This is a genomic window from Microcoleus sp. Aus8_D2, from assembly GCF_036702665.1.
Lineage (GTDB): Bacteria > Cyanobacteriota > Cyanobacteriia > Cyanobacteriales > Microcoleaceae > Microcoleus.
The window spans coordinates 115,214-169,101 of sequence record NZ_JAUBUN010000010.1 but is presented as its reverse complement, the minus strand read 5'-3'; the positions used below and the strand labels follow the sequence as shown (position 1 = coordinate 169,101).

At 46.7% G+C, this 53,888-nt stretch carries 70 protein-coding genes (1 of these 70 cut by a window edge); 21 read left to right on the top strand and 49 right to left on the bottom strand.

The features are described 5' to 3' along the window. From QUB64_RS11055 to QUB64_RS11040, 4 genes are all read left to right on the top strand, one after another. Positions 1-353: the 3' portion of a hypothetical protein gene (locus tag QUB64_RS11055; RefSeq protein WP_333265320.1), read on the top strand. It extends 319 nt beyond the left edge of the window; only the last 353 of its 672 coding nucleotides appear in the window; the start codon falls outside the window, past its left edge; it ends in the stop codon at positions 351-353. 366 nt (positions 354-719) lie between these two features. Continuing rightward, positions 720-1,571 carry an ABC transporter ATP-binding protein gene (locus QUB64_RS11050; RefSeq protein WP_333265322.1) on the top strand — a complete coding sequence of 284 codons (852 nt, stop codon included), beginning with the start codon at positions 720-722 and terminating at the stop codon, positions 1,569-1,571. Positions 1,572-2,060: 489 nt separating this feature from the next. Continuing rightward, positions 2,061-2,576, top strand: coding sequence for an SMC-Scp complex subunit ScpB (gene scpB / locus QUB64_RS11045; protein WP_333265323.1), 516 nt, complete (start codon positions 2,061-2,063; stop codon positions 2,574-2,576). 42 nt (positions 2,577-2,618) lie between these two features. Further along, on the top strand, positions 2,619-2,966 hold the full coding sequence (locus QUB64_RS11040; RefSeq protein ID WP_333265325.1) for a DUF760 domain-containing protein: 348 nt from the start codon (positions 2,619-2,621) through the stop codon (positions 2,964-2,966). Positions 2,967-3,505: 539 nt separating this feature from the next. On the opposite strand, the gene QUB64_RS11035 is transcribed toward QUB64_RS11040, so the two are convergent. After that, positions 3,506-4,723, bottom strand: coding sequence for an HhoA/HhoB/HtrA family serine endopeptidase (locus QUB64_RS11035; RefSeq protein WP_333265328.1), 1,218 nt, complete (start codon positions 4,721-4,723; stop codon positions 3,506-3,508). A gap of 386 nt (positions 4,724-5,109) precedes the next feature. On the opposite strand from QUB64_RS11035, the gene QUB64_RS11030 reads away from it, so the two are divergent. After that, positions 5,110-5,448: a hypothetical protein gene (locus QUB64_RS11030; RefSeq protein WP_333265330.1), complete on the top strand. Its 339-nt coding sequence runs from the start codon at positions 5,110-5,112 to the stop codon at positions 5,446-5,448. A 677-nt stretch (positions 5,449-6,125) separates the two neighbouring features. Here the strand turns inward: QUB64_RS11030 and QUB64_RS11025 are convergent. The 3 genes from QUB64_RS11025 to QUB64_RS11015 all read right to left on the bottom strand — a co-directional run bounded on the left by QUB64_RS11025 (position 6,126) and on the right by QUB64_RS11015 (position 8,678). After that, positions 6,126-7,826, bottom strand: a complete 1,701-nt coding sequence (locus QUB64_RS11025; RefSeq protein ID WP_333265332.1) for an ABC-F family ATP-binding cassette domain-containing protein — start codon at positions 7,824-7,826, stop codon at positions 6,126-6,128. A 275-nt stretch (positions 7,827-8,101) separates the two neighbouring features. After that, positions 8,102-8,398 (bottom strand): hypothetical protein, encoded by a 297-nt coding sequence (locus tag QUB64_RS11020; RefSeq protein ID WP_333265334.1) that lies wholly within the window; start codon positions 8,396-8,398, stop codon positions 8,102-8,104. Beyond that, positions 8,391-8,678, bottom strand: a complete 288-nt coding sequence (locus QUB64_RS11015; RefSeq protein ID WP_333265336.1) for a BrnT family toxin — start codon at positions 8,676-8,678, stop codon at positions 8,391-8,393. The genes QUB64_RS11020 and QUB64_RS11015 overlap by 8 nt, the downstream gene beginning before the upstream one ends. Before the next feature lie 106 nt (positions 8,679-8,784). Here QUB64_RS11015 and QUB64_RS11010 point away from each other — a divergent pair, with 106 nt between their 5' ends. From QUB64_RS11010 to QUB64_RS10995, 4 genes are all read left to right on the top strand, one after another. Continuing rightward, positions 8,785-9,159: a XisI protein gene (locus tag QUB64_RS11010; protein ID WP_333265338.1), complete on the top strand. Its 375-nt coding sequence runs from the start codon at positions 8,785-8,787 to the stop codon at positions 9,157-9,159. Positions 9,160-9,180: 21 nt separating this feature from the next. After that, positions 9,181-9,405, top strand: coding sequence for a type II toxin-antitoxin system HicA family toxin (locus QUB64_RS11005; protein ID WP_333265340.1), 225 nt, complete (start codon positions 9,181-9,183; stop codon positions 9,403-9,405). After that, a complete protein-coding gene (locus QUB64_RS11000; protein WP_333265342.1) occupies positions 9,402-9,620 on the top strand; it encodes a type II toxin-antitoxin system HicB family antitoxin in 219 nt (72 codons plus the stop codon). The genes QUB64_RS11005 and QUB64_RS11000 overlap by 4 nt, the downstream gene beginning before the upstream one ends. Before the next feature lie 125 nt (positions 9,621-9,745). Then, positions 9,746-9,952, top strand: a complete 207-nt coding sequence (locus QUB64_RS10995; protein WP_333265344.1) for a DUF2281 domain-containing protein — start codon at positions 9,746-9,748, stop codon at positions 9,950-9,952. Positions 9,953-9,964: 12 nt separating this feature from the next. On the opposite strand, the gene QUB64_RS10990 is transcribed toward QUB64_RS10995, so the two are convergent. The 3 genes from QUB64_RS10990 to QUB64_RS10980 are packed head-to-tail and all read right to left on the bottom strand — an operon-like array spanning position 9,965 to position 12,954. After that, positions 9,965-10,390, bottom strand: a complete 426-nt coding sequence (locus tag QUB64_RS10990) for a hypothetical protein (protein WP_333265346.1) — start codon at positions 10,388-10,390, stop codon at positions 9,965-9,967. Between the two features lie 17 nt (positions 10,391-10,407). Continuing rightward, positions 10,408-12,090 (bottom strand): MORN repeat-containing protein, encoded by a 1,683-nt coding sequence (locus tag QUB64_RS10985; protein ID WP_333265348.1) that lies wholly within the window; start codon positions 12,088-12,090, stop codon positions 10,408-10,410. 39 nt (positions 12,091-12,129) lie between these two features. Further along, positions 12,130-12,954: an amino acid ABC transporter substrate-binding protein gene (locus tag QUB64_RS10980; RefSeq protein ID WP_333265350.1), complete on the bottom strand. Its 825-nt coding sequence runs from the start codon at positions 12,952-12,954 to the stop codon at positions 12,130-12,132. A 202-nt stretch (positions 12,955-13,156) separates the two neighbouring features. On the opposite strand from QUB64_RS10980, the gene QUB64_RS10975 reads away from it, so the two are divergent. Beyond that, on the top strand, positions 13,157-13,993 hold the full coding sequence (locus QUB64_RS10975; protein ID WP_333265352.1) for an Rpn family recombination-promoting nuclease/putative transposase: 837 nt from the start codon (positions 13,157-13,159) through the stop codon (positions 13,991-13,993). A gap of 65 nt (positions 13,994-14,058) precedes the next feature. Next, positions 14,059-14,868, top strand: a complete 810-nt coding sequence (locus QUB64_RS10970) for a pentapeptide repeat-containing protein (protein ID WP_333265354.1) — start codon at positions 14,059-14,061, stop codon at positions 14,866-14,868. Between the two features lie 43 nt (positions 14,869-14,911). Here the strand turns inward: QUB64_RS10970 and QUB64_RS10965 are convergent, their stop codons facing one another. From QUB64_RS10965 to QUB64_RS10955, 3 genes are read right to left on the bottom strand one after another with little or no spacing between them, the layout of a single operon-like run. Next, a complete protein-coding gene (locus tag QUB64_RS10965) occupies positions 14,912-15,475 on the bottom strand; it encodes a Uma2 family endonuclease (RefSeq protein WP_333265356.1) in 564 nt (187 codons plus the stop codon). A 56-nt stretch (positions 15,476-15,531) separates the two neighbouring features. Next, on the bottom strand, positions 15,532-15,897 hold the full coding sequence (locus tag QUB64_RS10960; RefSeq protein ID WP_333265358.1) for a helix-turn-helix domain-containing protein: 366 nt from the start codon (positions 15,895-15,897) through the stop codon (positions 15,532-15,534). A 53-nt stretch (positions 15,898-15,950) separates the two neighbouring features. Continuing rightward, complete coding sequence (locus QUB64_RS10955) at positions 15,951-16,298, bottom strand: helix-turn-helix domain-containing protein (protein ID WP_333265360.1); 348 nt, start codon at positions 16,296-16,298, stop codon at positions 15,951-15,953. Between the two features lie 181 nt (positions 16,299-16,479). Between QUB64_RS10955 and QUB64_RS10950 the strand changes: the two genes are divergently transcribed. Then, on the top strand, positions 16,480-16,917 hold the full coding sequence (locus QUB64_RS10950; protein ID WP_333265362.1) for a hypothetical protein: 438 nt from the start codon (positions 16,480-16,482) through the stop codon (positions 16,915-16,917). Positions 16,918-16,932: 15 nt separating this feature from the next. Here QUB64_RS10950 and prfA read toward each other — a convergent pair whose 3' ends face one another. The 31 genes from prfA to rplC form a co-directional block, all read right to left on the bottom strand. Beyond that, positions 16,933-18,027, bottom strand: coding sequence for a peptide chain release factor 1 (gene prfA / locus QUB64_RS10945; protein ID WP_333265364.1), 1,095 nt, complete (start codon positions 18,025-18,027; stop codon positions 16,933-16,935). 318 nt (positions 18,028-18,345) lie between these two features. After that, entirely contained in the window at positions 18,346-18,654 is a 309-nt protein-coding gene (rpmE, locus tag QUB64_RS10940; RefSeq protein WP_293133820.1) for a 50S ribosomal protein L31, read from the bottom strand. A 290-nt stretch (positions 18,655-18,944) separates the two neighbouring features. Further along, a complete protein-coding gene (gene rpsI / locus QUB64_RS10935) occupies positions 18,945-19,358 on the bottom strand; it encodes a 30S ribosomal protein S9 (RefSeq protein ID WP_333265368.1) in 414 nt (137 codons plus the stop codon). Then, on the bottom strand, positions 19,358-19,813 hold the full coding sequence (gene rplM / locus QUB64_RS10930; RefSeq protein WP_333265370.1) for a 50S ribosomal protein L13: 456 nt from the start codon (positions 19,811-19,813) through the stop codon (positions 19,358-19,360). The genes rpsI and rplM overlap by 1 nt, the downstream gene beginning before the upstream one ends. Before the next feature lie 152 nt (positions 19,814-19,965). Beyond that, the gene (truA, locus tag QUB64_RS10925; RefSeq protein ID WP_333265372.1) at positions 19,966-20,808 is read right to left on the bottom strand and encodes a tRNA pseudouridine(38-40) synthase TruA; all 843 of its coding nucleotides are present in this window, start codon (positions 20,806-20,808) and stop codon (positions 19,966-19,968) included. A 29-nt stretch (positions 20,809-20,837) separates the two neighbouring features. After that, complete coding sequence (gene rplQ, locus QUB64_RS10920; protein ID WP_333265927.1) at positions 20,838-21,188, bottom strand: 50S ribosomal protein L17; 351 nt, start codon at positions 21,186-21,188, stop codon at positions 20,838-20,840. Positions 21,189-21,324: 136 nt separating this feature from the next. Then, positions 21,325-22,269: a DNA-directed RNA polymerase subunit alpha gene (locus tag QUB64_RS10915; RefSeq protein ID WP_332944788.1), complete on the bottom strand. Its 945-nt coding sequence runs from the start codon at positions 22,267-22,269 to the stop codon at positions 21,325-21,327. Between the two features lie 178 nt (positions 22,270-22,447). Further along, on the bottom strand, positions 22,448-22,849 hold the full coding sequence (gene rpsK, locus QUB64_RS10910) for a 30S ribosomal protein S11 (protein ID WP_265233150.1): 402 nt from the start codon (positions 22,847-22,849) through the stop codon (positions 22,448-22,450). Between the two features lie 87 nt (positions 22,850-22,936). After that, positions 22,937-23,320, bottom strand: a complete 384-nt coding sequence (gene rpsM, locus QUB64_RS10905; RefSeq protein WP_333180233.1) for a 30S ribosomal protein S13 — start codon at positions 23,318-23,320, stop codon at positions 22,937-22,939. A gap of 83 nt (positions 23,321-23,403) precedes the next feature. Then, positions 23,404-23,517: a 50S ribosomal protein L36 gene (rpmJ, locus tag QUB64_RS10900; protein ID WP_015178722.1), complete on the bottom strand. Its 114-nt coding sequence runs from the start codon at positions 23,515-23,517 to the stop codon at positions 23,404-23,406. A gap of 369 nt (positions 23,518-23,886) precedes the next feature. Continuing rightward, on the bottom strand, positions 23,887-24,111 hold the full coding sequence (infA, locus tag QUB64_RS10895) for a translation initiation factor IF-1 (protein ID WP_006276978.1): 225 nt from the start codon (positions 24,109-24,111) through the stop codon (positions 23,887-23,889). Positions 24,112-24,404: 293 nt separating this feature from the next. Next, on the bottom strand, positions 24,405-24,986 hold the full coding sequence (locus tag QUB64_RS10890; RefSeq protein ID WP_333265374.1) for an adenylate kinase: 582 nt from the start codon (positions 24,984-24,986) through the stop codon (positions 24,405-24,407). Between the two features lie 5 nt (positions 24,987-24,991). Then, positions 24,992-26,296: a preprotein translocase subunit SecY gene (gene secY, locus QUB64_RS10885; RefSeq protein ID WP_333265376.1), complete on the bottom strand. Its 1,305-nt coding sequence runs from the start codon at positions 26,294-26,296 to the stop codon at positions 24,992-24,994. Positions 26,297-26,399: 103 nt separating this feature from the next. Next, entirely contained in the window at positions 26,400-26,846 is a 447-nt protein-coding gene (gene rplO / locus QUB64_RS10880; RefSeq protein WP_333265378.1) for a 50S ribosomal protein L15, read from the bottom strand. A 145-nt stretch (positions 26,847-26,991) separates the two neighbouring features. Further along, a complete protein-coding gene (rpsE, locus tag QUB64_RS10875) occupies positions 26,992-27,534 on the bottom strand; it encodes a 30S ribosomal protein S5 (protein WP_333265380.1) in 543 nt (180 codons plus the stop codon). Positions 27,535-27,734: 200 nt separating this feature from the next. Then, positions 27,735-28,097: a 50S ribosomal protein L18 gene (rplR, locus tag QUB64_RS10870; protein ID WP_333265382.1), complete on the bottom strand. Its 363-nt coding sequence runs from the start codon at positions 28,095-28,097 to the stop codon at positions 27,735-27,737. A gap of 2 nt (positions 28,098-28,099) precedes the next feature. Then, on the bottom strand, positions 28,100-28,648 hold the full coding sequence (rplF, locus tag QUB64_RS10865) for a 50S ribosomal protein L6 (RefSeq protein WP_333265384.1): 549 nt from the start codon (positions 28,646-28,648) through the stop codon (positions 28,100-28,102). A 122-nt stretch (positions 28,649-28,770) separates the two neighbouring features. Next, positions 28,771-29,175: a 30S ribosomal protein S8 gene (gene rpsH, locus QUB64_RS10860; RefSeq protein ID WP_333265387.1), complete on the bottom strand. Its 405-nt coding sequence runs from the start codon at positions 29,173-29,175 to the stop codon at positions 28,771-28,773. A 23-nt stretch (positions 29,176-29,198) separates the two neighbouring features. Then, positions 29,199-29,744, bottom strand: coding sequence for a 50S ribosomal protein L5 (gene rplE, locus QUB64_RS10855; RefSeq protein ID WP_293133873.1), 546 nt, complete (start codon positions 29,742-29,744; stop codon positions 29,199-29,201). Positions 29,745-29,997: 253 nt separating this feature from the next. After that, on the bottom strand, positions 29,998-30,360 hold the full coding sequence (gene rplX, locus QUB64_RS10850; protein ID WP_293133876.1) for a 50S ribosomal protein L24: 363 nt from the start codon (positions 30,358-30,360) through the stop codon (positions 29,998-30,000). 1 nt (position 30,361) lies between these two features. Further along, a complete protein-coding gene (gene rplN / locus QUB64_RS10845; RefSeq protein WP_193973611.1) occupies positions 30,362-30,730 on the bottom strand; it encodes a 50S ribosomal protein L14 in 369 nt (122 codons plus the stop codon). Positions 30,731-30,841: 111 nt separating this feature from the next. Next, entirely contained in the window at positions 30,842-31,090 is a 249-nt protein-coding gene (rpsQ, locus tag QUB64_RS10840) for a 30S ribosomal protein S17 (protein ID WP_293336075.1), read from the bottom strand. Positions 31,091-31,161: 71 nt separating this feature from the next. Further along, the gene (rpmC, locus tag QUB64_RS10835; protein WP_333265390.1) at positions 31,162-31,404 is read right to left on the bottom strand and encodes a 50S ribosomal protein L29; all 243 of its coding nucleotides are present in this window, start codon (positions 31,402-31,404) and stop codon (positions 31,162-31,164) included. 158 nt (positions 31,405-31,562) lie between these two features. Next, the gene (gene rplP, locus QUB64_RS10830) at positions 31,563-31,982 is read right to left on the bottom strand and encodes a 50S ribosomal protein L16 (protein ID WP_333265392.1); all 420 of its coding nucleotides are present in this window, start codon (positions 31,980-31,982) and stop codon (positions 31,563-31,565) included. A gap of 110 nt (positions 31,983-32,092) precedes the next feature. Next, positions 32,093-32,821: a 30S ribosomal protein S3 gene (rpsC, locus tag QUB64_RS10825; protein WP_293133893.1), complete on the bottom strand. Its 729-nt coding sequence runs from the start codon at positions 32,819-32,821 to the stop codon at positions 32,093-32,095. A 121-nt stretch (positions 32,822-32,942) separates the two neighbouring features. Continuing rightward, positions 32,943-33,302, bottom strand: a complete 360-nt coding sequence (rplV, locus tag QUB64_RS10820) for a 50S ribosomal protein L22 (protein ID WP_333265394.1) — start codon at positions 33,300-33,302, stop codon at positions 32,943-32,945. Between the two features lie 97 nt (positions 33,303-33,399). Then, the gene (gene rpsS, locus QUB64_RS10815) at positions 33,400-33,681 is read right to left on the bottom strand and encodes a 30S ribosomal protein S19 (RefSeq protein ID WP_265233170.1); all 282 of its coding nucleotides are present in this window, start codon (positions 33,679-33,681) and stop codon (positions 33,400-33,402) included. 135 nt (positions 33,682-33,816) lie between these two features. Then, positions 33,817-34,680, bottom strand: coding sequence for a 50S ribosomal protein L2 (gene rplB, locus QUB64_RS10810; protein ID WP_333265397.1), 864 nt, complete (start codon positions 34,678-34,680; stop codon positions 33,817-33,819). 163 nt (positions 34,681-34,843) lie between these two features. Next, on the bottom strand, positions 34,844-35,152 hold the full coding sequence (locus QUB64_RS10805) for a 50S ribosomal protein L23 (protein WP_333265400.1): 309 nt from the start codon (positions 35,150-35,152) through the stop codon (positions 34,844-34,846). Beyond that, complete coding sequence (gene rplD / locus QUB64_RS10800; RefSeq protein WP_333265402.1) at positions 35,145-35,777, bottom strand: 50S ribosomal protein L4; 633 nt, start codon at positions 35,775-35,777, stop codon at positions 35,145-35,147. The genes QUB64_RS10805 and rplD overlap by 8 nt, the downstream gene beginning before the upstream one ends. 211 nt (positions 35,778-35,988) lie before the next feature. After that, a complete protein-coding gene (gene rplC, locus QUB64_RS10795) occupies positions 35,989-36,624 on the bottom strand; it encodes a 50S ribosomal protein L3 (protein WP_333265404.1) in 636 nt (211 codons plus the stop codon). Between the two features lie 430 nt (positions 36,625-37,054). Between rplC and QUB64_RS10790 the strand changes: the two genes are divergently transcribed. The 3 genes from QUB64_RS10790 to QUB64_RS10780 all read left to right on the top strand — a co-directional run bounded on the left by QUB64_RS10790 (position 37,055) and on the right by QUB64_RS10780 (position 38,838). After that, a complete protein-coding gene (locus tag QUB64_RS10790) occupies positions 37,055-37,531 on the top strand; it encodes an NAD(P)H-quinone oxidoreductase subunit N (protein ID WP_333265929.1) in 477 nt (158 codons plus the stop codon). A 123-nt stretch (positions 37,532-37,654) separates the two neighbouring features. Next, a complete protein-coding gene (locus tag QUB64_RS10785; RefSeq protein WP_333265407.1) occupies positions 37,655-38,260 on the top strand; it encodes a vWA domain-containing protein in 606 nt (201 codons plus the stop codon). Between the two features lie 74 nt (positions 38,261-38,334). Then, positions 38,335-38,838, top strand: coding sequence for a salt stress protein, Slr1339 family (locus QUB64_RS10780; protein ID WP_333265409.1), 504 nt, complete (start codon positions 38,335-38,337; stop codon positions 38,836-38,838). Positions 38,839-39,026: 188 nt separating this feature from the next. Here QUB64_RS10780 and QUB64_RS10775 read toward each other — a convergent pair whose 3' ends face one another. From QUB64_RS10775 to QUB64_RS10760, 4 genes are all read right to left on the bottom strand, one after another. Further along, the gene (locus QUB64_RS10775) at positions 39,027-39,596 is read right to left on the bottom strand and encodes a deoxycytidylate deaminase (protein WP_333265411.1); all 570 of its coding nucleotides are present in this window, start codon (positions 39,594-39,596) and stop codon (positions 39,027-39,029) included. A 38-nt stretch (positions 39,597-39,634) separates the two neighbouring features. Next, positions 39,635-40,069 carry a dUTP diphosphatase gene (gene dut, locus QUB64_RS10770; protein WP_333265931.1) on the bottom strand — a complete coding sequence of 145 codons (435 nt, stop codon included), beginning with the start codon at positions 40,067-40,069 and terminating at the stop codon, positions 39,635-39,637. A 122-nt stretch (positions 40,070-40,191) separates the two neighbouring features. Further along, entirely contained in the window at positions 40,192-42,321 is a 2,130-nt protein-coding gene (locus QUB64_RS10765) for an FAD-dependent thymidylate synthase (protein WP_333343177.1), read from the bottom strand. Positions 42,322-42,362: 41 nt separating this feature from the next. Then, positions 42,363-42,950: a Uma2 family endonuclease gene (locus QUB64_RS10760; protein WP_333265415.1), complete on the bottom strand. Its 588-nt coding sequence runs from the start codon at positions 42,948-42,950 to the stop codon at positions 42,363-42,365. Positions 42,951-43,132: 182 nt separating this feature from the next. Between QUB64_RS10760 and QUB64_RS10755 the strand changes: the two genes are divergently transcribed. The 3 genes from QUB64_RS10755 (at position 43,133) to QUB64_RS10745 (ending at position 45,757) form a co-directional block, all read left to right on the top strand. Next, positions 43,133-43,702 carry an HD domain-containing protein gene (locus QUB64_RS10755; protein WP_333265417.1) on the top strand — a complete coding sequence of 190 codons (570 nt, stop codon included), beginning with the start codon at positions 43,133-43,135 and terminating at the stop codon, positions 43,700-43,702. Positions 43,703-43,817: 115 nt separating this feature from the next. After that, entirely contained in the window at positions 43,818-44,951 is a 1,134-nt protein-coding gene (locus QUB64_RS10750; protein WP_333265933.1) for an ABC transporter ATP-binding protein, read from the top strand. Positions 44,952-45,346: 395 nt separating this feature from the next. Then, positions 45,347-45,757 (top strand): hypothetical protein, encoded by a 411-nt coding sequence (locus tag QUB64_RS10745; protein WP_333265419.1) that lies wholly within the window; start codon positions 45,347-45,349, stop codon positions 45,755-45,757. 63 nt (positions 45,758-45,820) lie between these two features. Here QUB64_RS10745 and QUB64_RS10740 read toward each other — a convergent pair whose 3' ends face one another. From QUB64_RS10740 to rbfA, 3 genes are all read right to left on the bottom strand, one after another. Next, complete coding sequence (locus tag QUB64_RS10740; protein ID WP_333265420.1) at positions 45,821-46,051, bottom strand: DUF4327 family protein; 231 nt, start codon at positions 46,049-46,051, stop codon at positions 45,821-45,823. A gap of 367 nt (positions 46,052-46,418) precedes the next feature. Then, a complete protein-coding gene (locus QUB64_RS10735) occupies positions 46,419-48,065 on the bottom strand; it encodes a glycoside hydrolase family 3 protein (RefSeq protein ID WP_333265422.1) in 1,647 nt (548 codons plus the stop codon). 322 nt (positions 48,066-48,387) lie between these two features. Continuing rightward, the gene (gene rbfA, locus QUB64_RS10730; protein WP_333265424.1) at positions 48,388-48,798 is read right to left on the bottom strand and encodes a 30S ribosome-binding factor RbfA; all 411 of its coding nucleotides are present in this window, start codon (positions 48,796-48,798) and stop codon (positions 48,388-48,390) included. Positions 48,799-48,945: 147 nt separating this feature from the next. On the opposite strand from rbfA, the gene sipA reads away from it, so the two are divergent. Both sipA and QUB64_RS10720 read left to right on the top strand, forming a co-directional pair. Continuing rightward, positions 48,946-49,167, top strand: a complete 222-nt coding sequence (gene sipA / locus QUB64_RS10725; protein WP_333265426.1) for a regulatory protein SipA — start codon at positions 48,946-48,948, stop codon at positions 49,165-49,167. After that, a complete protein-coding gene (locus tag QUB64_RS10720) occupies positions 49,164-49,397 on the top strand; it encodes a hypothetical protein (RefSeq protein ID WP_333265428.1) in 234 nt (77 codons plus the stop codon). The genes sipA and QUB64_RS10720 overlap by 4 nt, the downstream gene beginning before the upstream one ends. Here QUB64_RS10720 and QUB64_RS10715 read toward each other — a convergent pair. Then, the gene (locus QUB64_RS10715) at positions 49,304-52,669 is read right to left on the bottom strand and encodes an EAL domain-containing protein (RefSeq protein WP_333265430.1); all 3,366 of its coding nucleotides are present in this window, start codon (positions 52,667-52,669) and stop codon (positions 49,304-49,306) included. The genes QUB64_RS10720 and QUB64_RS10715 overlap by 94 nt on opposite strands. Positions 52,670-53,197: 528 nt before the next feature. On the opposite strand from QUB64_RS10715, the gene QUB64_RS10710 reads away from it, so the two are divergent. Next, positions 53,198-53,638 carry a pentapeptide repeat-containing protein gene (locus QUB64_RS10710; protein ID WP_333265432.1) on the top strand — a complete coding sequence of 147 codons (441 nt, stop codon included), beginning with the start codon at positions 53,198-53,200 and terminating at the stop codon, positions 53,636-53,638. Positions 53,639-53,888 lie beyond the last annotated feature (250 nt).

Genomic DNA, 53,888 nt, shown 5'->3' with positions numbered 1-53,888 from the left:
CCAACCAGAGCGATCGAGCCAAATTTGATGCAGCAATCAGTGAAGGTAGTTTTGCACAAGTGTTCTACCAATATTGTAAAAACAGTAACAAGGAAGCTCAGTTTACTAATCTTACCGCTTTAACCTTAGAAGATAAGATTGGCGAGCTCTCGGGTGGGTGGAGGACTCAAGAAAGAATGCCCGGTGAAACCGCTAATTTTGAATTCGCGGTGTTTCGGCGGGGACAAATAGGAAGTTTTATGATAATTATGTATTTTGACGGGAGCAAACCGCCTGTAACGATTAGCTCAGTCGCGCGCCAACTAGACAGACGCATCATGGAATTGAAACCCGACTTAACTCAACCGCAATAAGTGGATGTTGCCAGCAGTCAAAAAAATTAGCCTTCTAACTGCGGATGACAGTCTGATTAGTTATACTAACAAAACTCGTGCACAAGTAGCAGAGAAACCGGGTTGTTATTTTATTTATACCAATGTCTGTCAGCAGAGATTTTCGTTAATCAAACTCGGTTGCTGCGTTCAGGAATGATATCATGTCTGTTGAATTGCCCGCCATCAAATTTTGTCGCTTGGTTGGGGCGGGTTTATAGATATTGTGGATGTAAATTAGAGATTGTTGGCTCACGGGCCCCAACAAGTATTGTGGTTAATTTACCAGACACGATATGAGTGAGAATAAACAGCCCGACCGCAATAATAATTGATACCGAAATACCTATGACTGCCGCTGTTTCCCTGCAAAATGCCTGCAAAATATACAACAAAATTCCTGTTGTCAATGACCTTTCATTCACGATTGAAGCCGGAGAAATGTTCGGACTGCTGGGCCCCAACGGTGCCGGCAAATCGACGACAATTCGGATGCTGACTACGCTGACTAAACCCAGCAGCGGTCAAATTCAGGTAGCTGGATATGACGTGATGCGTCAAAGCTTGCAAGTTAAACAGTCCATCGGCGTTGTGCTGCAACAAACTAGCGTTGATAATGAGCTTTCTGTCTGGGAAAATATGGAGTTTCACGGGCGGATGCACCACATCCCCAACCCGAAACGGCAACAGTTGATTAAACAGTGGTTGGGATATGTAGAATTAGCAGAAAGAAGGGATGATTTAGTCAAAACTTTGTCGGGTGGAATGAAGCGGAGGTTGCAAATTGCCCGATCGCTTTTGCACGAACCACAAATCTTATTTTTGGATGAACCGACTGTAGGGTTAGATCCGCAAACGCGGCGCAGGTTGTGGGAAATTATTCTAGATTTGAACAAGCAGGGAATGACGATGCTGTTGACTACGCATTATATGGATGAAGTTGAGTATTTGTGCGATCGCATCGGGATTATGGACGGCGGTAAGTTGATTCAACTGGGAACGTTGGCGCAACTGCGGCAGGAACACGGTCAAGGGTTGGTGATGAAGCAAATAGGCGATCGCTGGGAATACAAGTTTTTTCCGACTCTGGAAGAAGCTAATTTTTATTTGGATGCTAAAGATGATAAGACTGGGATGATGGTTCGTCCTTCTAATTTAGAGGATATTTTTGTAGAATTAACAGGCCGACAGTTAGATTGATCCCTGGCTAATTGCTAAATAGAATCGGCGATTGAAATCGCTACTACACAAACTTTCGTCCGCCTCTGCGGACTCAGAAATAGAGGAGGTATTTAAGCAGGATTTTGTATATAGCGGTTCTCAAAAAAGTGAGGATAGCCCATAGCCCTGTTTGGCCTATGCCCATAGCCCGGTTTGGCCTATGCCCTATGCCCTATAGAACCCATTTGACATCTTTAAGTTTTTGGGTTGGGTGACGAGAAATATAGAGAGAAACCAGTTTCTGAGATTTACGCAAGGGGCGAGAAACCGGGTTTCTACGAGTTTTTGGGTTGGGTGACGAGAAATATACAGAGAAACCCGGTTTCTGAGATTTACGCAAAATAGATCTCAAATGGGTTCTATAGTACCTCATCTTTCTGAGAAAGGCTATAAATTCTTCTGACTTCTTTCCTCGATAACTAAATCCTGATTGCTTCAACGTCCCAATTTCCAATTACCAATTTCCAAATGACTCGCTTAGCCACAACAATAGAAGCTATACTTTACCTAAAAGGTCAGCCGGTGTCGATCGCAGAAATTGCTGAGATTGCCAAGTGCGATCGCTCTGACGCCGAAGATGCGATAATCGAACTCATGTCTGACTCCTCCCGCCGCGACAGTGCGTTAGAAGTTGTTGAAACCCCGACGGGATATAGCTTGCAACTCAGAGAAGAGTTTGCCAGTTTAATGCAAACTTTAATACCTCCCGAATTAGGTGTTGGGGCTTTGCGGACGCTGGCGGCGATCGCCCTCAAAGGCGGCATCGCGCAACCTGATTTAGTGAATTTGCGGGGTTCGGGAGCTTACCAGCAAGTGCAGGAACTGGTAGAAATGGGTTTCGTGCGGAAACGGAAGCCGGCCCAGGGGCGATCGTATTGGCTACAAGTTACAGATAAATTTCATCGGTACTTTCAGGTAGATCAACTCCCAAAACAATTGCAAATTGACTTTCAGGCAAATTTGTACCCAAGCAATGACGAGTAGTTTGAAGTAGAATGTAGCAAGCCAGAAATTAAGAATCGCCAAATGGTTTTTCACCCTGACTTTGACCGGGACAATGCCCAACAAACCGCAGTCAATCCACTTCTGAAGTACCTCCAACACCAATCCCCGGAGGTTCTAGCCCGCATCGCCAAGTCCGCCAGCCCAGAAATCAGAGAAATTATCTCTCATAACGTTCAAGGACTTGTCGGCGTGTTGCCTTCGGACAATTTTAACGTCGAAATTACCACTGACCGCGAAAACTTGGCAGGTTTGCTAGCTTCAGCGATGATGACAGGCTATTTTCTCAGACAAATGGAGCAGAGGATGCAGCTAGAAGAAAATTTAGCAAGCACCAGCTCGATTAAACCAAACTCTACCAAAGACAAGTAAAAATATCAACGGGTTGGGGAAGCCAGAAAGATGAAAGTTGTTCAAAAAAATAAATAGTCTTGGAGGCACAGGGAATAAGAAACCGGGTTTTTAACCGGATATTCCTCGCGCTACACGGAGGATTTTGGTGAAAAAACCCGGTTTTTACGTCCAGAACTAAGTAGTTGTACCGAATTGATTACATAAAATCTCACCTAAAAGCCTTGTCAGCGTCAAAAGCCTTTGTGTAATTAATCTTGTTTGATTACTGATCCTCAAAGGCATTCGCATTTAGGACTCAGAATACATAATTATTTTGGTTCCTCAATGCTGACTTTTAAATCCTCTCTAGGAAAAATGTGCGCCATGGCGCACATTTTTCCTAGAAATAAAATAAACTCTGTCCCAGAGCAGGAATCTCGCCAGATAAGTAGTTGTACAGAATTAATTACATAAAATCTCACCTGAAAGCTTTGTAAGCGTCAAAATCCTTTGTGTAATTAGTTTTGTCCGATTACCGATCGAGCATCAGATGCATCTTTCATCCTCCACCGCAGCAACTAACCACCGGTGGGGCTACCTGAGATGGGAAAAGCAGCCGGACGTACTTTAAGTTTCTGAACTTGACCCAAACGGTTAATTTCCACTTCGATTTCTTTGCCGACATTCGTGTTTTCCACCCGTTCTTGCACGTCCCCGGGAGTGTTGACCGCAATTCCGTCAACTTTTTGGATGACATCTCCGGCGCGCAAGTCGGCTTGTTGAGCTGGGGAATTTTCCACGACTCGGGTCACGGCGACGCCTTGATCGATCGTAATTTTATTATCGAGCTGTTTGTTGACTTCTGCCTTGGTGGCGGGAGTCAAGCCGATCATTTGAATGCCCAGATAGGGATGTTCGGCTTTTCCTTTGGCGAATAACTGATCGGACACTCGTTTGGCGGTTTCGATCGGAATTGCAAATCCCAAGCCTTGAGCGTCGGCCCGAATGGCGGTATTGATGCCAATTACTTCGCCTTGGTCGTTCAGTAGCGGGCCGCCGGAATTGCCGGGGTTGATGGCGGCGTCGGTTTGGATGAACCGGACTCGCTTGTCGGGGATGCCGACTTGGGAACTGGTTCTACCGGTAGCGCTAATAATGCCGACAGTCACGGTATTGTCGAGACCTAAAGGATTGCCGATCGCGATCGCCCACTGTCCCGGTACAATATTGTCCGATCGACCCAAAGCCACCTGCGGCAGTTCCTTGGCATTAATTTTCACCACAGCCACATCCGTCAGCGGATCGACTCCCTGGACTTTACCCTCAAACTCGCGGCCGTCTTTGAGCGTCACCTTAACTGTATCTGTCCCGGAGACGACGTGAGCATTAGTCACGATGCGGCCGTCAGAAGTGAGAATAAACCCCGAACCGGTACCGCGCTGGACTCGTTCTTCCGGCTGCGGCAAATTGTCCCCAAAAAACCGGCGAAACAAAGGATTTTTGAAAGCTTCGGGCACTTGATTCGTCACTTTACTCGATGCGTCAATCCGCACTACGGCCGGGCCGACTTTTTCGGCTGCTTCAGCAATAAAATTGGGATTGCTGCGATCGACTGGGCGATTTTCCTGAACAGGAGGAGACACATAGGAGGGGATTTGCTGGCGCACCACGGGCAAAACCGATCCAGTTTCCAGATTGTTTGAGCCTTGTAGATAGCGATTCCCCAACCATCCGATGCCTCCCCCAATTGACAGCAAAGTCACATAAAGGGTCAACTGCTTAAAAGATAAACTCATATTTAACAACTCCCGCTGAATACCTCATCCCCGCAGACACGTTGCGCTTTGAGCATTTTTGTCTTGGCGACGGGAAGGAAGCGGGGCGGGGCGTACCGCTTCCTCAAGAACATAGCTGTTAGCAGACAGGCGCTAACGGGCTTCACAGGTAAAGATTGCCTGATTTGCCAAGAGCGAGGAAAACTAATAATTCTCATCGTAACTTGGCTGAGCCTGGGATTTACAGTCTCGGACGCGGCTAGAGCTTTCAAATATGCGCTTTCACTCGGAGCGAAATTTGTCAATTGTCCGAATTGAATACTTTTTTTTGTACTTAATCAGTTTTAAACGCTTATTTCTGGTCATGTCTGCACTCCTAAAGGTCGATCGCCCCTGTTGGAAAAACGGTGGCAAATCTTCCTCCCGGTACACCTTTAGAAAACTCTGACTCCGCCCGCGCTAGAAGTGCCTGCGGGCTGGAATTGGCAAAAATTGGCCCAAGTTTACCAAGTGCGCCAGGATTTCCGCTACCCGCCCCAGCCGATTGCTGCTCAATATGCTGCACAACCATCAGCCAGCGGGAAAGGAATCCGTGGGCCGGATCTGGCTTCGATCCGAGTCCACCTTTCTTCTTTCTCGATCGCATCAGCACTCAGGCAGAAACCGGGTGCGATCGACGCAAATACACAGGTTATAGCCGGAAAACACAGTTAAAAAACCGGGTTTCTCTGGTCAAGACTGCGTAAGTCCTGAAATTTTAGTAACAGCCCGTGGCGAGATTTGAACTAAACCCCTCACTTAATTAACGAGTTTACGTCGTTTCAACCCATATATAACTCATCTCAAAAAGACCAATGACGGTTCTTTTCCTATCTGCAATTTCAGCAGAAGGAATGCCGCCAACAGTTTTTTAGACTGGGTTGATTTTTCCCAACTCATCGCGCTTACTTTCGCCTCACTAGGACTGTTTGTGCTGCTAACTTTTGTGTGGCCGCACAATCCCCTTAAATTCCTACCTTCCCCTATTCGCATCACCATTCAAATAGGAGCCAAATAATCAGCCTGCAACTACGACTGTTCGGCGGTCCGAAAACTGCTGCTGGAAACGAAGGCCGCTATCAATGAAGGCCCACACGCGATCGATAAATCCAAAGTGCTATAGCAGTCCATTCATCAGCGCTGGGCCGAACGGCACTAACCCTACATATGTACAAATCATTTAGGATTGCTATATGTCCTTGATTCAGTCTATGTTTTGATATCATGTCCGGTCGATTATCATCACAAAAGCGATCGAACGAATCTGATTGCGGTTAATCGATCGGACACGATATGACTGGGTTGTCACCCAGTCAGTGCAAGAAGTTGAGCTATGGGGACACGGCACTGCCGTGTCCCTACTGGTTGAGCGTTATAATCTTACTTACTTCTGTTTTGCCGCCGCTTTCTTCTTCGCATCTTTCTCAGCTTTCTTAGCCGCTTTCTCAGCTTCAAGTTTTGCGAACTTTGCTAGTTCTTTCTCTTCGGCTATTTTATCCAGATAGTAATGGTAATCTCCCAGATAAGTCCGAAACTCGCCGTCCCGAACTTCCACTATTTTGTTAGCGACTTGAGAGATAAAATAGCGATCGTGCGAAACGATAATTACCGTGCCGTCGTAATTCTGAATCGCCTCTTCCATCATCTCTTTCGCGGGAATGTCGAGGTGATTTGTCGGTTCGTCCAAAATTAGCAAGTTCACAGGTTCCAGCAGCATTTTTGCCAAAGCTAGACGGGCTTTTTCTCCACCGCTTAAAGCGCCAACGTGTTTGAATACTGTTTCACCGTTAAATAAGAACCGCCCCAACAAAGTGCGAACTTCTTCATTTTTCCAGTCTGGTACTTCGTCGTGAATGGTTTGCATCACGCTTTTATTCAAGTCTAAGGCTTCTGCTTGATTCTGCTCAAAGTAACCGGGGATGACGTTGTGTCCTCCCATTTTTACAGTACCTTCGGTGGGCGTTTCTAAACCCATAATCAGGCGCAGCAGGGTGGATTTCCCGGCGCCGTTGGGGCCGAGAAAGGCTATGCGATCGCCTCTTTCAATTAATAAATCTGCTCCCAAAAATAGAATTTTCTCGCCGTAGGTGTGCACTAAGTTTTCAATTATGGCTACTTCGCGGCCGCTGCGAGGTGCGGGGGGAAAGCGGAAATGCAAGGTTTTTAAGCCGCCGGTGGGGGCTTCGATGCGCTCGATTTTGTCTAACTGTTTCTCGCGACTTTTGGCTTGGGTGCTGCGTGTGGCGCTGGCGCGGAATTTTTCAACGAATGCTTGCTGTTTTTCGAGTTCTTTTTGCTGGCTTTCGTAGGCGCTGAGTTGGGCTTCTCTGGCTTCTGCTTTTTGCTGTAAATAGGAGGAGTAGTTGCCGAGGTAGGTGCTGGAAACGCCGCGTTCGGTTTCGACGATTTGGGTGCAGAGTCGATCGAGAAATTCGCGGTCATGGGATACGATTACCATCGGGGTAGTCAGCCCTTTGAGGTAAACTTCCAGCCATTCGATGGTTTCTAAGTCGAGGTGGTTGGTAGGTTCGTCTAACAGCAGGATGTCGGGTTTTTGGAGGAGGATTTTACCCAAACTCATCCGCATTTGCCAACCTCCGCTGAAGGCGCTAACCAATCGATCGCCATCTTCGGGTTCAAATCCGATTTCTGGTAAAATTTTCTCGATTTGGGCTTCTAATCCGTAGCCGTTTAAGCCTTCAAATTGCCGTTGCAATCGATCCATTTTGTGGATCAGTTGGTCGAGATTTTCTGGGTTGGAAGCTTCCAAGTCTCGATGGACTTGCATCAAAGATTCGTGGACTTCGTTAGCTTCGCTGAAGGCGCGCCAAAATTCCTCTTTAACGGTGCGGGTGGGATCGATTTCAAATTCTTGGGAGAGGTAGGCGATGTGGAGGCTGGCGGGACGAATGACTTCGCCGGAGGTGGGTTCCATTTCGCCGGCGATGATTTTGAGTTGGGTGGATTTACCGGCACCGTTGACGCCTACTAAGCCGATGCGATCGCCCGGTTTGACTTCCCAGGTGACATCTTTGAGTACGACGCCTGTGGGGTAAATTTTACTGATGTGTTCGAGTCGCAGCATTGTTGTGGGGACTGGGGAAGGGGAGGTTTAGCGGCGGATGGGATGCCGGCGCTGAGGTCGTGTTAATCTTAACAAATTTTAATTATATTTTAGTCATTGGCAAGATTTGGGTTTGCAGGGGCGATCGATTTTAGATTTTATAGCCCAGGGCACATGGGTAGCGAGAAACCGGGTTTTTTAAGAAAATACTTGACACCAAGCCCCAGATTCTCGAAAAACCCGGTTTCTAGGAGTGTGTAAGCGCGATCGCATTTGGGAAAGTTGAGGAAACAGGGCTATCGTGCTGTTTCAGATTGAATTTCTCGAATAATGGTTGAAATTTCTTCTTCTGAATCTAGATGTCGCGCCAAAACTTCGGCTGTGGCTTCTAGGAGGCGATCGCTAAACAATTTGGTTAAATCTTGCCGCAAACCTTGCCCAATGTAAAACTTGAGCAAAGCTGACAAAGGCATATCTCGATGCAGTGCTACTTTGTTTAGGGATTCTAAGGTATCTGTTGGGATTTCGATTGATACAGTTGTTGTTGGGCGCGATCGGATTTTTAATGTAAGTTCTTCTTCAGCGTTATTCATATAATTTCCTTTCTGTACGGGTAACTGGACGTGCAGAAATTATGCGGATTCGCACGCTGCGTTCTACATAAACCACTAGCAAGAGGCGTTGAGCAATAGAGTACCCTATAATAAAATCACGTTCCTCAGTCTCTGAACTAGCATCACCTTCCTTGTAGAAGGGGTCTAAGAAAACTTCGGTCGCTTCTTCAAAGGTAACGCCATGTTTTTCGAGGTTGCTTTCTGCTTTGTTGTTGTTCCATTCAAACTCAATGTCTTGCAGCCGATACAAAGTATCCATCTATGAATCTTAACATATTCAAATTTAGGTGGGTATGCCAAACTCCTTTAGAGGGATTTCCCGATTGAGACCGATCGTAGCATTTCTCATCTTAGGAAATAGTATAATGGATAGCTTAAATAATTATCGCAAATTTGTTAAGCAGCTTGTTACTGAATACGCTGAGATTCCCGTTTTTGACAGCGGGACGCAAAACGTGACAATTTTTGATGCGGAAAATGACCGCTATATGTTCATCAATATAGGTTGGTCTAATGAGCGGCGGATTCACCATTGTGTGATTCATATTGATATTATTGACGGTCAGGTGTGGATTCAAGCAAATAATACCGATCGCCCGATTGCTGAGGAGTTAGTTGCAGCGGGAATTCCTCCCGAATCAATCGTTTTGGGGCTTCAACCGCCTGATGTTAGACCCTATACTGCTTATGGGGTGCCTTCTAGGGAAATGCCGATCGCAGCCGAAGAATGTTATAAATGAGGAGAGCAGCAGACAAAATCCATGCCAAGGAAAATTCGAGAGTTAAAAGTTCAGATTGCGCGTCAAGGGTTTGTTTATCTACCGAAGCGTGGCAAAGGTAGCCACGAACGTTGGCGACATCCTTTGCTCAAGAAAACACTGACAATTTCTGGCAAAGATGGAGATGATGTGCCACTCTACCTAGAAAAGCAGTTAGCAGAGTTATTAACTAAACTCAATGAGTTAAGGGAGGATGAGGATTTATGAATCGATACAGCATGGTCGTTCAATGGTCTGATGAAGATCGGCTTTTCTTAGTGACGATTCCAGAGTTTGCCGATCGCGTTGTCATGCCTTGCACTCACGGAAAAACTCGCGAGGAAGCTATTCATAGCGGCGAAGAAGTGATAGAAATGTATTTGGAAGCTTGGGAAGCTGAAGGTGAATCTATCCCGGAACCTCGCACGCTTCAAATTGCTTGATTGATATGGCAAAAATCTATTTTTGTGGTGAGAAAGGGCGATCGCCTAACGTGCGGTTTCTGTGTTGCGGGATTGACTACAAACCCGCTAGTCTTATTGAAGAGAGATGAATGGGAGTAAAAATAATGACAATTGAACAAGCTGTATTAGAAAATTTACGGGAATTGCAGCCTGAGCAACAGCAAGAAGTTCTAAACTTCGTGCAGTTTCTCAAGCAAAAGTCTACTCCGAAACAACCTCAGCGTAGTTTGTACGGGTTGTGGAGCGATCTGCATATTGAAATTACAGCCGTGGATATTGCCGAAGTCCGTGTCGTTAAATTAGATTGCTAATTAACAATAATGTCATTTTTGGAGTAGCTGGCCATAAACATCATCCTCGGTATTATCCCAAATTGCATCTACCGATACTCGGCTTGTCAGAAGCCAAAATTCAGATTCATCATCAGGTAGGAATGTTACCAGAATCCTTGCACCTTCGGGAATTTCTGCTGGTTCCAATAATTCAATTTTGCCTTGGCGAACGATCGCCCAAAGTGTCTTTAGCATAGGGTGAGTCCAGAATCGTTCGGGTCGTATCTCAGTATATCGGATTTGTTGAGGACTTGCGGAATCATGACTGATAGTTCGATCGGGCGATCGCACTGAGGGCGGGCGAGTTTTGGGTTTGTTGGGAATTGACGAAAGGGCGATCGGGCTGAGGGCGGCATTTTTGCAAGGAATTAGACAAGGTGGGGGAGAAGTGAGGGGAGAAGTGCGATCGTAATTCAATCATATACTTTTTATTATCAAGGACTTAGTGAAAAACTTGGTAAAGGACTTGGTGATGTAACTAATTGACCATTATCCCAAAGTTGGATTTTACGAGCGCCATCCCTATTTATCCTTACTGCGAAACCGTTGGGTTTACCATCACGCCAATACCCTTCTAAACGATCGCCATTAGCCCAAGTATAAACCCCTTTATCGTTATATTTGTCATCGCGCCATTCTCCGTCATAGCGATCGCCATTAGACCAAATAATAGTGCCTAAACCGTTATATTTGCCATTTTTCCACTCCCCCTCATAACTTTGTGTCTGATTGTTTTTAGGGTAAGTCATGTACCCTCTACCATTAATTTCGTCGTCGCGAAACTCACCTACATAACGCCTGCCATCTGCATAAGTAAAAGTCCCTTTACCATTGCGATTTTTTCCTAAAATCCTCCAATCTCCTTCATAGCGATCGCCATTTTTGTAAATATACACACCCTTGACGTAACTATCATCTTTCCACTCACCTTCTAGGCGAGCCCCATTCGGATAAATATACACGCCTTTACCATTTCTTTTATCATTACTCCATTCCCCTTCATACCGCTCGCCATTTGCATAAGTAAACACACCTTTACCTTTGTATTGCCCGTTCTTGAACTCCCCTTCATACCTATCACCCTTAGCACTAATAAATACTCCTTTACCATGTGGCTTACTATTTAAAGTCTCACCCTTATATCTACCACCACCCTCGTATGTGACCTCACTTGTCAGAGGGCAGAAACCTGCTTGCCAACCAATACATTGTTTGATTTCATTTTGAAACCCTAACAATAACATTAAAGACAAGCATAAAGAGAAGAGTACGACCTCTATACTACCCCTGGAAATATTATAATTTCGACGAGGAGAAATTATTAACTTTAGTTCCTCATCAAGCTCAATTTTTTCTGTATTTATACCTACTAATATGTGAAGATATCCTAAGCAAAAGTACCAAATACTAGCAGCTACGTTAATAGGGAAAGCTACTAGCCACTGCCAAATTCCTTCAAATCTAAAACCTAGTATAGATGCTCTGAGAGTATAAAACCAGTAGTCAAAAAAGTTATTGATAGTAACAGCATCTTGAGTCGTCCATTTGACAAATTCAGTAATATAAATTTTGTTATTGATATATTTAACTGCTCTATCTGTGAATATATCGATGTAGGGGATATCACTTACTCTATAGATAACAAGTGAGACGAAGTTTTGATAGTCAAGTATGGTATTAAAAAAGCAGAAAAATAAGGTTGTAGGAACTATTATAATAACGGCAGGAAGGTAGCCAAATCTATCTACCCAAGACTGTATTCCATAGCCTATACTAATAAAAGCAGCCCATATAGTATTCCAAAAAATTGTCCCTGGGATGCCTTTTATTTTCCTAATTTCTGGCTCGTCAGCGTTTGCCAAAATTTGCCATAGACCTACAATAAGTATTACAGCGATTACGAGGAAAACACGTAAAATAATATCTAACCCTTCTATACCAGTAATTTGAATTTCCAGCAAATTTCCGCTTGTGAGCATAGAGAATACTTCCTCTGTCCACAGCGTGAAAGGTCTAAGGATGAAAAATACTAAAAGTCGTGCTAAAAATAATAGAACGACGGCTCCTATGATACAAAAAATTGTCAATAAAATATCATTCCAAAACTTTCTAGTCATTGCTATAGTCCATCCTATTGCTTTTTTAAAATATGCTGATTATCTATTGCAATAATCAATAGTTGCTTTTAGATAAGGCACTAATCCTCCAAACCAAGTAGCCCAAGCCTGTTTTCCTTCATTGCTATTAATGAAAGAATTAACAGAATTTTGCCACTGAGAATCGTTAGCGGGAAGTATCATCCCATATACGTCACAAGAAAGAGGTTGACTGGGCAATAAAGCAAAATTATCTACAGGCAATCCTTGTCTGACGGCTTCTCCTACCAAAAGAACCGTATCGCCCGCAAATGCAGTAATTTTACCGTTCGATACTGCTGTGATGCCTAAATATCTTTCGGTAAACTGTACTATTTCAGCACGAGGATATACTCTGGCAACTGCTGCTAAATTAGCAGAACCTTGAAGGACGCCAATACTTGTATTTGACAAGTTGACGTTTCTATTTTGATTTTTGACAAGCAACTGTGTGCCTGTAATAAAAAATGGTTGAGAATACTTAATATTCTCGACTTGTTCTTTAGCATTGCTTATTGTGTTAGGCCCACACTCTATATGCACAGTTCCGTTTCTGACGATCGCCTCGCGATTTTGAATAGTAGAACGCACGGCTGCTACAGTAACAGTTCTGTTCAGTTTTCGGCTGAGGCTGTTTGCTAGTGCATCTGCAAAAGTAGTACAATAGCCTTTCCAGCCTTGTCCATCTTCATAGCCAAAAAGCACAGCGTCTTTTCTAATCCCAACTTTTAAAACTCCTGTTTGCTGAATTTCTTGCAAGACTGTCTGCGCCCAGCTTGCAGTAGAAAAAAGCACAGCATATATAATGCTAGATGTGATAAGTATCAGCTTTAATTGCTTATTCATTATGTTATATTGCTACTTGTGAATCAGTGCTCGCTAGCTATTGGTAAAATAGTTTACCAACACGATCTCAGCTTTGTCAGTGATAAAAAGTGATAAAAAGTAATATAAAGTGGTTACTTTCCCCAAATCGCCCTAAAATCTCCTCTCAGGTAGATGCCCCTAGAGTTAAACTCTTCTCATCACCCCTGACAACCCAACTTCCTTGGCCTACGACAACACCTGCAAATATCTAGCCGAAAAATTCCCCGCCGCCTTCGTCCGCTGGCTACTCCCAATTGACGAACCCACCAACATTCAGGTTCTCAAAACCGAACTAATTCAAGAACCCATCCGCGCAGATTCTCTCGTATTCCTGCAAACCGATCGCCAAATCCTCCATCTGGAATTTGAAACCCGACCCTACTCCGATCCGCCGATCGCCTTCAGGATGCTAGACTACTACGTCAGGCTCAAACGCCAATACTCCTGTGACATCAATCAAGTAGTAATTTTTTTGCAACAAACAGCCTCAGAACAAGTTTTTGTATCCGAGTACACAGACGCGAACACCCGGCACGGATATCGAGTCCTTCGCCTGTGGGAACAAGACCCCGCTTTACTGCTGTCAGTCCCCGGCCTACTCCCGCTAGCGACACTATCTCAAACGAACTCCCCGCGAACTTTGTTAGAGCAAATAGCTACTCAGATTGCTATAATCGAAGAACCTAATCAGCAAGCGGATTTACTCGCTTGCACCCAAGTGCTCGCAGGTTTGAGATTTGAAAAAGACTTAATTAGACAACTATTTAGGAAAGAAACTATGCGCGGTTCTGTGATTTACCAAGAAATTCGCGAAGATGGTCTCATTGAAGGAAGGAAAAATGAGGCGCTGTCGTTAGTCACTCGCCAGTTGACTCGACGCATCGGTGCGATCGCTCCTCAAATAAGCGAGCAAATTCAGACTTTATCCGTAGAGGAATTAGAGAATTTAGGAGAGGCGCTGCTGGACTTTTCAGAAGCCTCAGATTTAACCAATTGGTTGAACGAACGCCAGCCTTAATTGGTAAAATATAGTCCGATATGTTCAAAAATTTACCAGATACTTACTTTAAAGAAACTTAAGCCATGACTGTTGATGAAGCTCTCGCCATTGTCGAAACAGTCCTAGATGACGACGAACAGTTAAACGACGTGCAAGAGCTAATCTTCAGACAGTGCTGGGAAGGCAGATGTTTTTATGAAGAAATTGCTAAACTCTCTCAATATAATGATGAATATATCAAGTCTGCTGGTGCTAAACTCTGGAAATTACTATCAGAAGCTTTTGACGAAAAAGTAAAAAAAAACAATCTTAAATCAGTCCTAAAACGATATTTTAGACGACAGCAAATAACCTTGAATCGAACTCAAGTGATTGGAGTTAACCTCAGCGGTGCTAACTTAAGCGGAGCCAGAGTATTATTCGTAAACCTAAGTAAATCTGATTCGTCAGCAGATTTGCAGGGTGCAGTTATATCTGATAATAAGACAGCATCAGATGAAATTATCAAGGCTGAAGACGGTCATAACCAGGGGATTTTGTCTGAATCAGAAGAACGTATTTATCACTGGAATGATTTGTGTTTTCGCTGCGAAGAAGAAGTTAAAATCGCCGAAGCACTCGATCGCACTTCCGTCCTTTTCTTCCCCAACTCCAAAGCCCGACTGACAACACCCTCCGGCCGACAAAACCAAGAACCCGATTTCCTCATCTTCCACCAAGGCAAATGGGGTATTCTGGAAATATCCCATCCCGATACAGAAAAAGATCAAACGCGCGATCGCCAGTTTGCATCCCACGGCATCCGCATCATCCACTATTGCGACGCTAACAGATGTATCGAAGAACCCGATCGCATTGTACAAGAATTTTTAGATTTATTGAGTCAGGCGTAGGGCGAGTGGTTTTCTCCGCAGGGCGATCGATCAAACTCCCAACCTATTGCATTTTCAGCCAACCGTAAACCTGCTCGACTTTTAATCGCAGTGGAATACCTTCTAATACAGGCAATACTTCATTTCCCAAATACAAACGGGGTTGCTGTTCGGGCGCCAAGACTAAAATACTAGCATCATCGGGGTCGAGAAACCAGCCCAACCGACTGCCAAAATTCAGACAATACAGAATATTTCCAATAACTTTATTGGGCTTTTGTTCGGGTGAAAGAACTTCAACGATCCAATCGGGTGGCAAATTAAACCGATCGGGAACTTCACCCGTCTCAGTAAAAGGAATTTGCCCCCAGAGGAAAACGGCAATATCGGCAACGATCGCCCGATCGCCAAAACTACAGCGCAATTCGGGAAAAGCATACGCAATGCGATCGCTTTCACAGACGCGATTCACCGCATCGCAGAGTTTTCCTTGCAGGCGGCTGTGTCTTCCTTTGGGCATCGGTTTCTGAATGATTTCTCCTTCGATATATTCGCTCGCAGGTTTGGTTTCTGGCTGTTGGAGAAACTCTTCTAGGGTTAGTTTTGTTTGGTGAGGGGCGATCGTCATATCGGCAAGTTAAGGTTACTCAACCGTCTCTACCAGTCTACTTGGCAACTGATACATCAACTATATTTCCCAGAGGACTCAGCAGCCGCCGCGAGTCTGTCCATCACCGCTCTACCAATCACGGCTAACTCACTAATCGGCATACACTGAATTTTCTTCAGCAGGTCATTGGTATTGACAGGTTCAGGCATTGGCTTGCCTTCGAGATGAGCCATCAATTCTTCCATTGTAAAGCCCGCTCTTGCTGCAATCTGAGTCAAATTTTTCGTATCTGGGAGTACCTGTCCCTTCTCCCAATACTGAACAGCAGACCCAGAGACTCCCAATAGCCTACCAAAAGCGCTAAAACTCATGGAGCCACGGGCTAGCTTCACAACCTCAACAAGTTTTTTCCGAGCTTCTGCGTCCACAGTATGAGTCACCACTTAATCAACACATAACTCAGTTTACTGCTCAATTGATTTGGACTCTAGCCTTAATCCCCAGAAACCTCAGCCGCCGCCGCGAATCTATCCGCCACAGCTCTGCCAATTAGCGCCACTTGACCCAGAGGCAAAAACTGAATTTTTTTGACAATATCGTTGATTTCTGGAGCTTCTGAAACTGGCTTGCCATCCAAAAATCTCAGAAATTCTTCTAGCGTATAACCTGCTCTGGCAGCGAGCTTAGCCAAGTTTTCAGTATCGGGAACGGTATCGCCTCTTTCCCAAAGCTGAACAGCAGTAGCGGAAACGCCCAAAAGCTTACCAAACGCTCGCTGGCTCATTGTCCCGCGCGCTGTTTTGATAATTTCACTCAATTTTTGTCTATTTTGGATGTTCACGACTTAAAAGCTACTCGGCTTTACCTACAAGTAAACTGGTCAGTTTATAAATCATTATCATTTAATGCTTTAACGCTTAACTTGTAAGTATTGACATACAAGTAAGTTCAGTCTAAAATAAAAACTATAGATATAGTTTTACTGCATCGGAGCGCCCCTCACGATCCAGGAGTCCCCAAAAATGACCAAAAGACGCAGCCAAAACACCCACAACTCACGTCGCAACCGTCAAAGCCTCACCGCCTCCGGTTGGCTAAAACCCCAGTGCTGGCAAATTTCCAAAACGGAAGCCGCCGAAGCCCTGAAAATCCCCGTCAACCGCATAGTCAAAGTGTACCCCAAACAACATCAAGTAATAGTCGTTTATCTGAACAATAAAGGACAAAAATGCAGTTCCTTTTTTAGCTACAGGCTATTTGCCAGATGGGAAAAAGAGACGATCGCAGCGATCGCCAGTTGTAGAAACCAGCAAACCCTCGCGCCCCTAGAAGTAATTGTACAATACGATATCGAACATTTCAAATATCCCGTCCAGAGCGCAGACGCAATTTGGGAAGCCCTACTCAACAATATCTCCCGCGTCACCAGGGAGCTGAGGCTGAGCAAACAATGCGCCTAGCCCCCGATCGATCCATCAATTAGTAGAAGCAGCCAACTCAGCCAAACGTTCCTGCTGATCCTGAGAAATGCAAGTCTGAATAATCCCCTCAATATCCCCTTCCAAAACAGTATTGAGCGAAAAATTCTCCCCCAAACGGTGGTCGGTAGCCCGATTATCCTTATAGTTGTAGGTGCGAATCTTCTCCGATCGCGAACCAGTACCAACCTGAGCCAAACGCCGCGACTTCACCTCATCCTGCTGCTCGCGCAACTTCATCTCGTAGAGCTTAGCCCGCAAAATCTGCATCGCCCGCTCCTTATTCTGCAACTGACTGCGCTCCTCAGTACAGAAAATCCGAATCCCCGTCGGCTTGTGAAACAAATCCGCAGCAGTTTCCACCTTGTTCACATTTTGACCGCCAGCACCGCCCGATCGAGCCGTACTCATCTCAATATCCTTTGGATCGATGTGAATCTCCACCTCATCCACCTCCGGCATCACCGCCACCGTAGCCGTCGAGGTGTGCACCCGGCCGCCAGCCTCAGTCACAGGTACGCGCTGCACCCGGTGTACTCCCGCCTCAAACTTCAGCTTGCTGTACACGCTGTCGCCTGTAACTTCCAGAATCACCTCTTTAAAGCCGCCCATTTCCGCCAGTGACTCGCTGACCAATTTTACCTGCCAGCCTTGAGTTTGAGCGTAGCGGGTATACAAGCGCAGCAAATCTCCCGCCCAAATACTAGCTTCATCTCCGCCAGTACCCGCGCGAATTTCCAGCATAATATTCTTGTCATCGTTCGGGTCGCGGGGAAGCAGCAACACCTTCAAACGACTTTCCAAATTCTCCAGCTTCGACTCAAGTTCCTCAACTTCCAGCCCAGCCATTTCTTGCATATCTCGATCGCCCGCAGCCTCCTTAAGCACCTGCCGCGCGCCCGCTAAATCTTCCTGAGTAGTTTTCCACAGATCGAAAGTATCGACCACTTCCTCCAAGGACGATCGAGCTTTTGCCACCCGTTGGAACTCATAATTATCCCTAGCCACATCCGGGTCAGCCATGCGGCGAGTCAACTCGTGAAAAGTTTGCTCTACCGACTTCAATTTATCCAGTAAATAAGATTCAGCCATGTCAAATGTCCTCCGTCAATCGATTTTAGATTTTAGATTTTAGATTTTAGATTTTAGATTTGAAGAGCAGTTCGGATATAATGTCGATCTTTCTTCAACTGCCAGCCGTAACAACTCTTCAATCTAAGCTCTCCAATCCGAGGGCGGATAGATTTTAGATTTTAGACTTTAGATTTGAATAGCAGTTGAGATAGAATCGCTATCGAACTCAACTGCCAGCCGTAGCAATCTCAAATCTCAAATCCAAAATCCGAGAGCAGTCAGTTACCAGTAGAGAAAAAACTACTCCCAACCAACTGCGGACAAATGACAATCCGGCTACTTCTTCTTTTTGGCTTTAGCAGCAGCTTTAGCAGCATCTGCTTTGGGGTCTTCCATTTTTAGTGGCCCAGACATAGCATCTGCCTTGGGCATTTCTACGTCCGTCATGCCGTATTTGCGCATAAAGCGTTCCACACGACCTTCAGTATCAATAATCTTCTGAGTGCCAGTATAAAAAGGATGATTTCCAGACCAGACATCAACTTGAAGCTTTGGTCTAGTGGAACCAACAGTCATCACATGTTCGCCGTTGCAATAAACCTGAGCTTCGGGATACCACTCAGGATGAATACCATCTTTCGCCATTTTTTTACTCTCTAATTTTTGACTTTACAACCATTTTAGCTGCCGCAGGACTTCTAGACCAACAACAGCACCAATTTTGTCTTATACCTGTTGGAACCGGGAATCAGGAATCCGAAATAAACTTGAAAAAAAGGCAGATAAAATCTGAACGATTCTTGCCTTTTCCTTCTTCCTTCTTCCCTCAACCCGTTACATCCGTTACATCCGTTAAAAAATCCGTTGCCGAACTTTCATTACATCCGTTACATCCGTTACATCCGTTACAAAATCCGTTGCCGAACTGCCCTCGATTACCGCTTCGAGTATTGAGGAGCCTTGCGAGCTTTCCGCAAACCGTACTTTTTCCGTTCTTTAGCCCGCGGGTCGCGAGTCAAATAGCCCTCAATCTTCAGAGGTTTCCGGTTGTCCGGGTCTAACTGACAAAGTGCTCTAGCGACACCCAAGCGAATCGAGTCAGCTTGACCTGTCAAGCCACCGCCTTCGACTTTTACCAAAATGTCATACTCATTTTCCAGACCCAAAGTTTCCAGAGGGGCCTTGGCGAGTGCCAAATAAGTAGGGTTGAATTGCAGGTACAAATCGCCCTCTTTACCGTTGACAGTCAGTATGCCAGTGCCGGGAACCAAACGTACCCGCGCTACGGAACACTTGCGGCGACCGGTACCCCAGTACACAGCGCGGCCGGATGTATCTGTTGCTTGCATTACTCATTTCCTCCCGGAATCGTGTGAACAATTAACTCTTCTGGTTTTTGAGCTTGGTGCGGGTGGTTGGGGCCAGCGTACACCTTCAGCTTAGTAAATAGTTGTCTGCCTAGAGCAGTGTGAGGTAGCATTCCTCGGATAGCTTCTTCGACAATTCTTTCGGGCACACGTGCTTGCAATTTGGCAAAAGTTTCTGTTTTCATGCCGCCCGGTCTGCCAGAGTGGCGGCGGTAGATTTTCTGGGTGCGTTTTTTACCAGTAACAGCGATTTTGTCAGCATTGATGACAATTACGAAGTCGCCGGTATCCATGGAAGGAGTGTAAGTGGGTTTGTGTTTGCCCCGGAGGTACATGGCAACTTCTGTTGCCAGACGGCCCAGCCGCTGGTCGGCGGCATCGACCACGTACCACTTGTGCTCTAGGGAGTCTTGAGTAGGGACGTAAGTTTTGTTCATCGGTAATTGTTAGTTGTTAGTTGTTAGTCATTAGTCATCAGTCATTAGTCATTAGTCATTAGTTGTTAGTTGTTAACTTTGATTGGTCAGCCATGAGTTTTTTTTATTAGTAGTTATCTACTTACTAATGACTGATGACTGCTGACTAATGACTACTGACTAATGACTAATTTTGGCTGAGTGTCGTACCAAACATCGGCGGGAAAGGGAAAGTCCTGATAGCCAACCCGCAACAGGCATAAACCTTGAGCGGGAGCGGCGTATTTTACCATTTCTCGGCGTTCGTTGACCCAGATATCTGTGAAATTGTCGATCGCCCTTTCCCCCCGACCCACCTGCACCAGCAACCCCACCAGCAGGCGCATCATCCCGTACAGAAACCCGCTCGCCTGAACCTCAATATAGATAAGAGGCCCAGAACGGTAACACTCTGCCGCTTGTACGTCCACCCAGGAATGGGGGCGCGCAGACCCCGCGCGGTGGAAAGCAGCCAAGTGATGCCGCCCGATTAGCGGTGTCAAAGCTGCCTGAATCTTTGATTCATCCACAGGCGCGTGATAGCAGTGCCAAGCATAAGGACGCACAAACAAATTAGGAATCGGGTCTGTATAGAGGGTGTAGCGATAGCGCCGCCAACTGGCTGAGAACCGAGCGTGCCAGGTAGGTTCCACCTTTGCCGAAGCTCGAATTAAAATATCTTTTGCCAGTCGAGAGTTGAGAACGCTTGCCCAGCGGTGAGCCGGAATTGGGCCATCAGCATCAAAATGGGCTACTTGAGCAGCGGCGTGAACTCCCGCATCAGTTCTCCCGGCCGCGTACAGCGTTACCGGGCGTTGGAGCACATTCGATATTGTTGTTTCAATTTCTTCTTGTACTGTACGCTGGTTCGGCTGTCGCTGCCAACCGTGAAAGTGAGTGCCGAGGTATTGGATTACCAGAGCAACGCGCTCTATCGATCGGGGATTTTCGATTGGGGATTTTGGATTGTCAGTCATAAATCAAAAATCTCCAACCCAAAATTGCATTAAACCAGTTCAACGATCGCCATTTCGGAATTGTCTCCTTGGCGGGGGACAGTTCGCACTACGCGGGTGTAGCCCCCCTTGCGCGAGCCGTACCGTTCTTGGGCCGCCTCAAACAAGGCGTGTACTAACTGTTTGTCGTAGATAAAGCCCATCGCTTGCCGGCGAGCGGCCAATGAGCCATCTTTTGCCAGGGTAATCATTCTGTCAGCTTCTGGGCGCAGCGCTTTGGCGCGGGCCATAGTGGTAGTGATTTTACCGTGGCGGATTAATTCGGTGGTCAGCGAGCGCAGCATGGCGCGGCGCTGGTCAGCCGGTTTGTTTAGTTGGGGGACGCGACAGCGGTGACGCATAGGAGTTGGTAATTGGTAATTGGTAATTGGGCGCGGGGATAGACAGTCTGCGATCGAGCTCGGGCGGTGAATTTTTCTTGTTTCTGAAGAACTCACGTACTGAGAATGCAGAACTTTTTTACCCGTTACCCGTTGATTAACTTTTAGCTGATTTTTCCTGTGGCAAGGTAATGCCCAAGCGTTTTTGTAAAGCTTCAATCACTTCTTCTGCGGACTTCTGCCCGAAGTTCTTAATCTCGAGCAAGTCTTCTTGGGTATAATCCAATAAGTCTGCAACTGAGTTGATCTGAGCCCGCTTGAGACAGTTGTAAGCCCGGACTGACAACTGCAATTCTTCGATCGGAATTTGGCTCGTAGGATCGGCCTCACCTGGATACTCGGGTTTGAGAGAATCTTGGGTGATGTCTTTGAGAGGTGCAAATAAATCTACCAGGATGTGTGCAGATTGACTCAGAGCTTCTTGAGGAGTCACGCTGCCATCTGTCCAGATTTCCATAACCAGCCGGTCTTTCTCAGCACTGCCACCGAGCCGAGCATCTTCCACGCTGTAGTTGACCCTGCGAATCGGCATAAAGATGGCGTCAATTTGGAGAAAATCCAAAGCCGACCCATCATCGCGACTGCGGTCTACTGCTCGATATCCGATGCCTTTTTCTATTCTGAATTCCATTTCCAGAACAGAACCCGGTGAGAGAGTCGCAATGTATTGCGATTTATCGATCAATTCCACCTCAGAGGGCAAATCGAATCGATCGGCAGTAACTGTGACTGGCCCCTCAATCCGCAACCTACCGATTTGCGGCTGCTGGGAATGAGTTTTGAGAACAACCTCTTTCATGTTCAGGAGAATTTCCAGAACGTCCTCACGTACCCCTTCGATCGTGGCAAACTCGTGATTGACGCCCGCGATGCGGACTGAAGTTACTGCTGTTCCTTCCAAATTGGACAGCAGAACTCGCCGAAGCGCATTCCCAACAGTTGTTCCTTGACCGCGATCGAGCGGTTCCAGGACAAATTTTCCGTACTGACTGCGGTCTTTGTCAGTATTAGACTCTATACATTCAATTTGAAACTGCGCCACGGAGTGACCTCCCTTTTCCACTTTTGATTTTTGATTTTGGATTTTAGATTGCAGAGCATACCCCTGAACGGATTTCGGATTTTGGATGGACGGGGCAACAGTTAGAACCATGATTTTTTTTTTGACTTTAAGCAGTTAGCCAATATCCAAAATCTAAAATCTAAAATCTCAAATCGTTTTAGACTCTACGCCGCTTGGGAGGGCGACAGCCGTTGTGAGGAATTGGGGTAACATCTCTAATCAGGGTAATTTCCAGTCCAGCCCCTTGCAGCGCCCGAATTGCAGTTTCTCGACCTGCTCCGGGTCCGCTCACCATTACTTCTATTTGGCGCATTCCCTGGTCATTGGCTCTGCGGGCTGCACTTTCTGCTGCTGTTTGAGCTGCAAAGGGAGTACCCTTTTTAGCTCCTTTAAAACCGCTGGAACCTGCTGATGCCCAGGATATTACTTCGCCGTTGAGGTCGGTAATAGTCACGATCGTATTGTTAAAGGTAGACTGGATGTAGCCTACCCCATTCGGTACGTTACGTTTCTGCTTTTTTGCACCAGATTTCTTGCCTGTTTGTTGTCGTGGCGGCATATTAGTCTCTTTATCGTTTTCATTGAATTACTCTCCCCAAAGGCGGGGAAACAGTCGGCAGGAACATAAATTTCCTGCAAACTGCTGTTATTTCTTGGACGGTGCTTTTTTCTTGCCCGCCACTGTACGGCGGACGCCGCGACGGGTTCTGGCGTTGGTACGGGTTCGCTGTCCCCGCACAGGCAGACCCAAACGGTGACGGCGACCGCGGTAAGTCCCGATATCCATCAGGCGCTTGATGTTCATTGACTCCCAGCGCCGGAGGTCTCCTTCGATTTGGTAGGTGCTTTCTACGTGAGCCCGCAGAGCAGTCACGTCGGCTTCTGTTAAATCCTTGACGCGAGTGTCAGGATTTACGCCTGTTGCAGCGATAATTTGTTGGGCCCGCGACAGGCCTATTCCGTAAATGTATGTCAGACCTATTTCGACGCGCTTATCGCGTGGAAGGTCTACCCCGGCAATCCGTGCCACACTTTTTGTCTCCCTAGTTTTCCTGTTTGGCTACAATGTTGAATTAGGCAGCACCTGCGTGCATTGCCCAATCTTCCTGTTTTCTAACCTTGGCGCTGTTTGTGTTTCGGGTTAGTGCATATCACCATCACTCGACCGCGACGGCGGATGACGCGACATTTTTCACAAATTTTTTTGACAGATGCTCGAACTTTCATCTTTCTTCCTGCCTGGAGAACCCCGCTCAACCGAAAAGCAGGCACGTTGGGACTGCCCTAGCGAGCGGTGGGAGGAGAGGCTGGGCAAGGTGTAGACCTCTCCTCGATTAAATTGTATAAAGTGCGGGTTGTTTCATGAAGGAGCCCGCTTGTACCCACTCCCATTGCTGGGGTAAAGTTCGCCTGCACAAAAATGTTGGCGAGCGATACTTAAACGGCGTAGCAATGACTTAACCCGGTACGCCGCTGGGTTGTTGACGCCCTTCTCGGCAACACTACAAACGTAGCATTATAGCATAAATTTGACGCTTTTTACCAAATTCTCTCTAATTAAACTTAGAATTAGTTTTTAGAAAGTTTTATCTAAGCCTATTTTTTGCGAAGGCGATAAGTAATCCGGCCTTTGGTCAAGTCGTAGGGAGTTAATTCGACTTTGACGCGATCGCCAGGCAGAATTTTGATGTAGTTGCGGCGGATCTTACCGGAAATGTGAGCTAACACGTTAAACCCATTATCTAGGTCAACGCGAAACATCGCATTCGGCAGTGATTCCGTCACTGTCCCTTCCATTTCAATTAAATCTTGCTTAGACAATTTGGTATTTACCTCAACTCTACATTTGATTAACTAGGAGTGTCCCGCTGTTTGCTTCAAAACCTATTTACAAAGTAGGGAGCAAACGGGAACGGGGGGAAGAATTCGGGCGACTCGATCGACTTTTTGACTTAATTAACCGCTCGCTTCAACTTTACTGGAGTAAAGTTATGGCAATTAGTATCGAGTTCAATCCGGTTTCTCGCAACCCTCACAAAACCTGATAGCACAAAAAGCTCCTAGTTAACATATCTTAGCAAAAGCTGGTGAGTAACAAGCTGTATTGCGAGGGTTCAAGAGTCGCCAGAGAGCGCTTGTTGCAGTTCTGCGGTGACTACTTCCATATCGCGATCGCCATCAACCGCAACCAACTGTTCGCGGGCGCTGTAAAATTCAATCAAAGGCTCAGTTTGCTCGCGATAAACTTGCAACCGGCGGCGGATCGTCTCCTCATTGTCATCTTGGCGGCCCCGCGACAGCAGCCGAGTCACCAAAACATTGTCAGGTACGTCCAAATTGACAGCTCTGAGATCGCAATCCTTTCCAGACTTACTTCCCTCAGTACCAACATCACACAGCAGTTTGTCAAAAAACGCTGCCTGTGCCACAGTACGGGGAAATCCGTCCAAAATCCAGCCTGCACGAGCATCTGGTTCATTCATGCGTTCTTGTACGATATCCATCAATAACTCGTCGGGAACCAACTCACCAGCATCCATGTAGGATTTAGCTTTTACACCCAAGGGAGTTTTCGCCACCACGCAGGCGCGGAGGATGTCACCGGTAGAAATGTGGGGTATTTTCCAGAGAGCGGCTAAGAGCTGAGCCTGAGTTCCCTTTCCCGCCCCTGGAGGCCCCATAAAAATCAATTGCATTGCGATTACTTCACCATTCCTTCATATCGCTGGGAGATGACGTAAGTTTGAATTTGCTTGGCAGTTTCGATCGCCACACCCACTAGAATTAGCAGGGAAGTTGCACCAAACCCTCTAAAAGTTTGGACGCCGATCGCACTTTCTACAGCCGTTGGTACAATGGCCACCAGACCTAGAAAAATCGCTCCCAAGAAAGTCAAACGGTTCAAAACCTTCTCCACATAATCGCTGGTTTTCTGACCGGGACGAATCCCAGGAATACTGGCGCCCATTTTCTTCAAGTTTTGAGACATATCTACGGGGTTGACAATCAACGAAGCGTAGAAATAGCTGAAGAACAGAATCAAAGTCAGATAAAACAGCGCGTAAGCCCAAGGCGCAGGGCCGTTCGGACTCAACACATTAGCAACTTGAACCAAAAACGGCTGATTGAGAGACTGAGCGAGGAAAGAAGGCACAATCAACACCGAAGATGCAAAAATAATCGGCATCACTCCGCCTTGATTCAACCGCAGGGGTAGATAACTGCGGCTTTCCCGATAAACTTTGCGGCCGACTTGACGGCGGGCCGAAATAATCGGAATCCGGCGAGTACCTTCCTGAACAAAAACAATCCCGACAATCGTCACCAAAAAGACCAGCAGCAGAACTACTACGCGGCCGACAACTTGCGTGTCGCCACTTTGAGCCAATTCAAAAGTTTGTCCCAAAGATCGCGGCAAAACCGACACAATGTTGATAAAAATCAACAGCGATGCTCCGTTCCCGATGCCTCGTTCCGTCACCAATTCCGAGATCCACATGACAAACATCGATCCGGCCGTCAGAGCCAAAGCAGTCTGCGGGATGAAAAAAGGCGATGGAGATTGAGCAAAAGGGCTGACCCAAATTGCAATGCCAATGCTTTGCAGAATAGCCCAGCCCAAAGAAACGTAGCGAGTAATTTGAGAAATCTTGCGCCGCCCTGCTTCCCCTTCATTTTTCTGCAAGTCTTCTAAACTTGGCAGAGCCGCAGTTAGAAGTTGCACGATAATTGAAGCATTAATGTAGGGCAAAATCCCCAGCGCGAAAATCCCCAAAGCTGACAGGCCGCCTCCTGAAAACAAGTCCAAAAAGCCAATTAAAGGGCTATTTTGGACGTTTTGGGCAAAGGCGGCTCGATCGATACCGGGGACTGGCAAGTGGACACCCAGGCGCACTAAAATCAATAAGCCAATGGTGACGAGGATGCGGCCCCGCAAACCAGCAGCTTGAGCCATCTGCATGAACGTCTCTTGTGCAGTTGGCGCTTTCTCTTTACTAACGTCCATAGTTACGATTTGGGATTTTAGATTTGGGATTTTCGACTAAATCATTTTCTGATAGCAAGAAGAGAGGATTTGAGATTTGGACATCCTCTCAAACCTCAAATCTTTAGGCAACTAATTCGCAACTTCCGCCAGCGGCTTCAATTTTGGTGCGAGCACCTGCGGTAAAAGCCGCAGCGCGCACTTGCAGAGCCACATTCAGTTCGCCATCTCCTAAGATTTTCAGCGGCCCGTCGTCTGTCGTGACAATTTTTGCTTCGATCAAAGAGGTGAGAGTAACTGCTGTGTTTGCTGGCAGGGATGCTAATCTACTTACATTAATGGTAGTGTACTCTTTCCGGTTCACTAGAGGGAAGCTTTTCAGCTTTGGCAGGCGGCGGTAAAGGGGATTTTGACCACCTTCAAAACCGGGTCTAGTGCCGCTACCGGCTCTAGATTTTTGACCGCGCATCCCTTTGCCGGAGCTCGCGCCTTGACCGGCAGAAATACCTCTGCCCAAGCGTCGGGGGCGCTTTTGGGAGCCTGCTTTGGGTCGGGCGTCTTGCAATCTCATAGTTTTAGTAATTGGTAATTGGTAATTGGTATGCAAGAGAGGGGGCGCGCAGTAGTTTTGAGTGCGTGAGTTTTGAGTTGCGGATTTTGTAATACTCAACTTGACACTTAACACTCAAAACTGACAGTTTCCCATTCTCTATGCCCTAACCGTAGAGGTTTTCTACTGGAATTCCGCGTTCTTGAGCCACTTCGGACAAGGTGCGGAGGGTGGAGAGGGCGTTGACTGCTGCTCTGGCGTTGTTTAAGGGATTTCCAGAACCTAGCTGTTTGGCTAAGATGTTGCGGACTCCTGCTAGTTCGAGAACAGTTCGCACTGCTCCCCCTGCGATTACGCCTGTTCCGGGTGCTGCCGGACGCATCATTACTTTGGCTCCGCCGCCTGCACCGTTAATGGGGTGAGGGATGGAGTTTGATTTGGTGAGGGGAACTTCAATTAGGTGCTTTTTGCCGTCAGCGACGCCTTTTTTAACGGCACCGATTACGTCGCTAGCTTTGCCGACTCCCACTCCAACTTGACCGCGCTCGTTGCCGATAATGACTATGGCGCGGAAGCTGAGTTTTTTACCGCCTTTAACTACTTTGGTAACGCGACGAATCTGAACAACCCGTTCTTGCCATTCCGATTCTTTTTCGCGCCCTTTGTTGCTGCTTTTTTTCTTGTTGCGCTGTTCTTTTTGTTCTGCCATAGTTTTGTCTTGTGGGAATTGAAGATTGCTAACTGGTTGTTGGTAAGTAAAAATTAATAATTAGGAATTAAGAATTTTATTCTCGATTGTTTATTATTTGTAAATTACACAAATAATAAATTTATTGGAGATTCCTGATTCCTGCTATCCGTTACATCCGTTACATCCGTTACACAATCCGTTGCCGAACTTCCTTCTTCCTAAAAGTCTAACCCGGCTTCGCGAGCTGCATCTGCGAGGGCTTTGACGCGACCGTGATAGAGGTTGCCTCCGCGATCGAATACGACTTTAGCTATGCCAGCGCTGGAGCAGCGTTTGGCAATCAACTGACCGACTTGGACGCTCGCGGAGCAGTTGCTGCCAGAAGTGAGATTTGACTTCAATTCTGGATCGAGGGTTGACGCAGCAGCCAAAGTGTGCTGTGCCGCGTCGTCGATTACTTGAGCGTAGATGTGATTGGACGATCGAAATACCGCTAATCTTGGACGTTCGGCGGTGCCGAATACCTTGCGCCGTACGCGGCGGTGTCTGCGGTGGACTGATTCTTTGCGAGTAAGCTTCATTGTTACTTCTTACCTGTTTTGCCTGTTTTACCAGCTTTGCGCCGGACGACTTCGCCGCTGTAGCGAATACCTTTGCCCTTGTAGACTTCGGGCGGACGCACCGCGCGGATGCGGGCTGCTGTGTTGCCTACGAGTTCTTTGTCAATGCCGGAGACAATGACGTTGGTGTTGCCTTCAACTGCCATGGTGATGCCTTCTGGAGGGGGCATTTCAACGGGCTTGCTGTAACCGACGTTTAAAATCAGGTTCCGTCCTTGAACCTGTGCCCGATAACCTGTACCGATAATTTCCAGACGACGCTGAAAGCCTTGGGATACACCTTCGACCATGTTGGCGACTAGGGTGCGGCACAAGCCGTGCAGTTGTCTGGCGACGCGAGATTCGTCTCGGCGGGTAACGAGTAAAGTCTCGCCTTCGAGTCCCATGAGGATTTCGGCTGGTATCACTCGGGAAAGTTCACCTTTGGGGCCTTTGACGGCTACTTTTTGACCGTCTAGGGTGATGGTGACTTTACTGGGGATGCTAATCGGACGCTTGCCAATTCGCGACATATTTTTTTGTCCTTTGTTTTTAGTTATTAGTCCTTGATTATTAGCCTTTAGTTATTAGTCCTTAGTGATTGATTCTTGAGTCTGTTTCCAATGACCAGTGACTAATGACTAATGACTAATGACTACCAAACATAACAAAGCACTTCACCGCCCAAACCTTGGCGTCGGGCTTCTCGATCGGTCATAATGCCGCTGGAGGTAGAGATAATGGCAATGCCAATTCCGCCTAAAACTCTGGGCAATTCTTTACGGTTCGAGTAAACGCGAAGTCCTGGTTTGCTGACTCGCTTAAGTGCCGTGATAATGGGCTTGCGAGTTTTACCTTTGTACTTCAGAGAAAGCACTAAATATCGCTGAATCCCTTCTGCTTCTGCTTCTTCAAATTCGCCGATAAAGCCTTCGCTTTTGAGGACTTGGGCGATGCTGCGGGTCATTTTTGTGGATGGAATTTGCGTTGTTTGGTGGCGCGCCATGCAAGAATTGCGAATGCGCGTCAACATATCTGCTATGGTATCGTTAGCTGCCATGTGAAAGATCCTTACTCTACTGCTTAGTTGTCCCGGAAGGGCATTCCCATTTCTTTGAGCAAGGCGCGTCCTTCTTCGTCGGTGTTTGCTGTGGTGATAATTGAAATGTCCATGCCTCGAATTTGATCGATGCGGTCATATTCTATTTCTGGAAAAATTAGCTGTTCTCTCAGACCCAAGCTGTAGTTGCCGCGCCCGTCAAAGCTTTTGGGACTGATGCCGCGGAAGTCGCGGATGCGGGGGAGTGCGAGGTTGATCAGCCGATCGAGAAAATCGTACATCCGATCGCCGCGCAGCGTCACCATCACACCGACTGGTACTCCTTTACGGATTTTGAAGCCTGCGATCGCTTTTTTCGCCCGAGTCACCACTGGTTTTTGTCCGGTGATGATAGCAATTTCATTCAGCGACGAATCCAGTGCCTTAGCATTTTGAGAAGCTTCTCCCAAACCGCGGTTAACGGTAACTTTGATGAGTTTGGGAACCTGATGGATATTAGTATATTTAAACTGATCCATCAGTTTGGGAACGATTTTACCTTGATAAAGAACTTTGAGTTTGTCCGGCATAGTTTTTGTGTTTCGTTAACTGTCCCTGGGCTTGGTCAGGGAATTGTTCTTTGACCTGTGACAGTTGACCTGTGACAGTTGACCTGTGACAGTTGACCTGTGACCTGTGTCAGTTGTCAGTTGTCGGTTGCCAGTTGTTAGTTGACAACTGACAGTTGAGCTGTGTCAGTTGACCTGTGTCAGTTGACCTGTGTCAGTTGTTAGTTGCCAATTAAGGACTAATGACTAATGACTGATGACTGATGACTAATGACTAATTATCGAGGATTTCTCCGGTTTTTTTGAGCTGTCGCAGTTTGCGGCCGTCTTCACTAAATGTATAGCAGACGCGGCTGGCGATTTTCTCTTTTTCGGAATAGTGCATGACATTTGAGCTGTGAATGGGAGCCTCAAAGGTGACGATTTTTCCGGATTCCCCTTCTTGTTGGGGTTTGACGTGCTTGGTTCGGATATTTACGCCTTTAACAATTACTTTGCTGACTTTGGGATATGTCTTTAAGATTTCTCCGACTTTTCCTTTCTCTTTGCCAGTAATTATTTGCACGGTGTCGCCTGCTTTGACGTGCATTCTGTGGCGCTGCGGTTCGCTAGTTGGTTTACCCTTTTTTCCGTACATTTTAAAGTACCTCTGGGGCTAAGGAAACGATTTTAGTAAAGTTTTTGTCGCGGAGTTCGCGGGCTACTGGGCCGAAAACGCGAGTGCCTTTGGGGTTGCCTTCTGGATTGATGATCACGGCTGCATTGTCGTCAAAACGAATGCTCATGCCGCTGTCGCGACGCAGGGCTTTGCGGGTTCTGACAATGACGGCTCTGACGACATCGGATTTTTTGACGGCCATATTGGGGATGGCGTCTTTGACGACGGCAATGATGACATCGCCGACTCCGCCGTAGCGGCGGTTGCCGCCTCCCAATACGCGGATGCACATGAGCTTGCGGGCTCCGCTATTGTCGGCGACATTGAGGTATGTCTGGGGTTGAATCATGGTGATTGGGGAAAAGGTAATTTGATGCTTGCTAACTGCTCGCTTGCTAATTGCTAATAAATGGCCGATCGAGAAAGCAGATCGCGCGATCGAGCAATTAGAAGTTAACTGTTAGCCATTTTTTGCACCGAAAATCTCAGCAACCGTCCAGCGTTTGGTTTTGCTCAGGGGGCGAGTTTCAGTGATGCGGACGCGATCGCCCGATTTGCACTTATTTTCTTCGTCGTGAGCTTTGTAGCGCTTGGTGCGGACTACGATTTTGCCGTATTTGGTGTGGGAGGAGCGGTTTTCGATCGCTACCACGACGGTTTTGTCCATTTTGTCGCTGACTACTACGCCAACTCGTTCTTTAACTGCCATACCTACCTATTGTTGTTGTGCAATTGAGTTTTTTTGAACTGCTGTGCGAACCTCGGCTCGGCTGCTGCTCACTACTCGCTGACTGCGGTGGGAGCAGACTTGAGGGCTGCTTCAGCAGCGATTTGGCGCTCGCGTTCAACTGTCATTAATTGAGCCAGCCGGTGTTTGGCGTGCTTGAACAGGTGAGGCTTTTCCATGCGGCCGGTAGCTTGCAGGAGCCGCAAGTCCATTAGTTGGCGCTTGACGGCTAAAATTTGCTCTGCTACTGCTGCATCGCTTAATTCTCTAGCTTCTTTAATCTTGGTCAAAGACATAATTGTGTGCTTTATCGTTAGCGATCGGTCTAGTGAAGACAGAATTCTCTCTGATGCTGAAGACCGAAGGAAAGAAAAGTTGTATGTGCCAGACTTTAAATTGCTGTAGCCGTTTAAATTTCTGACGGATGCCGACCTAATTCTACCTTCGATCGCCACTATGACGGGCTTTCTTCGCGGCTGATGAACTTGGTTTTAATTGGTAATTTAAAAGATGCCAAACGCATTGCTTCGCGGGCAATTTCTTCGGTAACACCGCCAATTTCAAACATTACCCGGCCGGGTTTAACGACGGCAACCCAAAACTCAGGTGCGCCTTTACCGGAACCCATCCGGGTTTCTGCTGCGCGCTGGGTAACTGGTTTGTCGGGAAAAATGCGAATCCAGATTTTGCCGCCCCGGCGGATATAGCGGGTCATGGCGCGCCGTCCGGCTTCTATTTGGCGAGAAGTGATCCAGGCTGGTTCGACGGCTTGGAGCGCGAATTCGCCAAAGCTAACTGTGTTGCCGCGGGTGGAAACACCGCTCATTCGCCCGCGCTGTTGTTTGCGGAATTTTGTTCTTTTAGGGCTTAACATGGCTTTGGGAGTTGGGAATTGGGTAATTGGTAATTGGTAATTGTTAATTGCTAATTGCTAATTGGTTTTAACTGACAATTAACAAGTGACAACTAACAGTTAACAATTAGCTAGCCTTCGTTCGATCGATCTTCAAAGTTCTGACGACGGCGCTTTTGTTTGGTGCGGGGCACTGCTGCATTTGGTGCAGCTTCTTGTTCCTGTCCAGGAATAATTTCGCCTTTGAAAACCCAAACTTTAATCCCGAGAATACCGTAGATGGTTTGAGCGGTGCAGTAGGAATAGTCGATGTCGGCCCGCAGGGTGTGCAAGGGGACTCGCCCTTCGCGCGTCCATTCGGTACGGGCGATTTCTGCGCCGTTGAGGCGTCCGCTGACTTGAATTTTGATGCCTTGGATGCCGACTTTTTGGGCGCGGGTAATTGCTTGGCGAACTACTCGGCGGAAGGATACGCGCCGTTCTAGTTGCTGGGCAATATATTCTGCGATCAGTGTGGCATCGGCGTCTACGCGCTGAACTTCAACGACGTTGATGCGAATTTGGCGGTTGTTGCCAAGTTGCTGCTGCAAACCGACGCGCAAAGTTTCGATACCTGCTCCGCCACGGCCTACGACAACGCCTGGTCTGGCGGTGAAGACTTCTAGGTCGATTTGATCGGCTTTGCGCTCAATTCTGACCGAGGAAATACCAGCATTGCTGAGGGTTTTGCGGACGTACTTGCGAATTTTGAAGTCTTCTTGCAAGAGTTCTGGATAGTTTTTCGGGTCAGCAAACCAGCGAGAGCGGTGCTCTTGGGTAATGCCGAGACGAAAACCAATTGGATGTATTTTTTGGCCCATAAAAGTTGAGGAGTTAATTGGTAATTGGTAATTGGTAACTGGTAACTGGTAATTGGTGATTACCGTTTTTTTTCAACTTTAAGCTGTTTGTTACCTATTACGTTTTTCCGTTTTCCGTGGTTTAGTCTTCTGCGATCGGAGCAACTATTACGGTAATGTGGCAAGTTGGCTTGCGGATTTGGTAGGCGCGACCTTGAGCGCGGGGTCTAAAGCGTTTGAGGACTGGGCCTTGGTCTGCGTAAGCTTGAGATACTACGAGCTTGGCTTTGTCTAATCCTGCGTTGTGTTCGGCGTTGGCTACTGCCGATCGCAAAACTTTGACAATTGGTTCGCAGGCGCGGTAGGGCATGAATTCGAGTAAAATCAGCGCTTCTTGGTAGCTTTTGCCGCGAATTTGGTCGAGGACTCGGCGCACTTTGAAGGGCGATGTCCGGATGTAACGGGCGATCGCCTTAATTTCGGTTGTGGTATCTATAGCCATTTCGATTTGGGTAATTGGTAAATGGTAATTGGGAAAAAGGTAATTGGTAATTGGTAAAAAGTTTTTCCGATTACCTATTACCTGTCACCTAATTAGGCTATCTTTTGGCCTTTTTATCACCACTTTTCGCGTGACCTCTAAAGGTGCGAGTGGGGGAGAATTCTCCGAGTTTGTGACCTACCATTTGGTCGGTTAGGTAGACGGGAACGTGCTGTTTGCCGTTGTGAACTGCGATCGTGTGACCTACCATTTGAGGCAGGATTGTGGAAGAGCGCGACCAAGTTTTAATTACTTGTTTTTGGCCTGCGGCGTTGAGTTTTTCAATCTTTGTCATCAGATGATCTGCGACAAACGGGCCTTTTTTTAACGATCGAGACATGGTTTTTTTAGTTAGTCAGAAGTCATTCGTCATTAGTTATTAGTCATTAGTGCGAGCTCATATAGCTCGCGAACAGCAGTCATTCGTCATTAGTTAGCATTTAACAACAAAGGACTGATGACTGCTGACTGATGACTAACTTTGTCTGCCGCCCTTGCCACGCTTGGAAGATTTGCGACGGCGCCGGACGATTAAAGCGTCGCTGCGCTTGTTTTTGCTTCGAGTTTTGGCACCCAATGCTGGTTTGCCCCAAGGAGTCATAGGCCCCGGACGCCCGATGGGCGCTCTGCCTTCGCCACCGCCGTGTGGGTGGTCTACCGGGTTCATTACACTACCGCGAACGGTTGGTCTGCGACCTTTCCAGCGGGTACGGCCTGCTTTACCGAGGCTGATGTTTCTGGCGTCTGTGTTGCCAACTTGACCGATCGTAGCGTAGCAGTCGGCGCGGACTTTGCGCTGTTCGCCGGATGGCAGTTTGAGGGTGACGTAGGTACCTTCTTTTGCCATTAACTGAGCGCTGGAGCCTGCGGAACGGACGATTTGTCCGCCTTTTCCAGGTACTAGCTCGACGTTGTGGATGCTGGTACCGAGGGGAATGTTCTTCAGGGGTAGGGCGTTGCCGATTTCGATCGGCGCGTCTGGGCCTGAGACAATTACTGTACCGACGTTTAAGTTGAGCGGGTGCAGGATGTACCGTTTTTCGCCGTCTTTGTAGAACAGGAGGGCGATGCGGGCGTTGCGGTTGGGGTCATATTCGATCGCCTTGACAGTAGCAGGAATGCTGTGTTTGTCGCGGCGGAAGTCGATCGTTCTATAAAGCCGTTTGTGACCGCCTCCCCGGTGGCGACAGGTAATGACGCCTCGGTTGTTGCGGCCTTGTTTGGTGTGCTTGTTGCTAGTTAGAGACTTTTCAGGCTCTGACTTGGTAATTTCAGCAAAGTCCGAGACTGTTTGTTCCCGGGTGCTGGAGGTATAAGGTCGGTAATAACGGATGCCCATAATCGCTTTGAGATTTTAGATTTTAGACTTGGGATTTTGGACTTTGCAGTTTGGGATTTTAGATTTGGGATTATCAGTTAACTTGTCAGTTTCCTGGAGGGGAATTTGCACCAGCTAACCGCAATCTCAAATCTCAAATCTCAAATCTCAAATCCAAGATTGGCTAAACTTCTGGGAATAGGAGTTTGCGGATGGAGTCTCCGTCTAGCAGAGTTACTGTTGCTCGCTTGTAACAAGGTTTAAAGCCGACGAATTTACCAACTCGGCGCTTTTTGCGCGGCGGGTTTTGGGTGTTGACGCCAATGACTTTGACCTTAAATAGTTCTTCGATTGCAGCTTTGATTTGAGGCTTGGTCGCTTTTGGTGCTACGTCAAATGTGAATTGATTTAATTCCATCATTCGGGTAGCTTTCTCGGTGAGAATCGGACGCTGGATCAAATCTGCGTAGTCGCGCTTTTCGATTTTACTCACCGTAAATCTCCTGAATTTTTGCTATGGCTGTAGAGGTGACGATAATTTTGTCAGCCGCGAGAACGTCGTAAACATTCAGAGAAGTTGCCAAGATGACGTTGACTAATTCGATGTTGCGTCCTGACAGGTAAACGTTGAGTTGCGGTTCTGGCAAGATTAACAGAACTTTTTTATTGGATTCGATACCCCAACGGGCGATCGCACTCAGCAGTTCTTTGCTTTTCGGTCTCGGAAATTGCTCTGCAAATTCTTCAACCACAATGATGTCATCGGTGCGACTTTGGAATGCTGTCCGCAAAGCAAGACGGCGTTCCTTTTTGTTCATTTTGACTTCAAAGTCTCTCGGTTTCGGCCCGAAGATGACACCGCCACCACGCCACAGCGGAGAACGGATCGAACCTGCTCTAGCTCGACCTGTGCCTTTTTGACGCCAGGGTTTGCGGCCGCCGCCTCTAACTTCCGATCGAGTTTTGGTGCAAGCATTCCCTTGACGGGCGTTTACCATTTGCCGTCTCAGCGCTCTGTGAACGACGTGAGACGCATTTTCTTCTTTGGCTACGCGAAGCTCTAAAGTTGTTTCTCCAACTTCTTCGCCTTGCCAATTTCGCACTACACAGTTAACCATTTCTTTTGTCCTTTGTCTGTTATCTGTTGTCTGTTTTTAGTGAGCTGTTGTCTGTTTTTAGTGAGCTGTTGTCTGTTGTCTTTTATTAGCTCTTAGTTTTCTGCTTTGAGTTTTCTGCTTTGAGTTCTTAGTTATTGCTGGCTGCTTACCGCCAACTAATGACTGAGGACTAATGACTAAGGACTAATGACTGCTGACGGCTGACTACTGACTAACGTCCTACTTTTTTCTCAGGCACAACATTGACTAAGGCGCCAGCTTTGCCGGGAACTGCTCCCTTAATTAGCAACAAATTCTGCTCTGCATCCACCCGGACAATTGTCAGTTTGCGGACGGTAACTTGAACGTTGCCCATGCGTCCGGCCATTCTTTTACCGGGATAGACGCGGCCGGGAGTGGTTCCAGGCCCGATCGATCCAGGTTCGCGGTGATTCTTAGAACCGTGAGACATGGGGCCGCGTTTGAAGTTGTGGCGCTTTTGAAAGCCTGCAAAACCTTTACCGATGCTGGTACCGATCACATCTACGATTTGTCCCGGTGTAAAAGTATCTGCTTTTACTTGTTGGCCTAATTCAAAGGAACTGGTATCTTCCAAGCGGTATTCGTGCAAGTGGCGCAATGGATTCGCCCCCGACTTGGCAAGGTGTCCCAATTCTGGCTTGTTGAGAGCCTTTGGTTTGACTTCGCTGTATCCAATCTGAATGGCAGTGTAGCCATCAGTTTGTTTTGTTTTAATTTGCGTTACTGTACAAGGCCCTGCTTGTATGACGGTGACGGGGATTGCTCTCCCTTCGGCGTCAAACACTTGAGTCATGCCTAGTTTAGTGCCAAGAATGCCTACAGACACGGATTTTTTTCCTTTTATTTACGCAAGAGGTTTCGGATTGCGAAGTTTACGTCAATCCGCTTGCTCTTGTGCAGAAACATTTATTTCAGTGTTCCTGCAATTAACTGTTATCAACCAACAGCCTTCCTCGGTGTTTAAAATTTGAGTTTTAAATTTGGGAGCGAGCTTGTGGAAGTCTTGCAAGGGTTGAGATTCTAGGTTTTTTACCTGTTCGATCTCCGAGTTTGATTTCGGTCTTGCTTATTTGGGCTAGGACTTGGATAGCAAGCTACTCAGTATCCTTTACAGCGCCAGTTCACAATAGTACATGAAGTGTTTGCTATTTGTCAAGGCCTATTTGATAACTTTTCGCCTCAGCTTTAGCATTTATAATACTTTAAGCTCGCAACGGGCGATCGACCAAATTTTAAACAGCAGGCTAGACAAATTTATGGGACTGATTACAACTGGTGCGGATATGATTCGGGATTTGGAAAAGTCGGGGTCGCTAGCCCTGTACGTTCCTTTAGAGGGAGGATTTGAGGGCCGTTACCTGCGACGGCTGCGGGCTGCGGGCTACGGTGCGTACACGATTACGGCGCGGGGTTTGGGCGATTTGGCGATGTATTTGACGGGAGTTCACGGGGTGCGACCGCCGCATTTGGGCAAGAAAACTACTGGTAATGAAGGGGCTGTGGGTTACACCTACTACGTACCTCCGATGTTGCAAACTCAATTAGATAATTTGCCGCCGAAATCAAAAGGACTGGTGCTTTGGATTATTGAAGGGCAGGTTTTGTCGAGTCAGGAAGTTGAGTATTTGACTGTTTTGCCGACGTTAGAACCGCGAGTTAAAATAGCAGTAGAGATGGGTGGCGATCGAGCTTTTAGCTGGAAGCCGCTTAAAGATGCTTTAGTTGCAGCTTAAATTCCGGTATTTGCGATCGCAAATCAACTGAAAAACGCAGCGAGCAACTCAGGCTCAACAGCTTCTGCTCGCTGGGTTTATATCTTTTTTTGCAAAAAAAACTTAATTAACAGGAAAAATTTTATGCTTCAGAACCGCGATTATACAATCATCATTGACAAAAGTGGCAGTATGTACACGAAAGACCAGATGGGCGGAAAAAGTCGGTGGGCGCTGATGCAAGAATCGACTGTCGCCCAGGCGAACAAATGCGAAGAACTTGACCCAGACGGCATCACAGTTTACGTTTTTTATGGTCGCTTCAAACGCTACGAGAATGTAACATCAGCTAAAGTAGTGCAAATCTTCCAAGAAAACGAACCTTTGGGGACTACAAATTTGGCTGCGGTGCTGCTAGATTCTCTCAACAATTATTTTCAGCGCAAAGCATCCGGTAAGACAAAGCCAAATGGCGAAACCATATTAGTGGTGACGGACGGCGAACCGGACGATCGCAAAGAAGTGATGAAAACGATTATAGAGGCGTCGCGAAAGCTCGATCGAGATGAAGAGCTGGCGATTTCTTTCATTCAAGTAGGGAAGGCGCCGGAAGCTACTAAGTTTCTCAAGATATTGGATGATGAACTGCAAAGTGCCGGGGCTAAATTCGATATCGTTGATACTGTGACGATGGATGATCTGGAAGAAATGACTCTGACGGAAGTATTGCTGAATGCAATCACAGATTGAGGAAGCGGGTAATGTTCGCGCGATTATATTTATGCCAGTTGGCCCAGCAGCATTTTTTTAGTGGGGTTTAAGTTATGGAATCGATCGATCGCCTGTTAGCTGAACTTAGGGCAGAATATCAAGCATCTCAAAAAAATCGCGAGGTAGCAAGTCAATCGCCGCTGGAAGCACAACAGCCTTCCCAACCAGCAGCAGCGCCGTCAAATCAAACACTTAAAACAGCAGATGTAAAGTATCCTGGTAATCTTGACAAAGATTTAGCTGAAATTAAGGCTGAATACGCAGCACAAAATAAAGCTCGAGAAGTGGCTGCACAGGAACCGCTTAAGCCTCTGCACGAAGCAGAAAATAAAGCTCCGGAAGTCACTGCACTAGCAGCACAACCCTCAGAAAAAATTGTGCAGTCTGAGTCAGACGTACAAACGCACAGGCAGAAAGTTAGGCAAGCTCAAGTTTGGCTGAAAAATTTAGATAAAAATTCCGATGAGAGATATTGGTTCGATCAGTTTGCTTTTAAGTATAGTTCGAGGATAGATGCGGCGATCGACTATTTGCAAGCTGTGAATGAGTTTGATTGAAAAGGTTCGTAGTGAGGACTTTAGTCCTAATTTCTGCGGACTGAAGTCCTCACTACGAACCAAAGATAGAAGGTTTGTAGTGAGGACTTTAGTCCTAATTCCTGCGGACTACAGTCCTCACTACGAACCAAAGATAGAAGGTTTGTAGTGAGGACTTTAGTCCTGATTTTTGCGGACTAAAGTCCTCACTACGAACCAAATGGTCGATCGTCTTTTGGTACAGATGTAGGATTCAGCAGAAATGAAGCTGCTTTGTTTGCTGTAGTTTCAGATAGCTTAATTTGTTTGAACTCAACAATACCGTCGGCAATAAAAGAATCTCTCAACGCCGCCTTTTCTCCGCTGTTAAAAACAGTTTCATAAAATACTTCGCGAATGCCGGCGGAAATGATTAATTTCAAACAATAAATGCAGGGTTCTAAAGTCACGTAAATGCTAGCTCCAGCGGTAGATATGCCGTGTTTGGCCGCAGTGGCGATCGCATTTGCTTCAGCGTGCACCGCCCGCGACGGCAAAGTTTTGCTAGCGTCGCAACTGCTCAAACCGGGATAGCAGAAGCCTTGAGCCGTACAGTGCACCGAACCTGAGGGCGAACCGTTGTAACCCGTAGCTAAAACTTGCCTGTTTTTAGTGATTACCGCGCCCACGGGAAAAGCCAGACAAGTCGATCGAGTCGCAGCCAACTTTGCCAACATTAAAAAGTATTCGTCCCAATTTGGTCTGTGAGGGGGTTCGTAATTGTCTGGTGTATTATCCATTGAAAATCTAGAATTAGAACTGTATTGGGACAAAGAATTTATTGCGAGATACCTGTTGAGCCAAATCCATTATCTCCCCTAGAGCTGGAACTTAGCATTTTCACTTCTTCAATTTCAACGCGAATTACTGGCGCGATCACCATTTGAGCGATTTTCATGCCTTTTGTCACTTGAAAAGAAGTTTTACCGTGATTAATTAAGATTACTTTGATTTCGCCTCGATAGCCTTCATCTATTGTTCCTGGTGAATTGAGTACAGTGATTTGGTGCTTGAGAGCTAAACCGCTTCTGGGACGAATTTGCGCCTCTGTTTTTTCTGGTAATTCTATGGATATGCCTGTATGAATTAACTGGCTTTCTCCAACATTGATTTCTACTTCATCTATAGAAAACAAGTCTAATCCAGCATCAGATTCATGGGCGTATTTGGGAATTATTGCTGATTCATGGAGTTGCAGAATTTTTAATTTCATCTTGCTTGCTGTTTGCTTGATTCTCGTCAAAGTGATTTTTTGTGAGAAACCAAACTTATTCAATAAGTCTGGTTTATTGGTATTTTGTTGTTGGTCGCAATTAGCCCGAAAAGGCAATTATCTTACGGGGCTAGTCTGGCTTTTCCCAGACGAGTAATTGTGTACCACTTAGCAATATCGGGAGCCCAACTTTCAAAATGAGGCCACATCAATTCGCAGAGTTTTTGAATTTCAAGTTGAGCATTTTTCTTGTTTCTTAAATCAGAAAAATGCAGAAAAGACCTTAAATTGAAACTAACTACAAAATGCTGGCGATAATCAAAGGGTAATTTTCCTCTGGCGTGTTCCTCGGACATACCACCATCGAAGTCAATTTTATAGCGTTGAGCAGCTTCTAGACACCATTCTAAATCTTTTGCTCTTTGTTCAGGAGAATAGTAATATTTTTTGCCTTCCCGATCGGTATAATAATCTACTGGACGCAGATAAAAAATATCTTCGATATCTTTTTTACCGACAGCGGCATCAAGAAATTGATTGCCTGTGTAGCGCAGAGAATTATGTACTACTAAGCCATTGGCAACAAAATTATGCCATTGACCATCCACTTCTAAATCGTAAGTCATTTGTTGACCAATATATTCAACACTCTTGACTTTTACGGGATGAGACTGCAATTTTCTCGCCTTGGGCTTTGGCTTAACTTGCCAATCTTGAGGCTCTAAGATTGGCGAATAAGCTTTGTAAAATTCCATCTCTAAATTCTTTTGATGGATGTATTCGTGACATTCTTTACACAAAGTCACTAAATTATCAAAATCATAAGCAAGAGATTGATTTGCGAAAACTGGTATTAAGTGATGAGCGTGAAGACTATTACCTCTCACCGCACATTTTTGGCAAACATAATCAAACTTTTTGTGAACTTGAGGTGCAATTTGCCGTGTCCAAGCACCAATCAATTGTCGCTCGCTAGAAGTGCCACCTTTCCAAAAATGAGACTCAGCACCTCTTTGTGTGTGAAGTTTTGCATTTTCAATTCTTTTTTGGCGACTGTCTTCAGAAAGATTAAGTTGATCACCTCCTTTATCTTTATTCCAAGGTTCATTGCCACCATGTTTTCGCTTATTTAGAGAGAGTCGATAAGCATAGACCCATTTTTTAACCACCTCAATTGAGCAGTTAGCTAAAGTTGCCATTTCATCAACGTGTAATCCTTTCTCAAGTTGATCGATCAACCAAGTTTTGTCGCGATAGAGAGCGTTAGGGTCATAATTCCAGGGCTTATGACCTTCAGGGAATCGCCCATCATAATAGGCTGAAACCAGCCCATATTTGTTATTCCATGCTTTAACTGTATTGGGAGAACAGTTAGATAAGTCAGCGATTTCTTTGATGGTCAATCCTTGCGCGATTTGAGTTTCAAGCCACGACTTGTCTGTGTAAAGCTTATCATCTGTTACCGACACGCCATTACACATAACATGGGAATTTGGGTTGATGCGAACCACATTTCCATCTGCTTTGGTTATTAATCCAACTGCATCTTTCATTGTTTGCCAACCGTCTGGGGTAAATAAACGGTGATTTACGGTACATTCTAAAGTCTTACCGTCTTCCAATGTTACCTTATAAACTGGCTGAATACCGCTGCACATTACATCTTTGATATGACCGACTTCAAATAAGCCGGTTTGTTCATTTAAAACTCGTAAGCGCATTTTACGGATTCTTTGTTTACAGTCACGACGATATTCGCCTGGTGGCTCACCATTTCGACCTCGAATACACCGAGAACAAATTGCTTTTTCCCCATTAGTCCAAAGTTCATACAGTTCTCCTATTGTTTTGCTCAATTTTTTATTGCCAGCATTTCCATTGCAATCAACAAAAGTGATTAAGCTATCAGCAGCAAGACATTGAACATCAAATGATACTCCTACACGATGAGTTCTCGCCTGCTGCATGACACTGTGAGGAAAATAGCCGCAATTAAAAATAATTTGAGGATGCTCTAATGGGCCGTAATGTCCCCGATCGCCCGCCAGGAGACGCTTGACAATTATTTCGCCACATTCTGCCTCTGAGGGCCACGAGTCCCGCTCGTCAAATACGAAATTCTCAGTATAGTCTTGATGGAGTGCAGCATAAATTACTTGCTGCGGATTGGGTGTTTGAGAAATAACTTCTACTCTGAATCTGTCCATGAGATTTTTATTTTTGATGCCAACTCTAGTTTGATATTGCAACATTCTAGATTGTTTCATACAAGAGCATTTATGGCAAGTTATTTTTATACTAATAATTCTCCGACTGGGATGCTAAAGCCTGCAAGTATGGTTTGAGTGTTAACAACTTCATTGGCATTAAACAAACGCCAGCCTTGACTTGCATTCACAAATACTAATCTTGCTTCTGGAAAAAGCAGCCAGACTTCCTGACAGCCTGACTCCAAATATTCCTGAGCTTTCGCAAATAATTCCTCGGCGCTGTCTTCGGGTGAAGCAACTTCGGCAATTAGGGGAAAACTTTGGGGAAATGATGTAAAATTGCCTGATGGTGGTAGGAGTTCGGGAGTAATGTAAGCGACATCGGGACGGCGGCCTTGCTTAGCAGTTCGGCAAAGTGTTTCGGTAACAACTTCTCCTCCCTGTCCGCTGGAGTCTTTGTGAATTCCCCAGTAACGGGCTAATTTAGCTTGAGCTAAACCGTGTTTAAATGTCATGCCTGTTTTATCCACTAAGTTACCGTCAACCCACTCCATTCTCTCCGGCGGATTGACCAGAAATTCTTCTAAAGATATAACATTTTTGGGTTGTGTTTGTTCCAGTTTTTCTGGTAATTTTTTAGATGTTTCTGGTAAGATTAAAGTAGCGGTCATCGTTATTACCTCGCTTTACTCAAATATTCAAATCAATACTTTTACTCGCTCGACTCTCAATTACAATCAAGACTTACGGATTAGGCTAAAGAAACCGGGTTTTTTACCGAATCTGTGGGCTTGAACTAAGTATTTTCGTAAAAAAACCCGGTTTCTGAACACTCATTCGTCCAGGACTAACAATGATACTCTCAAATCGTTTTTCTGAAGCCCTCACCTATGCCGCCGAATTGCACGCAACTCAAATCCGCAAGGGTTCCGGCGTTCCGTATATCGCTCATTTGTTGGGTACTGCTAGTATAGCTTTGGAATATGGGGCAAATGAAGATGAGGCGATCGCAGCTTTGCTTCACGATGCGATCGAAGATCGGGGCGGCGCTACCACCCGCGAAGCCATCCGCCAACGCTTTGGCGATACTGTGACAGCGATTGTAGATGGCTGTACCGACAGCGACGCGACGCCGAAACCGCCTTGGCGCGATCGCAAACAAGCTTATATCGATCGCATTCCTCAAGCTTCCCACTCCGTCAGATTGGTCTCGGCGGCTGATAAACTTTATAATGTGCGATCGATCCTCAAAGATTCCCGTCAAGTGGGTGACTCAGTGTGGGAACGCTTCACAGGTGGCAAAGACGGTTCTCTCTGGTACTATCGTTCTCTAGTACAAGCATTCCGCCAAGCTGAATTAACGCCTCTAGTTGAAGAATTAGACCGCACATTTTTAGAATTGGAACAGTTTTCTGACAGTTGACAGTTGACAGTTATCAGTTGTCATACACAAAGGATTAAACACAATATTCCCGATGCCCGATGCCCGATGCCCGATGCCCGATGCCCGATGCCCGATGCCCCCTTACAGTCAAAAAATGGCAAATGTTCGCTTAGAAAATATTACCAGACGCTACCAAAATGTCACCGCGATTGAAAACATCAGTTTCAAAATACCGGATGGGGAATTTTGGGTATTAGTCGGGCCTTCCGGCTGCGGAAAGTCTACAATTATGCGGACAATTGCAGGTTTGGAGACTGCAACTTCTGGCAATCTTTATATTGGAGATAATTTAGTTAACAACATTCCGGCGAGACAGCGCGATGTCGCAATGGTATTTCAAAATTATGCGCTTTACCCGCACATGACTGTCGCCGAAAACTTGGCTTTTGGATTGCGGATGCGGAATGTCGATCCGAGTAAAATTCAAGCACGAGTCGAAACTGTAGCCCGATCGCTGTCGATCGACCATCTCCTCAATCGCAAGCCCAAACAGCTATCAGGCGGACAGCAGCAGCGCGTAGCACTCGGAAGGGCGATCGCCCGCGAGCCGAAAGTTTTCCTGTTAGATGAACCGCTTTCCAACCTCGACGCCCAACTGCGAGACGACACAAGGGCCGAACTAAAACAACTGCACCAACGGCTGGGAATTACCACAGTTTATGTCACCCACGACCAAGTGGAAGCGATGACTTTAGCTGATAAGATTGTAGTCTTAAATGGGGGGAAGATTCAGCAAATCGGAGACCCGCAAAGCATTTATGCTAAACCTGCTAACCGGATGGTTGCCACATTTTTAGGCAATCCCGCTATGAATATTTTACCTGCAATTTATGCTAACGAATCTTTTCAGGTGGGAAGTCAATCTTTAGGCTGTCCGCCTTCGATTCAAAAAAGATTGCAGGCGAGAGAAGGACAAGCATTTGATTTGGGAATTCGTCCCGAAAATATAGAAATCTTTACGCCACAAACAGCAGCAGACGATGATTTAAAAAAAGATTTTTGGGCGTTAGAAAAAGTTCCTCTCGATGTAGAGGTAAAAGTGGTGGAACCTTTGGGGCGAGAAATTTTAATTCGGGCGAGTTTACCTGCGTTGAGTGCTGAAACTACTGTACAGTTACAAGTACCGGCGAGTGTTCGCTTGCGTCCGGGCGATCGGCTGACGGTACAGCTTGACTTCGATCGACTATTTATATTTGACCCATCCACCGGTGAGGCGCTGTACCCCTAAACTCGATTCAACCTCAAATTTTGAATATATAGTATTGGAGGCACTCGCGACCTGGTGAAACCCGGTTTCTGACTAGATTTCTGGTTCCCAGACCCAAATTTTGCCCACAAACCGGGTTTCTCGCCCCCATGCGTCAGTCCTGATGACTGACTTGTTGAGTGGGGAGGTTTGTATTTCTAGTCACAAAACTTTACACTTGACGTTTCTCAATTTACGCAGTAATGATACAATGAGTTTATTGAAAAAAAAAAGCATCCTCCCAAAGGCGTATTTTTACTGACAGGGGGCGATCGCGACCGACAACTGCGCGTCTTCCCTAGAGAAGTGGCAAACCCGCAGCCTTGGAAGCAACGGGCGAACCAAAAACTCCGAAAACGTTCTAGCGGCATTTTTAGATGAATCCAGACAACCTGCCTCAAATGCTGCAAACAGGATTTCACCTAACTTTAGGTGCAACTTCCTTTTTACTTGAGACATTGCAAGATCCAACCAAGCGAGAAGAAAATCTGGATAAACTCAGACAGCCAGATTTGGGCCTTCTCGCGGATGAGTTGCTCGAAAAAGGAGAAATGACCGATCGAGAAGCCCGGAATTTTGTCGATACTATTTTCTCAGGGCCGGGCGATCGGGAGAATGCACGCAGCGACGAATCCGGATCGCCAAAGCAATCGGATACAGCAACTGACACACCTCCCGAGTCGGTTGTACAGCCTGATGTAAAGCTAGAGATTCAAGAATTAACTGCACAGATGGCAGCGCTGAGAGCAGAGTTGGAAAATTTGCGCGCCGAAAATTCCCAGGATTAAAGAATCAAGCATCCCTTAACGCAGTCGGAGTTTAGTTGCAAACTTATTGAAGAGAACCAAACTTTAGTCGTTGTCCCAGTTTTCAGTACCGATCAGGTCGGCGATGCGATCGCGCAGCAAGAAGTCGCATTTTTCGAGTTCTCCTTCGACGCAAGCCCATTCTCGGGGCGGGATGAACTGACACAGCGTGTAGATTGGCTGTTGTCGGCTGAGAACGCCCTCGTGCACGAGGTGGCGGGCTTCATCCTGGATGACATCTAAAGAGTATTGGATTTTGATAGTTGACTGAATCATAATGCGCCCTCAAGGTTTTACTAAAAAAAATTTATGGCCCTGTTAATAATATAATCCAAACTTACGAATCTGTAAGTTAATTTTTTTTCAGTATACTGCGATACTTTTTTCCGATAAATTTTAAAAAGTTATCGGAAGACTCGGTAAGCGATCGGATCTGTCAGGGGATTTTGAGACGCGACAGACGTTCCCACCTTACAGGCGGATCTGCTGTAAAGCTTGATTCAGGACTTAGGAACCCGCGCCAGATTCCCGGTTTCTGCATGGATGCTTGGCCGCGAGCTGCCAAATTTTTGGCGAGAAACCGGGTTGATGAATTTAAGTCCTGACGCAGCACCCAAGCAAAGATTAGCGAGGGGGCGAAAACTCAAGCATTGCCCGTTTTGTCAATGCCGAACAGCAACTCTAGAGCGAGAGATTGCGCGGCAGGCATCTGCCCGAAACAAAATACATAAGGAATACTCGGAGGCAACTGCGGCAAGAATTGCTCTAAAACGTAGGGACTTCCGTAAATTAACACAGCTTGCAGTTCTCCAGTCCTTAATAATTTATTAAACCAATCTTGAGCTGCTTGCGTCAAGCCAGCACTGCCTCGGAAGCAATTGCCGCGAATGAAAATTTGCAGCAGTGTCGGAGAAAAACTATCGGCGTTTGCATTATGACTCAAAACGCCTGTCCGATCGTCAATTAGTTGCAATTCGTAACCAAACTGTTCGGGAAGGGCGATCGCCGGAGTGTGTTTCCCCAAAAACTCGCACCCCAAAACATCGTCCACCACAATCAAATTCCGCAAAAGCTGGTTCTCTGAGGGCTGTGGAGCCACTAAAGGCAGATTTCCCCCAAATTTCAAAGAATCTCGCAAAATATCGGCAGCCGTTGCCCTTGCCTCTGTGGTTGCCAGCAAAATTAAGTCGCTGGAACTCCCCCCTTTGCTCAGGGGGGGCTGCGGAGGGTCGAATTTGGGATTTGTCGCTGTTTGCTCGATCGACAAACCCACCTTAATTTTCGCTTGCCAAATTCGCTTGACAGATTCCTTGATTTGTGATATATAGAGTCGCCCTTGAGTGACAGCTTCGCAGACAGCCAGAATCGCCCCTTCCGGGTCAAGCGGCATCAGCAAAACATCAGCACCAGCCTCAGCGGCCAAAACAGCAGCCTCGTTCGCGCCGTACTTATTGGCGATCGCACCCATCACCAAAGCATCCGTTACGATCAAACCCTCAAATCCCAACTCTTCTCGCAGCTTCCCAATCAAAATTTTGCGAGAAAGAGTAGCCGGAAACTGGTCATCCCAAGCCGGAATCAGCAAGTGAGCACTCATCACAGCATCGACCCCACTGGCGATCGCCCCTACAAAAGGAGGTAACTCAACCTCGGCCAATCTCCCTGGCGAATGCGGCAAAACCGGCAATTCCAAGTGAGAATCAACCGCCGTATCTCCGTGGCCGGGAAAATGCTTAGCTGTAGTCAAAACCGGGTGCTCGCCTGCGCCGCGAATAAAAGCAGCGGCTAATTTTCCGACAATTTCCGGTGTCTCGCCAAAAGCGCGGACGTTAATCACCGGATTGTCAGGATTGTTGTTAACATCGACCACTGGTGCGAGAATCCAATTGAGACCGATCGCCCTAGCTTCGATCGCAGTCACAGCGCCCATTTGTTCCGCATAGCGATCGGCTTTACCCGCATCGTGCCGCGCAATTTCAGCAATAGCCATCGGCGGCCCGAACCAAGTCGCCCCGGCGAACCGCTGGCCGACACCTTCCTCAATATCCGCAGCCAACAGCAGCGGAAACTTAGCCCAAGACTGCAATTGGTGCGATCGCACCGCCAATTCCGCAGCACTTCCCCCCACCAAAATCACCCCACCCACGCCCAAATTTTCCAGATAATAGCGGAGTCTGTCGGCCGTTGGTTCCCAGGCCCGATAGCGAATTTGGTGGTCGAACAAGTAGCCTGAAGCGCGCACTACAAACATCTGGGCTACCAGTTCTGGTAAGGAAAGATTGTCAATCATTAGATTTTAGAATTGGGAATTGGGCATTGGGAATTGGGCATTGGGAATTGGGCATTGGGAATTGGCAATTGGTGTCAACTTAAGTCTGAATTTTTTTGTCTCTCTGGTTTATATCGAAGTCTAGATCCCCCTAAATCCCCCTTAAAAAGGGGAGTAGGGGTTGACTTTTAGCCTTTCCTGTCCCCCCCTTTTTAAGGGGGGTTAGGGGGGATCTGGGCCGAATCGTCAGATAGCAGTCTCGGACTACGTTTGAACTTAAGTTGACACGATGAGGGGTAATCGGGAATTCTTCCTTCTTCCTTCTTCCGACTTCCATCGGACTTCAATCTAGACTTTCGTCGTCAGCCAATTCTTCGTCCCCATCTAGAATATCTGGTTTGCGATCGGCAGAAAGCTGGTTCAGCAAGATCAGCATTTTATCGCCCCGTTCCAAAGAACGATCTTCGAGAAATATGACTTCCGGCGTCCGGCGCAGTTGTATCCGTTGGCCCAACTGGTTGCGGACATAGCTAGTTGCAGATTTCAAACCCTCCATAGTCTCCGCCTTCGCCTCATCATTACCGTAGATGCTGACAAAAATTTTTGTATGCTGAAGGTCTCCCGAAACAATCACCTCGGTAACGCTAACCATACCCGCACCTACACGATCATCCTTGATTCCATTCAGCAACATCAGGCTGACTTCCCGTTTAATCATTGAAGCTACACGCTCAATGCGACGACTTGTAGCCATAGAAACTATCCCCTACTTTTAGATCAGCCATTTTCTATCAATTCTTAGTTTGGCACAAAGCTGTAGGGGGGAGTGCTGCCAAAGTGCGCCACAATGAATTTTGGATAGCCTAGCCGTGCCACGATCGCCAATCACAACATAAAAACTATGGATAAAGAATTTACCATTGGTCAAAAAGTCCGAGTTGTGGCGATGCCACCTTTCGTGAAAACTGCCGAACCGATGCCGATGCTGCGGCCTGCGAATGTAATTGCGATCGGGGCCCAGGGTGTTGTGATCGATCGGCGTCCCGGCAATTATTGGGGCATTCGCTTTGAAAAAGGTGCTTTTTTGTTAGACAGTCAGTACATTGAAGCTGTTGACAGTTGACAGTTGGGAATTGGGCATGGGGCATGGGGCATGGGGCATGGGGCATGGGGCATTGGGCATGGGGCATGGGGCATTGGGCATTGGGCAATTCTCCCTCTCCCCCTCTCTCCCTCTCTCCCTCTCCCGTCTTCCTTCCTCAAGAAGCTATCTTTGCCTCAAAACCCAAAGAATCAACCGAAAATTCCCCCAAAACTTCCTCTAAAATAGGAGAGCAGAAGTTACAAGGTTGAGGCTTTCCCAAATAATAACCTTGAGCGTAATCTACCCCAAGTTCCTTGAGTTTATCCATAACTGCTTGACTTTCTACATACTCGGCAATAGTTTGAATTCCCATGGCGCGAGCAATTTTGGTAATAGCTTCCACCATTACAATATCAATAGGATGATCGGCAATATTCTTAATAAAATTGCCATCAATTTTGAGATAGTCAACAGGCAAATTTTTCAGGTAAGCAAAGGAAGACATCCCGCTGCCGAAGTCGTCCAAGGCAAACTGGCAGCCGAGTTCCTTGAGTTGCAAAATCAAGCTGGCTGCTTTGCTGAGATTAGCGATCGCCACGGTTTCGGTAATTTCAAAACAAATTATTTCCGGCGGTATTTGATGGATGGAAAACTGCTCTTGAATAAACTCGATTAACTTTTCTTCATTAAGGCTGTCCCCAGAAAGGTTGATTGCATAAAGGCTGGGATATTTGTCAAATGAGGATTGTGAATTAGACAAGGGGCAGCAAGCAGGCAAGGTAACTATTTTATCGCTGTCTGCCCCGGGGTTTTGGACTAATAGATTTGCCGTAAAAATTTTAGATAAATTGCTAAATAAAGTGCGAATTACCCAGCGATCGATCGCGTGCATCAAGTTGTAGCGTTCCGCGGCCGGAATAAATGCCATCGGTGACACCAACTGACCGGTCTGAAGCTGGAGGCGGAGGAGGATTTCGCAGTGGGTGCCGGTGGTGGGAGAATTGAGCAAATGTACGATCGGCTGAGAGTACAAGCGAAAGCGATTCTCTTCTAAAGCTTGATTGATTTGCACCACCCACTGGGTTTCGCCGTGCTGTTTGATTAATTCCCGATCGCCCGCTTGATAAACCTGCACCCGATTGCGGCCTTTATTTTTAGCAGCATAGCAGGCAAGATCTGCCGCGCTCAACACCGCAGATGTCGATACTGTTGTGGGATTAATTGCCACCAAACCGATACTGACGCCGATCGAAAAAGTTTTATCCTGCCACCCGAACCGGAATCCCTGAATGCTTTGCAGCAGCAATTCTGCAACATCTAAGCCCTGTTGTGGCGGACAATTGTACAGGAGTACAGCAAACTCATCGCCGCCCAGGCGAGCCAAAATATCTGTTTTGCGGATATTGCTTTTAAGTAGCTGGCTGACTTGGCGCAGCAGTTCGTCGCCTGCAACGTGACCGTTCGTGTCGTTAACTATTTTGAAGCGATCGAGATCTAGGTAAAGCATCACGTGTTCTTGACCGTAACCTTGAGAACTGTGCAGGGCGTGTTCTAGCTGGTACTCAAATTCGTGGCGGTTGACCAATTGTGTCAGGGGGTCGTGAGTTGCCTGCCAGGTGAGTTGTCGCGCTTGAGTTCGCACTTGGGTGACATCTCGAAATACAACGACGGCCCCGACAATTGTGCCGTTGCTGGCGTGGATGGGGGCGACGCAATGGTCGATCGCAAATTCGCGGTTGTGGCGCGCCATCAGCAAACTGTTGTGTCCTTGGTCAACAATCCGACCTTCGTACAAAGCAATTTGGGCGATATTTTCGATCGGCATCCGAGTAGTTTCGTCAACTATTCTCAACACGCTGGCGAGGGGCAAACCTTTAGCTTCCGAGGTTGACCAACCCGTGAGTTTTTCGGCAACTGGATTGAGGGTAGAAATGTAGCCGTCGCTGTCAGTAGCGATTACGGCATCGCCGATCGATTGTAGAGTAACGTGAGCGAGTTCTTTTTCCTTAAAAAATGCTTGTTCCATGCGCTTGCGATCGCTAATATTTCGCTGCACAGACACCCAGTGCGTGACGTTCCCCAACTCGTCAGCAACAGGTACGCTGTTGAGTTCCACCCAATAAGTTGAACCGTCTTTGCGGTAATTAATCAATTCCAAGCGCAGCGGTGTTCGGCGAGAGAAAGCGCGGCGAATTTTGGCAACTTGAGCGCCGTCGCTGTCGGGCCCGCGCAGACAACTCGGTGTTTGGCCGATAATTTCTTCGGGGCGATAACCGGTCATTTGGGTAAAAGCTTCGTTGACGTAGATGATGCCGGGATCGGAGATATCGCTGTGTCCCGCATCCATAATTACGATCGCATCGTTAGCGTTAACTACGGCAGATTCTAACAGTTGCAGCCGCACCTCGGCAGAATGGCGGGTAGCGATTTCCCTTTCCAGTCGGGCGTTAGTCAAGCTGAGCGAGGCGATCGCTTTTTGCAATTCCCTAGTCTGTTCTTGGACGTTTGCGTGCAAAATATCGATCGCCCCGGACATTTCCATCGGGTCAAGTACGCGCAGCAAGCTGGTTTGAGTAACTATTCCCAGCAGTTCTCCGCGTTCTGCCGTTACTACCAACCTGCGGACTAAACGCTGCTGCATTTCCTGATGAGCTACCCACAGCGAGTCTTCTGGCTTGAGACTAAATAAGGGGGTACTCATCACAGTTTGGGCGATCGTCTGCGACAAATCTATCTCTAAAGCTTGAAATTCCACAATATCCCGTTCTGTGACGATACCTACGGGAATTGGGAACGGCAAATTCATCGATAATTCTGTTGATGCTGTAATTACCACGCAGCTAACGCGGTGCTGCGCCATCAACTCAGCTAAACTGATAACTGACGCGGTGACAGGTGCTTGAATGACTTGTGCGGTCATTACTTCTTTCACGCTGCGCATTTTTAAGATATTTGCCGGTTGTACCATGGCTTGGCGAATGCTTTCCGGCGTAATTACTCCTAGGAGTTGACCGCGATTATCCAATATTGGCAGGTGGTGAATTCTTTGTTGGCTCAGCAGAATTAGGGCGCTGAAAATGTCTCGATCTTCACCTTTAGTCAGAGTTGCCGCAGGCTGCCGCATGACTTCTGCGATGGTGACATTATTTAATTTTTTGCCCGATGCAATCAAATCGACCAGATCCCTCTCGGTGAAGATTCCTTGCAATTGACAATTTTGAGCAGATTGCGAGTCGGATGTTTCCAGGGATTTTTCGACGACAAAGACGCAGATACCTCTCGCATCTCTGAGGGCGCTTGAGGTAGGGGGATTTGCGATTTCTGTTAGTTGCTGGTAGATATCGGTTGGTGGAATTTCTACGTTGAGAGAGCAACTTTCACGCCGTTGGCCCATCAGGGTAATTACTTCTGCTAATGGGGTATCTGGCGCAACTGTCAAGGGGGAGCGGTCAATTACTTGATCTAAAGTTGGCAGATACTTGGAGGAATCGTTTTTTATCATATTTAATTGATTTTTGCGATCGCGTTGACTCTGCGACATTCCTAAAAAGCGCTGCTTTCCCAGGAATATGTGGATTTTTACAGCGCTGCTGAGACATAATTAAAATTTATTGTTAAAAATGCACCCCGATCTTTGGTTGGGGATCTGGCCGGTGACGGCTCTCCCTCTACCTATAAAGTTATAACTGTATCTTGATTTTAAGTGTAAAAATTCTGTCGAGTGACAGTTTTATTAAAAAATATGTATTTGTTGGGAACTGTTGGCGATCGCATCAACCCATAACATCATCCATCCCTAATCATATCTATCTAAAGAAATAGACTGCTGTTGGCTGTCCTAGCTAACCGAGAAAAGGTGACGGCGAAAAGACACGGTATTAAGTTCGGCACTGTTAAGTTTTGTAATATTAAGTTTTGCGAAGTTTGGGAGACCATCTGTGGGTTGTCGAGAGGAATCGATGTCACAGCCGGTCTGTGAATTCGATCGCAACTTGCGAAAACCACCGTGGTAAGATTGTAGATATAAAGACAAGAACTTAAACACCCAGTTTGCTGAGGAAAAGGGATTATGAAACGCCATCTATTAGCAGCTACTCTTTTAGTTACTCCGCTACTGTTGGCCGGGCCGGCTAACGCTGCAAATCCCGCTCACGTCAAACAGTTACTGTCAACTGGGCTATGTTTTCAGTGCGACTTGTCGGGAGCCAATTTGACCGGGGCTCATTTAATTGGTGCAGATTTGAGAGAAGCAAATTTGCAAGGCGCAAACCTCTATGGCGCTAACCTCGAAGGTGCTGACTTGACGGGCGCTAACTTGACGGGTGCTAACTTAACCGCAGTTTTCCTGACTAATGCCAGTTTAAATGACGCAGACCTCGATCGGGCAAATCTGACGGCTGCCATCATCAACACTGCTGACGTATCCGGCGCATCAATGGAAGATATGACCATCACTAATGCGAAAATCTACAATACCCAAATTGGTGTCGGTGGCAGCTACGACCAATAAACTTTTTTAAAGAATGCAAAGCGCCCATTTTCAGTTAAAAAACCCGGTTTCTCTCCAGAAACCGGGTTTTTAGTTTTGAGGTTCGTAGTGAGGACTTCAGTCCTATCTTTTTGGCGGACTGAAGTCCTCACTACAAACTTGTTTTGAGGTTCGTAGTGAGGACTTCAGTCCTGTCTTTTTGGCGGACTGAAGTCCTCACTACAAACTTGTTTTGAGGTTCGTAGTGAGGACTTCAGTCCTGTCTTTTTGG

What these genes read in the sequence shown, in the direction of transcription:
- rplO (WP_333265378.1), bottom strand. Translation starts at nt 26,846, where the DNA reads ATGAGATTGCAAGACGCCCGACCCAAAGCAGGCTCCCAAAAGCGCCCC.
- QUB64_RS10965 (WP_333265356.1), bottom strand. Translation starts at nt 15,475, where the DNA reads ATGACGATCGCCCCTCACCAAACAAAACTAACCCTAGAAGAGTTTCTC.
- rplM (WP_333265370.1), bottom strand. Translation starts at nt 19,813, where the DNA reads ATGAACAAAACTTACGTCCCTACTCAAGACTCCCTAGAGCACAAGTGG.
- QUB64_RS10775 (WP_333265411.1), bottom strand. Translation starts at nt 39,596, where the DNA reads ATGGATAATACACCAGACAATTACGAACCCCCTCACAGACCAAATTGG.
- rpsC (WP_293133893.1), bottom strand. Translation starts at nt 32,821, where the DNA reads ATGGGCCAAAAAATACATCCAATTGGTTTTCGTCTCGGCATTACCCAA.
- rbfA (WP_333265424.1), bottom strand. Translation starts at nt 48,798, where the DNA reads ATGGCTACAAGTCGTCGCATTGAGCGTGTAGCTTCAATGATTAAACGG.
- QUB64_RS10995 (WP_333265344.1), top strand. Translation starts at nt 9,746, where the DNA reads ATGACAATTGAACAAGCTGTATTAGAAAATTTACGGGAATTGCAGCCT.
- rplX (WP_293133876.1), bottom strand. Translation starts at nt 30,360, where the DNA reads ATGTACGGAAAAAAGGGTAAACCAACTAGCGAACCGCAGCGCCACAGA.
- QUB64_RS10780 (WP_333265409.1), top strand. Translation starts at nt 38,335, where the DNA reads ATGGAATCGATCGATCGCCTGTTAGCTGAACTTAGGGCAGAATATCAA.
- rpmC (WP_333265390.1), bottom strand. Translation starts at nt 31,404, where the DNA reads ATGTCTTTGACCAAGATTAAAGAAGCTAGAGAATTAAGCGATGCAGCA.
- rpsS (WP_265233170.1), bottom strand. Translation starts at nt 33,681, where the DNA reads ATGTCTCGATCGTTAAAAAAAGGCCCGTTTGTCGCAGATCATCTGATG.
- QUB64_RS11040 (WP_333265325.1), top strand. Translation starts at nt 2,619, where the DNA reads ATGGTTTTTCACCCTGACTTTGACCGGGACAATGCCCAACAAACCGCA.
- rplF (WP_333265384.1), bottom strand. Translation starts at nt 28,648, where the DNA reads ATGTCGCGAATTGGCAAGCGTCCGATTAGCATCCCCAGTAAAGTCACC.
- rpsI (WP_333265368.1), bottom strand. Translation starts at nt 19,358, where the DNA reads ATGCAAGCAACAGATACATCCGGCCGCGCTGTGTACTGGGGTACCGGT.
- QUB64_RS10745 (WP_333265419.1), top strand. Translation starts at nt 45,347, where the DNA reads ATGAATCCAGACAACCTGCCTCAAATGCTGCAAACAGGATTTCACCTA.
- QUB64_RS10765 (WP_333343177.1), bottom strand. Translation starts at nt 42,321, where the DNA reads ATGTTGCAATATCAAACTAGAGTTGGCATCAAAAATAAAAATCTCATG.
- rpsH (WP_333265387.1), bottom strand. Translation starts at nt 29,175, where the DNA reads ATGGCAGCTAACGATACCATAGCAGATATGTTGACGCGCATTCGCAAT.
- QUB64_RS10710 (WP_333265432.1), top strand. Translation starts at nt 53,198, where the DNA reads ATGAAACGCCATCTATTAGCAGCTACTCTTTTAGTTACTCCGCTACTG.
- rplQ (WP_333265927.1), bottom strand. Translation starts at nt 21,188, where the DNA reads ATGCGTCACCGCTGTCGCGTCCCCCAACTAAACAAACCGGCTGACCAG.
- QUB64_RS10785 (WP_333265407.1), top strand. Translation starts at nt 37,655, where the DNA reads ATGCTTCAGAACCGCGATTATACAATCATCATTGACAAAAGTGGCAGT.
- QUB64_RS10890 (WP_333265374.1), bottom strand. Translation starts at nt 24,986, where the DNA reads ATGCAATTGATTTTTATGGGGCCTCCAGGGGCGGGAAAGGGAACTCAG.
- QUB64_RS10790 (WP_333265929.1), top strand. Translation starts at nt 37,055, where the DNA reads ATGGGACTGATTACAACTGGTGCGGATATGATTCGGGATTTGGAAAAG.
- scpB (WP_333265323.1), top strand. Translation starts at nt 2,061, where the DNA reads ATGACTCGCTTAGCCACAACAATAGAAGCTATACTTTACCTAAAAGGT.
- rpsE (WP_333265380.1), bottom strand. Translation starts at nt 27,534, where the DNA reads ATGGCAGAACAAAAAGAACAGCGCAACAAGAAAAAAAGCAGCAACAAA.
- QUB64_RS10740 (WP_333265420.1), bottom strand. Translation starts at nt 46,051, where the DNA reads ATGATTCAGTCAACTATCAAAATCCAATACTCTTTAGATGTCATCCAG.
- secY (WP_333265376.1), bottom strand. Translation starts at nt 26,296, where the DNA reads ATGGACGTTAGTAAAGAGAAAGCGCCAACTGCACAAGAGACGTTCATG.
- QUB64_RS10760 (WP_333265415.1), bottom strand. Translation starts at nt 42,950, where the DNA reads ATGACCGCTACTTTAATCTTACCAGAAACATCTAAAAAATTACCAGAA.
- prfA (WP_333265364.1), bottom strand. Translation starts at nt 18,027, where the DNA reads ATGGCTGAATCTTATTTACTGGATAAATTGAAGTCGGTAGAGCAAACT.
- QUB64_RS10980 (WP_333265350.1), bottom strand. Translation starts at nt 12,954, where the DNA reads ATGAATAAGCAATTAAAGCTGATACTTATCACATCTAGCATTATATAT.
- rpsQ (WP_293336075.1), bottom strand. Translation starts at nt 31,090, where the DNA reads ATGGCAGTTAAAGAACGAGTTGGCGTAGTAGTCAGCGACAAAATGGAC.
- sipA (WP_333265426.1), top strand. Translation starts at nt 48,946, where the DNA reads ATGGATAAAGAATTTACCATTGGTCAAAAAGTCCGAGTTGTGGCGATG.
- rplP (WP_333265392.1), bottom strand. Translation starts at nt 31,982, where the DNA reads ATGTTAAGCCCTAAAAGAACAAAATTCCGCAAACAACAGCGCGGGCGA.
- QUB64_RS11010 (WP_333265338.1), top strand. Translation starts at nt 8,785, where the DNA reads ATGGATAGCTTAAATAATTATCGCAAATTTGTTAAGCAGCTTGTTACT.
- QUB64_RS10950 (WP_333265362.1), top strand. Translation starts at nt 16,480, where the DNA reads ATGACCAAAAGACGCAGCCAAAACACCCACAACTCACGTCGCAACCGT.
- QUB64_RS11005 (WP_333265340.1), top strand. Translation starts at nt 9,181, where the DNA reads ATGCCAAGGAAAATTCGAGAGTTAAAAGTTCAGATTGCGCGTCAAGGG.
- QUB64_RS10985 (WP_333265348.1), bottom strand. Translation starts at nt 12,090, where the DNA reads ATGACTAGAAAGTTTTGGAATGATATTTTATTGACAATTTTTTGTATC.
- rpsK (WP_265233150.1), bottom strand. Translation starts at nt 22,849, where the DNA reads ATGCCGCCACGACAACAAACAGGCAAGAAATCTGGTGCAAAAAAGCAG.
- rplV (WP_333265394.1), bottom strand. Translation starts at nt 33,302, where the DNA reads ATGGCTATAGATACCACAACCGAAATTAAGGCGATCGCCCGTTACATC.
- rpmJ (WP_015178722.1), bottom strand. Translation starts at nt 23,517, where the DNA reads ATGAAAGTTCGAGCATCTGTCAAAAAAATTTGTGAAAAATGTCGCGTC.
- QUB64_RS11025 (WP_333265332.1), bottom strand. Translation starts at nt 7,826, where the DNA reads ATGCTGCGACTCGAACACATCAGTAAAATTTACCCCACAGGCGTCGTA.
- QUB64_RS10715 (WP_333265430.1), bottom strand. Translation starts at nt 52,669, where the DNA reads ATGTCGCAGAGTCAACGCGATCGCAAAAATCAATTAAATATGATAAAA.
- QUB64_RS11050 (WP_333265322.1), top strand. Translation starts at nt 720, where the DNA reads ATGACTGCCGCTGTTTCCCTGCAAAATGCCTGCAAAATATACAACAAA.
- rpmE (WP_293133820.1), bottom strand. Translation starts at nt 18,654, where the DNA reads ATGGCGAAAGATGGTATTCATCCTGAGTGGTATCCCGAAGCTCAGGTT.
- QUB64_RS11035 (WP_333265328.1), bottom strand. Translation starts at nt 4,723, where the DNA reads ATGAGTTTATCTTTTAAGCAGTTGACCCTTTATGTGACTTTGCTGTCA.
- rplR (WP_333265382.1), bottom strand. Translation starts at nt 28,097, where the DNA reads ATGAAGCTTACTCGCAAAGAATCAGTCCACCGCAGACACCGCCGCGTA.
- QUB64_RS10750 (WP_333265933.1), top strand. Translation starts at nt 43,818, where the DNA reads ATGGCAAATGTTCGCTTAGAAAATATTACCAGACGCTACCAAAATGTC.
- truA (WP_333265372.1), bottom strand. Translation starts at nt 20,808, where the DNA reads ATGACTGACAATCCAAAATCCCCAATCGAAAATCCCCGATCGATAGAG.
- rplB (WP_333265397.1), bottom strand. Translation starts at nt 34,680, where the DNA reads ATGGGCATCCGTTATTACCGACCTTATACCTCCAGCACCCGGGAACAA.
- dut (WP_333265931.1), bottom strand. Translation starts at nt 40,069, where the DNA reads ATGAAATTAAAAATTCTGCAACTCCATGAATCAGCAATAATTCCCAAA.
- QUB64_RS11020 (WP_333265334.1), bottom strand. Translation starts at nt 8,398, where the DNA reads ATGAATAACGCTGAAGAAGAACTTACATTAAAAATCCGATCGCGCCCA.
- rplD (WP_333265402.1), bottom strand. Translation starts at nt 35,777, where the DNA reads ATGGTTAACTGTGTAGTGCGAAATTGGCAAGGCGAAGAAGTTGGAGAA.
- QUB64_RS10970 (WP_333265354.1), top strand. Translation starts at nt 14,059, where the DNA reads ATGACTGTTGATGAAGCTCTCGCCATTGTCGAAACAGTCCTAGATGAC.
- QUB64_RS10755 (WP_333265417.1), top strand. Translation starts at nt 43,133, where the DNA reads ATGATACTCTCAAATCGTTTTTCTGAAGCCCTCACCTATGCCGCCGAA.
- QUB64_RS10735 (WP_333265422.1), bottom strand. Translation starts at nt 48,065, where the DNA reads ATGATTGACAATCTTTCCTTACCAGAACTGGTAGCCCAGATGTTTGTA.
- QUB64_RS11000 (WP_333265342.1), top strand. Translation starts at nt 9,402, where the DNA reads ATGAATCGATACAGCATGGTCGTTCAATGGTCTGATGAAGATCGGCTT.
- rplE (WP_293133873.1), bottom strand. Translation starts at nt 29,744, where the DNA reads ATGCCGGACAAACTCAAAGTTCTTTATCAAGGTAAAATCGTTCCCAAA.
- QUB64_RS11015 (WP_333265336.1), bottom strand. Translation starts at nt 8,678, where the DNA reads ATGGATACTTTGTATCGGCTGCAAGACATTGAGTTTGAATGGAACAAC.
- rplN (WP_193973611.1), bottom strand. Translation starts at nt 30,730, where the DNA reads ATGATTCAACCCCAGACATACCTCAATGTCGCCGACAATAGCGGAGCC.